General features: G+C 71.4%; 55 protein-coding genes, 1 tRNA gene and 1 other RNA gene (2 of these 57 only partly in view). 48 read left to right on the top strand and 9 right to left on the bottom strand.

Features of this window, described 5'->3' with window-relative positions:
* Together secE and nusG are read left to right on the top strand one after the other, a co-directional pair.
* Nucleotides 1-3: the 3' end of a preprotein translocase subunit SecE gene (secE, locus tag KV394_RS00855; RefSeq protein ID WP_136034407.1), read on the top strand. Its footprint begins 270 nt before the window's first position; 3 of the gene's 273 nt are visible here — the last part of the coding sequence; its start codon lies beyond the left edge, outside the window; its stop codon occupies nt 1-3.
* 42 nt (nt 4-45) lie between these two features.
* A complete protein-coding gene (nusG, locus tag KV394_RS00850; protein WP_136037470.1) occupies nt 46-1,080 on the top strand; it encodes a transcription termination/antitermination protein NusG in 1,035 nt (344 codons plus the stop codon).
* An 81-nt stretch (nt 1,081-1,161) separates the two neighbouring features.
* Here nusG and KV394_RS00845 read toward each other — a convergent pair whose 3' ends face one another.
* Nucleotides 1,162-1,560 (bottom strand): VOC family protein, encoded by a 399-nt coding sequence (locus tag KV394_RS00845; RefSeq protein WP_247982061.1) that lies wholly within the window; start codon nt 1,558-1,560, stop codon nt 1,162-1,164.
* 62 nt (nt 1,561-1,622) lie between these two features.
* On the opposite strand from KV394_RS00845, the gene KV394_RS00840 reads away from it, so the two are divergent.
* The 7 genes from KV394_RS00840 to KV394_RS00810 all read left to right on the top strand — a co-directional run bounded on the left by KV394_RS00840 (nt 1,623) and on the right by KV394_RS00810 (nt 6,730).
* Nucleotides 1,623-2,600 carry a helix-turn-helix transcriptional regulator gene (locus tag KV394_RS00840; protein WP_323131766.1) on the top strand — a complete coding sequence of 326 codons (978 nt, stop codon included), beginning with the start codon at nt 1,623-1,625 and terminating at the stop codon, nt 2,598-2,600.
* A gap of 145 nt (nt 2,601-2,745) precedes the next feature.
* Complete coding sequence (gene rplK / locus KV394_RS00835) at nt 2,746-3,177, top strand: 50S ribosomal protein L11 (RefSeq protein WP_025102337.1); 432 nt, start codon at nt 2,746-2,748, stop codon at nt 3,175-3,177.
* An 11-nt stretch (nt 3,178-3,188) separates the two neighbouring features.
* Nucleotides 3,189-3,878: a 50S ribosomal protein L1 gene (gene rplA, locus KV394_RS00830; protein ID WP_247982060.1), complete on the top strand. Its 690-nt coding sequence runs from the start codon at nt 3,189-3,191 to the stop codon at nt 3,876-3,878.
* Nucleotides 3,879-4,050: 172 nt separating this feature from the next.
* Nucleotides 4,051-4,869 carry an amino acid ABC transporter substrate-binding protein gene (locus KV394_RS00825; RefSeq protein WP_136035368.1) on the top strand — a complete coding sequence of 273 codons (819 nt, stop codon included), beginning with the start codon at nt 4,051-4,053 and terminating at the stop codon, nt 4,867-4,869.
* Nucleotides 4,870-4,872: 3 nt separating this feature from the next.
* On the top strand, nt 4,873-5,538 hold the full coding sequence (locus KV394_RS00820; protein WP_136034395.1) for an amino acid ABC transporter permease: 666 nt from the start codon (nt 4,873-4,875) through the stop codon (nt 5,536-5,538).
* Nucleotides 5,525-6,328 carry an amino acid ABC transporter ATP-binding protein gene (locus KV394_RS00815; RefSeq protein WP_282187131.1) on the top strand — a complete coding sequence of 268 codons (804 nt, stop codon included), beginning with the start codon at nt 5,525-5,527 and terminating at the stop codon, nt 6,326-6,328. The genes KV394_RS00820 and KV394_RS00815 overlap by 14 nt, the downstream gene beginning before the upstream one ends.
* 45 nt (nt 6,329-6,373) lie before the next feature.
* Nucleotides 6,374-6,730: an iron chaperone gene (locus KV394_RS00810; RefSeq protein ID WP_247982059.1), complete on the top strand. Its 357-nt coding sequence runs from the start codon at nt 6,374-6,376 to the stop codon at nt 6,728-6,730.
* A 6-nt stretch (nt 6,731-6,736) separates the two neighbouring features.
* Here the strand turns inward: KV394_RS00810 and KV394_RS00805 are convergent, their stop codons facing one another.
* Complete coding sequence (locus KV394_RS00805) at nt 6,737-7,408, bottom strand: LysE/ArgO family amino acid transporter (RefSeq protein WP_136035365.1); 672 nt, start codon at nt 7,406-7,408, stop codon at nt 6,737-6,739.
* A gap of 70 nt (nt 7,409-7,478) precedes the next feature.
* On the opposite strand from KV394_RS00805, the gene KV394_RS00800 reads away from it, so the two are divergent.
* The 5 genes from KV394_RS00800 (at nt 7,479) to KV394_RS00780 (ending at nt 11,536) form a co-directional block, all read left to right on the top strand.
* Nucleotides 7,479-8,384: a LysR family transcriptional regulator ArgP gene (locus tag KV394_RS00800; protein WP_247637639.1), complete on the top strand. Its 906-nt coding sequence runs from the start codon at nt 7,479-7,481 to the stop codon at nt 8,382-8,384.
* A 154-nt stretch (nt 8,385-8,538) separates the two neighbouring features.
* Nucleotides 8,539-9,165 carry a SipW-dependent-type signal peptide-containing protein gene (locus KV394_RS00795; RefSeq protein ID WP_247982058.1) on the top strand — a complete coding sequence of 209 codons (627 nt, stop codon included), beginning with the start codon at nt 8,539-8,541 and terminating at the stop codon, nt 9,163-9,165.
* Nucleotides 9,166-9,172: 7 nt separating this feature from the next.
* Nucleotides 9,173-9,790, top strand: a complete 618-nt coding sequence (locus KV394_RS00790; protein WP_247982057.1) for a SipW-dependent-type signal peptide-containing protein — start codon at nt 9,173-9,175, stop codon at nt 9,788-9,790.
* Between the two features lie 31 nt (nt 9,791-9,821).
* Nucleotides 9,822-10,418 (top strand): signal peptidase I, encoded by a 597-nt coding sequence (locus KV394_RS00785; protein ID WP_247982056.1) that lies wholly within the window; start codon nt 9,822-9,824, stop codon nt 10,416-10,418.
* Nucleotides 10,415-11,536, top strand: a complete 1,122-nt coding sequence (locus tag KV394_RS00780) for a hypothetical protein (RefSeq protein ID WP_247982055.1) — start codon at nt 10,415-10,417, stop codon at nt 11,534-11,536. Before KV394_RS00785 ends, KV394_RS00780 begins: the two co-directional genes overlap by 4 nt.
* A 22-nt stretch (nt 11,537-11,558) precedes the next feature.
* Here KV394_RS00780 and KV394_RS00775 read toward each other — a convergent pair whose 3' ends face one another.
* Nucleotides 11,559-12,239 carry a YqaJ viral recombinase family protein gene (locus KV394_RS00775; protein WP_136034373.1) on the bottom strand — a complete coding sequence of 227 codons (681 nt, stop codon included), beginning with the start codon at nt 12,237-12,239 and terminating at the stop codon, nt 11,559-11,561.
* 296 nt (nt 12,240-12,535) lie between these two features.
* Here KV394_RS00775 and rplJ point away from each other — a divergent pair, with 296 nt between their 5' ends.
* On the top strand, nt 12,536-13,024 hold the full coding sequence (gene rplJ, locus KV394_RS00770) for a 50S ribosomal protein L10 (RefSeq protein ID WP_136034371.1): 489 nt from the start codon (nt 12,536-12,538) through the stop codon (nt 13,022-13,024).
* A gap of 48 nt (nt 13,025-13,072) precedes the next feature.
* Nucleotides 13,073-13,456 (top strand): 50S ribosomal protein L7/L12, encoded by a 384-nt coding sequence (gene rplL, locus KV394_RS00765; RefSeq protein ID WP_067194328.1) that lies wholly within the window; start codon nt 13,073-13,075, stop codon nt 13,454-13,456.
* 72 nt (nt 13,457-13,528) lie between these two features.
* On the opposite strand, the gene KV394_RS00760 is transcribed toward rplL, so the two are convergent.
* Nucleotides 13,529-14,533, bottom strand: coding sequence for a LacI family DNA-binding transcriptional regulator (locus KV394_RS00760; protein WP_136034369.1), 1,005 nt, complete (start codon nt 14,531-14,533; stop codon nt 13,529-13,531).
* A gap of 286 nt (nt 14,534-14,819) precedes the next feature.
* Here KV394_RS00760 and KV394_RS00755 point away from each other — a divergent pair, with 286 nt between their 5' ends.
* The 4 genes from KV394_RS00755 (at nt 14,820) to KV394_RS00740 (ending at nt 22,381) form a co-directional block, all read left to right on the top strand.
* Nucleotides 14,820-16,136, top strand: coding sequence for an ABC transporter substrate-binding protein (locus KV394_RS00755; RefSeq protein ID WP_136036965.1), 1,317 nt, complete (start codon nt 14,820-14,822; stop codon nt 16,134-16,136).
* Between the two features lie 108 nt (nt 16,137-16,244).
* Nucleotides 16,245-17,384 (top strand): carbohydrate ABC transporter permease, encoded by a 1,140-nt coding sequence (locus KV394_RS00750; RefSeq protein WP_136034364.1) that lies wholly within the window; start codon nt 16,245-16,247, stop codon nt 17,382-17,384.
* Nucleotides 17,381-18,343, top strand: coding sequence for a carbohydrate ABC transporter permease (locus tag KV394_RS00745; RefSeq protein ID WP_136034362.1), 963 nt, complete (start codon nt 17,381-17,383; stop codon nt 18,341-18,343). The genes KV394_RS00750 and KV394_RS00745 overlap by 4 nt, the downstream gene beginning before the upstream one ends.
* Nucleotides 18,344-18,736: 393 nt before the next feature.
* The gene (locus KV394_RS00740; RefSeq protein ID WP_247982054.1) at nt 18,737-22,381 is read left to right on the top strand and encodes a fibrinogen-like YCDxxxxGGGW domain-containing protein; all 3,645 of its coding nucleotides are present in this window, start codon (nt 18,737-18,739) and stop codon (nt 22,379-22,381) included.
* A 127-nt stretch (nt 22,382-22,508) separates the two neighbouring features.
* Here the strand turns inward: KV394_RS00740 and KV394_RS00735 are convergent, their stop codons facing one another.
* Nucleotides 22,509-23,507, bottom strand: a complete 999-nt coding sequence (locus KV394_RS00735) for a glycerophosphodiester phosphodiesterase family protein (RefSeq protein ID WP_247982053.1) — start codon at nt 23,505-23,507, stop codon at nt 22,509-22,511.
* A gap of 163 nt (nt 23,508-23,670) precedes the next feature.
* On the opposite strand from KV394_RS00735, the gene KV394_RS00730 reads away from it, so the two are divergent.
* The 5 genes from KV394_RS00730 (at nt 23,671) to KV394_RS00710 (ending at nt 29,093) form a co-directional block, all read left to right on the top strand.
* Nucleotides 23,671-25,047 carry a cystathionine beta-synthase gene (locus KV394_RS00730; protein ID WP_136034207.1) on the top strand — a complete coding sequence of 459 codons (1,377 nt, stop codon included), beginning with the start codon at nt 23,671-23,673 and terminating at the stop codon, nt 25,045-25,047.
* A 54-nt stretch (nt 25,048-25,101) separates the two neighbouring features.
* Nucleotides 25,102-26,253 (top strand): cystathionine gamma-synthase, encoded by a 1,152-nt coding sequence (locus tag KV394_RS00725; RefSeq protein ID WP_247637627.1) that lies wholly within the window; start codon nt 25,102-25,104, stop codon nt 26,251-26,253.
* Between the two features lie 156 nt (nt 26,254-26,409).
* Nucleotides 26,410-27,780, top strand: coding sequence for a multidrug effflux MFS transporter (locus tag KV394_RS00720; protein ID WP_378802686.1), 1,371 nt, complete (start codon nt 26,410-26,412; stop codon nt 27,778-27,780).
* Between the two features lie 30 nt (nt 27,781-27,810).
* Nucleotides 27,811-28,455 (top strand): phosphatase PAP2 family protein, encoded by a 645-nt coding sequence (locus tag KV394_RS00715; RefSeq protein ID WP_206252914.1) that lies wholly within the window; start codon nt 27,811-27,813, stop codon nt 28,453-28,455.
* Nucleotides 28,456-28,475: 20 nt separating this feature from the next.
* Nucleotides 28,476-29,093, top strand: a complete 618-nt coding sequence (locus KV394_RS00710; protein WP_205812784.1) for a GNAT family N-acetyltransferase — start codon at nt 28,476-28,478, stop codon at nt 29,091-29,093.
* A 166-nt stretch (nt 29,094-29,259) separates the two neighbouring features.
* Here the strand turns inward: KV394_RS00710 and KV394_RS00705 are convergent.
* Nucleotides 29,260-29,347, bottom strand: a tRNA-Ser gene (locus KV394_RS00705).
* Between the two features lie 193 nt (nt 29,348-29,540).
* Between KV394_RS00705 and mpaB the strand changes: the two genes are divergently transcribed.
* The 12 genes from mpaB to trhO all read left to right on the top strand — a co-directional run bounded on the left by mpaB (nt 29,541) and on the right by trhO (nt 39,151).
* Entirely contained in the window at nt 29,541-30,572 is a 1,032-nt protein-coding gene (gene mpaB, locus KV394_RS00700) for a daptide biosynthesis RiPP recognition protein (RefSeq protein ID WP_136045749.1), read from the top strand.
* Nucleotides 30,569-31,828: a daptide-type RiPP biosynthesis aminotransferase gene (gene mpaD, locus KV394_RS00695; RefSeq protein ID WP_136045748.1), complete on the top strand. Its 1,260-nt coding sequence runs from the start codon at nt 30,569-30,571 to the stop codon at nt 31,826-31,828. The genes mpaB and mpaD overlap by 4 nt, the downstream gene beginning before the upstream one ends.
* Nucleotides 31,829-31,887: 59 nt before the next feature.
* Nucleotides 31,888-33,027, top strand: coding sequence for a daptide-type RiPP biosynthesis dehydogenase (gene mpaC / locus KV394_RS00690; protein WP_240753239.1), 1,140 nt, complete (start codon nt 31,888-31,890; stop codon nt 33,025-33,027).
* Nucleotides 33,011-33,145, top strand: a complete 135-nt coding sequence (gene mpaA1 / locus KV394_RS17355) for an MpaA1 family daptide-type RiPP (protein WP_275090549.1) — start codon at nt 33,011-33,013, stop codon at nt 33,143-33,145. Before mpaC ends, mpaA1 begins: the two co-directional genes overlap by 17 nt.
* Nucleotides 33,146-33,183: 38 nt before the next feature.
* Nucleotides 33,184-33,309, top strand: a complete 126-nt coding sequence (gene mpaA2 / locus KV394_RS17350) for an MpaA2 family daptide-type RiPP (protein WP_275090548.1) — start codon at nt 33,184-33,186, stop codon at nt 33,307-33,309.
* A 36-nt stretch (nt 33,310-33,345) separates the two neighbouring features.
* Nucleotides 33,346-33,465, top strand: a complete 120-nt coding sequence (gene mpaA3 / locus KV394_RS17410) for an MpaA3 family daptide-type RiPP (RefSeq protein WP_323131762.1) — start codon at nt 33,346-33,348, stop codon at nt 33,463-33,465.
* 61 nt (nt 33,466-33,526) lie between these two features.
* Nucleotides 33,527-34,354 carry a daptide-type RiPP biosynthesis methyltransferase gene (gene mpaM, locus KV394_RS00685; RefSeq protein WP_136034218.1) on the top strand — a complete coding sequence of 276 codons (828 nt, stop codon included), beginning with the start codon at nt 33,527-33,529 and terminating at the stop codon, nt 34,352-34,354.
* Nucleotides 34,355-34,412: 58 nt separating this feature from the next.
* Nucleotides 34,413-36,011 (top strand): daptide biosynthesis intramembrane metalloprotease, encoded by a 1,599-nt coding sequence (mpaP, locus tag KV394_RS00680; RefSeq protein ID WP_247982052.1) that lies wholly within the window; start codon nt 34,413-34,415, stop codon nt 36,009-36,011.
* 7 nt (nt 36,012-36,018) lie between these two features.
* Nucleotides 36,019-36,741 (top strand): ATP-binding cassette domain-containing protein, encoded by a 723-nt coding sequence (locus KV394_RS00675; RefSeq protein ID WP_247982051.1) that lies wholly within the window; start codon nt 36,019-36,021, stop codon nt 36,739-36,741.
* Entirely contained in the window at nt 36,738-37,466 is a 729-nt protein-coding gene (locus KV394_RS00670) for an ABC transporter permease (RefSeq protein ID WP_247982050.1), read from the top strand. The genes KV394_RS00675 and KV394_RS00670 overlap by 4 nt, the downstream gene beginning before the upstream one ends.
* Entirely contained in the window at nt 37,463-38,197 is a 735-nt protein-coding gene (locus KV394_RS00665) for a hypothetical protein (protein ID WP_247637621.1), read from the top strand. Before KV394_RS00670 ends, KV394_RS00665 begins: the two co-directional genes overlap by 4 nt.
* A gap of 48 nt (nt 38,198-38,245) precedes the next feature.
* Nucleotides 38,246-39,151, top strand: a complete 906-nt coding sequence (gene trhO / locus KV394_RS00660; protein ID WP_247982049.1) for an oxygen-dependent tRNA uridine(34) hydroxylase TrhO — start codon at nt 38,246-38,248, stop codon at nt 39,149-39,151.
* A gap of 16 nt (nt 39,152-39,167) precedes the next feature.
* On the opposite strand, the gene KV394_RS00655 is transcribed toward trhO, so the two are convergent.
* The 3 genes from KV394_RS00655 to KV394_RS00645 are packed head-to-tail and all read right to left on the bottom strand — an operon-like array spanning nt 39,168 to nt 43,612.
* Nucleotides 39,168-41,435: a transglutaminase family protein gene (locus KV394_RS00655; protein WP_247982048.1), complete on the bottom strand. Its 2,268-nt coding sequence runs from the start codon at nt 41,433-41,435 to the stop codon at nt 39,168-39,170.
* Entirely contained in the window at nt 41,422-42,612 is a 1,191-nt protein-coding gene (locus KV394_RS00650; protein WP_206252923.1) for a DUF58 domain-containing protein, read from the bottom strand. Before KV394_RS00650 ends, KV394_RS00655 begins: the two co-directional genes overlap by 14 nt.
* Nucleotides 42,613-42,622: 10 nt before the next feature.
* Nucleotides 42,623-43,612 carry an AAA family ATPase gene (locus KV394_RS00645; protein ID WP_136028517.1) on the bottom strand — a complete coding sequence of 330 codons (990 nt, stop codon included), beginning with the start codon at nt 43,610-43,612 and terminating at the stop codon, nt 42,623-42,625.
* A gap of 116 nt (nt 43,613-43,728) precedes the next feature.
* On the opposite strand from KV394_RS00645, the gene ffs reads away from it, so the two are divergent.
* The 11 genes from ffs to KV394_RS00590 all read left to right on the top strand — a co-directional run.
* Nucleotides 43,729-43,825, top strand: an RNA gene (gene ffs / locus KV394_RS00640) — signal recognition particle sRNA small type.
* A gap of 54 nt (nt 43,826-43,879) precedes the next feature.
* Nucleotides 43,880-44,491 (top strand): rhomboid family intramembrane serine protease, encoded by a 612-nt coding sequence (locus KV394_RS00635; RefSeq protein ID WP_206252924.1) that lies wholly within the window; start codon nt 43,880-43,882, stop codon nt 44,489-44,491.
* Complete coding sequence (locus KV394_RS00630; RefSeq protein ID WP_247982047.1) at nt 44,488-45,183, top strand: hypothetical protein; 696 nt, start codon at nt 44,488-44,490, stop codon at nt 45,181-45,183. Before KV394_RS00635 ends, KV394_RS00630 begins: the two co-directional genes overlap by 4 nt.
* Before the next feature lie 61 nt (nt 45,184-45,244).
* Nucleotides 45,245-47,371 carry a phosphate acetyltransferase gene (gene pta, locus KV394_RS00625; RefSeq protein WP_206252927.1) on the top strand — a complete coding sequence of 709 codons (2,127 nt, stop codon included), beginning with the start codon at nt 45,245-45,247 and terminating at the stop codon, nt 47,369-47,371.
* Entirely contained in the window at nt 47,368-48,588 is a 1,221-nt protein-coding gene (locus KV394_RS00620; protein WP_247982046.1) for an acetate/propionate family kinase, read from the top strand. Before pta ends, KV394_RS00620 begins: the two co-directional genes overlap by 4 nt.
* 100 nt (nt 48,589-48,688) lie before the next feature.
* Nucleotides 48,689-49,447, top strand: a complete 759-nt coding sequence (locus KV394_RS00615) for a beta-phosphoglucomutase family hydrolase (RefSeq protein WP_247982045.1) — start codon at nt 48,689-48,691, stop codon at nt 49,445-49,447.
* Nucleotides 49,444-51,954, top strand: coding sequence for a glycoside hydrolase family 65 protein (locus KV394_RS00610; RefSeq protein WP_136044210.1), 2,511 nt, complete (start codon nt 49,444-49,446; stop codon nt 51,952-51,954). Before KV394_RS00615 ends, KV394_RS00610 begins: the two co-directional genes overlap by 4 nt.
* Before the next feature lie 74 nt (nt 51,955-52,028).
* Nucleotides 52,029-54,416: a DNA polymerase III subunit gamma and tau gene (locus KV394_RS00605; protein ID WP_247982044.1), complete on the top strand. Its 2,388-nt coding sequence runs from the start codon at nt 52,029-52,031 to the stop codon at nt 54,414-54,416.
* Complete coding sequence (gene recR, locus KV394_RS00600) at nt 54,416-55,009, top strand: recombination mediator RecR (RefSeq protein WP_136032137.1); 594 nt, start codon at nt 54,416-54,418, stop codon at nt 55,007-55,009. Before KV394_RS00605 ends, recR begins: the two co-directional genes overlap by 1 nt.
* On the top strand, nt 55,006-55,935 hold the full coding sequence (locus tag KV394_RS00595) for a DMT family transporter (protein ID WP_136032139.1): 930 nt from the start codon (nt 55,006-55,008) through the stop codon (nt 55,933-55,935). Before recR ends, KV394_RS00595 begins: the two co-directional genes overlap by 4 nt.
* Before the next feature lie 126 nt (nt 55,936-56,061).
* Nucleotides 56,062-56,710, top strand: the 5' portion of a protein-coding gene (locus tag KV394_RS00590; protein ID WP_136032141.1) for an aspartate kinase. Its footprint extends 638 nt past the window's final position; only the first 649 of its 1,287 coding nucleotides appear in the window; it begins with the start codon at nt 56,062-56,064; the stop codon falls past the right edge of the window.

Genomic DNA, 56,710 nt, shown 5'->3' with positions numbered 1-56,710 from the left:
TGATGACCCCCGCGGCGGCAGCCGCAGCTATGGAGAAGAAGCAACGTGTCTGAACGATATTCCGACGACGCCGACTGGGCGACCGCCGCAGAGCAGTCCAGCGAGGAGGACGAGGCCCAGGAGGGCAACGTGCTCGCCGCTGAGGAGTTCTCGGTCACCTCTGCCGAGCACGTCGCGGTCCACGTCGAAGACGAGGACGGCGAGGACGACACGGACGACATCGACATCGACATCGACGACCCGGAGGCGGACGCGATCGTGAACGACGCTCTCAACCTGGACGAAGCGGCGGAGTCCGAGGCCGCCGCCGAGGTCCTCAACGATTCCGTGGCCGAGGAGGCCGCCGAGCAGGAGGCCGAGGCGGCCGACGAGGTCACCCCGTACGACGGTCCCGACGTGAACGGCGAGGACGACCGTCCCGCAGCCGAGTCCGAGGAGGACGACGCCGAGTCCGAGGAGGACCCCTACGAGGCCTTCCGCATGGACCTGCGCATGCTCCCCGGCAAGTGGTACGTCATCCACTCGTACGCGGGCTTCGAGCGCAAGGTGAAGGCCAACATCGAGCAGCGCAAGTCGACGCTCGAGGTCGAGGACGAGATCTACCAGGTCGAGGTCCCGATGGAAGACGTGGTCGAGATCAAGAACGGCCAGCGCAAGATGGTCACCCGCGTGCGCATCCCCGGCTACGTGCTGGTGCGCATGGAGCTCACGGAGGACACCTGGTCGGTCGTGCGCCACACCCCCGGCGTCACCGGCTTCGTGGGCAACGCCCACAACCCGACGCCGCTGCGCTTCGAAGAGGCCTTCAACATGCTGAAGTCGCTCGTCGAGGTGAAGGACGTCCCGACCGCCAAGAACATCGCGGCGAAGGGCGGCGTCGCCGTGGCCCGTCCGCTGCCGGCCGAGGTCGACTTCGAGGTGGGCGAGACCATCACGATCAAGGAGGGCTCGTTCGCGGGTCTTCCCGGTTCGATCAGCGAGATCAAGCCGGAGAGCGGCAAGCTCACGGTCCTCGTCTCGCTCTTCGAGCGCGAGACGCCGGTCGAGCTGTCGTTCGACCAGGTCACCAAGATGATCTGACACTGCTGTCATCAGAACGCCCCGCCGGCTCATCCGGCGGGGCGTTCTGCGTGCGGCCGCGGGTCTCCCCGCACCCGTCGGTCAGCTCGCGTGCTGTGCGGCCCAGTGCGGGCTCTGGATCAGGCCGAGGAGATTGCCGAACGGGTCGCTGACCGACGCCGACCACCACCCCTCGCCGCGCTGGGTGACGGGGTCGAACGGGGTGGCGCCGAGGGCTGCGAGGCGGTCCATCTCGGCGTGGATGTCGTCGACGTGCAGGCTCACGAGCGCGCCTCCCGGCTGCGGCAGGGCGGGGCGGAAGCGGGCGTCCATGAGGGCGAACTCGTCGTCGTCGTCGCCGAAGCGCCATTCGGCGTACTGCGGGGTCCCCTGTTCGGGGCGGGTGAAGTACGGCGCGGCGTCGAACAGGCGCGTGTACCAGTCGATCGCGGCGGGCATGTCCTCGGCGACGAGGTTGAGGTTGGCGAGACCACGAAACATGGGATCTTCTCCTTTGGTGGGAACGGCTTTTCTTCTATGCTCGACCGTGAAGTGATCACCTTCTGATCACTTCGGAAAAGAGGTTCCCGATCCGTGCCGATCGCCTGATCCAGGCTCTGCTGCTCCTGCAGGGCCGCCCCCGGATCACCGCCGCGGAACTGGCCGCCGAACTGGAGGTCTCGGTGCCCACCGCGCGCCGCGACCTGGAGGCGCTCGCCATGGCGGGTGTGCCCCTCTATCCGTCTCGGGGGCGCGGCGGCGGGTGGCGCCTGATCGGAGGGGCCCGGACCGATCTCACGGGACTGACCGAGAGCGAGGTGACGTCGTTGCTGGTCGCGCTCAGCCAGAGCCGCACCGCCGCGCCGGAGCACACGGCCGCGGTGCGCAAGCTCATGCATGCCGTGCCGGAACCGTTCCGCGAGGGCGCGCAGCGGGTGGCGGAGTCGACCGTGCGGGATGCGCCCTGGGGTGAACCCGATGATGCGCCGGAGCGGCCGGCGGTGTCGGAGCTGCAGCGGGCGATCGCTGCGCGCCGCCGGGTGCGCTTCGGCTACGGCGACGCCGGGCGGCCGGTCGAGGTGGTGCCGCTCGTGGTCGGCAGCCGCGGTCCGCGGTGGTATCTGCTCGCGGCGCCGGGGCGGAACGGCGGGGCCGACGTGGACCGGCTGCGCACGTACCGGGTCGACCGGATCGCGGATCTCGCCCTCACCGACGAGCGGGGGGAAGGGCCGGATGGCTTCGACGCGCCTGCCGCGTGGGAGCGGATGGTCGAGACGGTCGAGGGGCTGCGGGGCGAGGCGCGCGCCGTGATCCGCGCGGAGGCCTGGGCCGTGCGCGCGGTGCTCGACCGCTTCGGGCGCCAGGCCGCGGTGATGGATGCCGACGAGGGACTGATCGAGGTGCGGGCCCACCGTGCGGACGCTCTGGCCGAGCAGCTCGCCGGGTGGACGGGCGCCGTGGAAGTGCTCGAACCGGTCGAGGTGCGTGCAGCCCTGCGCGAGCTCGGGCAGCGGATCGCGGAGCAGTACCGCGACCCCTGACCCTGCGCGGAAGCGGGGCGCGGGATGCGGTAGACTCTTATGGTTTGTGCGCCGCTTCGGCGTGCGCGCTGACGACCACGACCCGGAGATGCCGGGTCCGTGGGAGAAGCGGGTGTCCGCATCCGCCTCGAGGAAAGGAAAGAGAATGGCACCGAAGAAGAAGGTGACCGGCCTGATCAAGCTTCAGATCAACGCCGGTGCCGCCAACCCGGCGCCGCCGATCGGCCCCGCGCTCGGTCAGCATGGCGTCAACATCATGGAGTTCTGCAAGGCGTACAACGCCGCGACCGAGTCGCAGCGCGGCAACGTCATCCCCGTCGAGATCACCGTCTACGAGGACCGCAGCTTCACCTTCGTCCTGAAGACCCCGCCCGCGGCGGAGCTCATCAAGAAGGCCGCCGGCGTGCAGAAGGCCTCGGCCACCCCGCACACCGTCAAGGTCGGCAAGATCACCAAGGACCAGGTCCGTCAGATCGCCGAGCAGAAGCAGGCCGACCTGAACGCGAACGACATCGAGGCCGCCTCGAAGATCATCGCCGGCACCGCCCGTTCCATGGGCATCACGGTCGAGGGCTGAGGAGAATAATCATGGCTACCAAGTCCAGGGCTTACAAGGCTGCCGCCGAGAAGATCGAGGCAGACCGTTTCTACACGCCCGCCGAGGCCGTCGCGCTCGCGAAGGAGACCGGTTCGGCGAAGTTCGACTCGACCGTCGAGGTCGCGCTGAAGCTCGCCGTCGACCCCCGCAAGGCCGACCAGATGGTGCGCGGCACCGTCATCCTGCCTCACGGCACCGGTAAGACCGCCCGCGTCATCGTCTTCGCCACGGGCCCCGCGGCCGAGGCCGCGATCGCCGCAGGTGCCGATGAGGTCGGCGGCGCCGAGCTCATCGAGAAGGTCGCCGGCGGCTGGACCGCGTTCGACTCGGCCGTCTCCACCCCGGAGCTCATGGGCCAGGTCGGTCGTCTCGGCAAGGTGCTGGGTCCGCGTGGCCTGATGCCGAACCCGAAGACCGGCACCGTGACCCCGAACCCGGCCAAGGCCGTCGAGGAGATCAAGGGCGGAAAGATCGAGTTCCGCGTCGACAAGCACGCCAACGTGCACTTCGTCGTCGGCAAGGCGTCCTTCACCGCCGAGCAGCTGAACGAGAACATCGGCGCAGCGCTCGAGGAGATCGTCCGCCTCAAGCCGTCGAGCGCGAAGGGCCGCTACATCCAGAAGGGTGCGGTGTCGACCACGTTCGGCCCCGGCATCCCGCTGGACGTCAACGCCATCTGAGCCTGACTCACCGAAACGCCCCCGGGTTCCGCCCGGGGGCGTTTCGCGTCCTCCGCCGCGCGTCGACACGGAGCGTCATCGGATGCGGCGGATCCCGCGACGGCACGTACTGTGGGGAGGTCCCGCGCCGGTCGCGTAAACTCGCACCGCGCCTCTCACCCCAGGAGGGTCCATGTCCCGTCGTCTCATCGCCGTCACCGCACTCGTCGTCGCCGCCGCGGCGCTCACCGCCTGCAGCGGCTCCACCACGCCCGCGAGCACGTCCGGTGCGGAGAGCACCGCGGGTTCCGACTTCGGCCTGGTGAAGGACGGCACGCTCACGGTCGCGACCGAGGGCACCTACCGCCCGTTCAGCTTCCACGACGACGGCGGCTCGGGCGACCTGACCGGCTACGACGTCGAGATCATCCAGGCCGTCGCCGACAAGCTGGGCCTCGAGGTGGAGTTCCAGGAGACGCAGTGGGACGCGATCTTCGCCGGTCTCGACGCCGGCCGCTTCGACGTGATCGCGAACCAGGTCTCGATCAACGACGAGCGCGAGGCGAAGTACCTCTTCAGCGCGCCCTACACCGTGTCGCCCGGCGTCATCGTGGTGGCCGAGGACGACGACTCGATCAGCTCGTTCGACGACCTGGCCGGCAAGACCACGGCCCAGTCGCTCACCAGCAATTGGTACGAGCTGGCGACCGACTCCGGCGCCAAGGTCGAGGCCGTCGAGGGCTGGGCGCAGGCCGTGGAGCTGCTGCGTCAGGGCCGTGTGGACGCGACCGTGAACGACAAGCTGACGTTCCTCGACTACGAGACCACGAACAGCCCGACGGGGCTGAAGATCGCGGCGGAGACCGAGGACGCCGGCGAGCAGGCGTTCGTGTTCACGAAGGACAAGACCTCGCTCGTCGAGGCCGTGGACGGCGCTCTCGAGGAGCTGCGCGCCGACGGCACCCTGGCGGAGATCAGCGAGAAGTACTTCGGCGAGGACGTCTCGCAGTAACCGATGGCGAACCCCTGGCAGCTGTTCCTCGACTCGCTCTGGCCGATCGCCTGGGCGGGCCTGACGGCGACGGTGCCGCTCGCGCTGGTGTCGTTCGCGCTGGGATTGCTGATCGCGGTCGGCGTCGCGCTGATGCGGATCTCGGTGCATCCGGTGGTGGCGGGCGTCGCGCGCTTCTACATCTCCGTGATCCGCGGCACGCCCATGCTGGTGCAGCTGTTCGTGATCTTCTACGGGATGCCGTCGATCGGCATCACGCTCGACCCGTGGCCGAGTGCGATCATCGCGCTGTCGCTCAACGTGGGCGGGTACGGAGCCGAGGTCGTGCGGGCCGCGATCCTGTCGGTGCCGAAGGGGCAGTGGGAGGCGGCGTACACGGTCGGGATGAACCGCACCCGCACGCTCACGCGGATCATCCTGCCGCAGGCGGCACGGGTGTCCGTGCCCCCGCTGTCGAACACGTTCATCTCGCTCGTGAAGGACACCTCGCTCACGTCGCTGATCCTGGTGACGGAGCTGTTCAAGGTCGCGCAGCAGATCGCGGCGACGACCCTCGAGTTCATGGTGATCTACCTCGCCGCGGCGCTGGTGTACTGGGTGTTCTGCCTGGTGCTGTCGTTCGGCCAGAGCGCCCTGGAGAGGAGGCTCGACCGCCGTGTCGCCCACTGACCAGACGCCCGTCCCGCTGCTGTCCGCCCGCGGACTGCGCAAGAGCTTCGGCGACACCGAGGTGCTGCGCGGGATCGACCTGACGCTGCACCGCGGAGAGGTGCTGGTGCTCATCGGCCCGAGCGGCTCGGGGAAGACCACCGTGCTGCGCGCGCTCAACGGCCTCGAGACGCCGGACGCCGGCACCATCACGGTCGACGGCGGGCCCGAGCTCGACTTCGCCCCCGCCGAGCGGCCGCGGCCTCGCGCGCAGAAGCAGCAGCGGCTCGCCCTGCGCGATCGCTCCGCGATGGTGTTCCAGCACCACAACCTGTTCCCGCATCTGACGGTGCTGCAGAACGTGATCGAGGGGCCCTGGCGTGTGCAGCGGCAGCCCAGGGCCGAGGTCGTGGCCGAGGCCCTGGCCCTGCTCGACCGGGTGGGCCTGGCGGACAAGGCGGACGCCCGTCCGCATCAGCTCTCGGGAGGGCAGCAGCAGCGCGTGGGGATCGTGCGTGCTCTCGCTCTCAAGCCCGACCTGCTGCTGTTCGACGAGCCGACGAGTGCGCTCGACCCCGAACTCGTCGGGGAGGTGCTGCTGGTGATCAAGGAGCTCGCCGACGAGGGGTGGACCATGGCGGTCGTCACGCACGAGCTGAGCTTCGCGCGCGAGGTCGCCGACCACGTCCTGTTCCTGGACGGCGGGGTGGTGGTCGAGGAGGGGCCGCCGGCCGAGATCTTCCGCGCCCCGCGACACGAGCGCACGCAGCGGTTCCTCACGCGCATCCTCCGCCCGCTCGACGGCGCCTGAGACCCGGGGCTCGTGCGCGCCGCCGATCGGTGACAGGATGCGGTCGTGGGAACCATCGACGACTACCTGACCGGGCTCGCCCCCGCGGACCGCGCGGCGATCGACCGCGTGTACGCGATCGCGCGGGAGGAGGAGCCGGATGCCGAGCAGGGCACCGGCTACGGCATGCCCGCCCTCGTCCACGGGGGCAGACCGCTGCTGTCGGTGATGCGCGCCAAGAAGCACATCGGCGTGTATCCCTTCAGTCCCGACGCGGTCGCGGCCGTGGCGGCGGTGCTGGCCGATCATCCCGGCGCCAGCGTGGACAAGGGGACGATCCGCTTCCAGCCGGAGCATCCGATCCCGGAGCAGACGCTGCGCGCGCTGGTGCGGGCGCGGCTGGCGCAGATCGACGGAGCCTGAGCCGGATCAGCCGCCGAACACGGGGAGGATCAGGCTCACGGCGAGCGCGACCATGATCACGGCGATCACCGCGTCGAGAACGCGCCACGACCGCTCGGTGCGCAGCCAGCGCCCGAGGTAGCGTGCCCCGAAACCGAGGGCCGTGAACCACAGGGCACTGGCGAGGATGGCCCCGGCGGCGAACAGCCAGCGCTGCTCGCCGTGCGTCGCGGCGATCGACCCGAGCATCAGGACGGTGTCGAGGTAAACGTGCGGGTTGAGCCAGGTGAGCGCGAGGACGGTGAGGAGCACGGGGGCCAGACGTGTTCCGCTCCGGGTGGCGGTCGCGGTGCCGCCGGCCGATCGACCGGTCCCCGTTCCGTCGGCGGGGGAGGACGCATCGACCGCCAGCACCTCACCGCCGCGCCAGGCGCGCCGTGCCGCGAGCAGCCCGTAGCCGAACAGGAACAGCGCCCCGGCAACCCGGGCGACGACCACGAGCCACGGCGCAGCCTGGAGCAGGAAGCCCAGCCCGGCGACACCGGCGGCGATCAGCACGGCGTCGGAGACGGCGCACACGATCACGACCGCCAGCACATGCTCCCGCCGGATGCCCTGGCGCAGGACGAAGACGTTCTGGGCGCCGATGGCCACGATGAGGGAGAGGCCGAGTCCGAGACCGGCGAGGACGGTGAGCATGGCACCAGCCTAGGAAGCGACCACCATCAGAGAAAGCGAAGATTCCTTCCGAACCATTAGCATCACTGATGTGAGGATCGATCCGGAGCTCGCCGCGACCCTGGCCGCCGTCGCCGACGAAGGCACTCTCGACGCGGCATCGCGCCGACTCCGGATCACGCCGTCCGCGGTCAGCCAGCGGCTCAAGAGCCTGGAGGAACAGCTGGGGCGCATCCTGCTCGTGCGCAGCAAGCCCGCGCGGCTCACCGAGGCCGGTGAGGCGGTGGTGCGACTGGCCAGGCAGGTGGCGCTGCTGGAGCACGACGCGCTCGCCGGGGTGGGCATCGGCGACGACGGTTCCGAGCGGCGCATCGTCGTTCCGCTCGCCGTGAACGCCGACTCGATGGCGACGTGGTTCCTCGCGCCGATGGCACGACTCTCCGCCACGCACGACATCGACGTCGACCTGCACCGGGACGATCAGAACTTCACCGCCCGGCTGCTGGAATCCGGCACGGTGATGGCCGCGGTGACGAGCGAGGAGACCCCGGTGGCCGGATGCTCGGTCGCACCTCTCGGGGTGCTCGAGTATCGCGCCATGGCGGAGCAGGGCTTCGCGGACCGGTGGTTCGCCGAGGGGGTGAGCGCCGCCGCTCTCGCCCGCGCGCCGTTCGTCGACTTCGACCGTCGCGACACGCTGCAGCACGAGTGGCTCGCCGCCATGTCCGTCACGCAGCAGGGCGTGCCGCGGCACTACGTCCCCGCGTCCCACGACTACGCGATCGCGGTGTCGCTCGGCCTCGGCTGGGGGATGGTCCCTCGGCTGCAGGAGACGCCCGGACTGGTCGCGCTCGGGGGGCCGACGCTGAAGGTCGCGCTGTACTGGCAGCAGTGGAACCTGCGGTCGACGCTGCTCGACACCATCGCCGCCGAGGTGGCCGCCGAGGCGCGGCGGGTGCTCGCCCCGGTCGCGCCCGCCCGCCGGTCGCGCCGCTGACAGGACGATCCCCGGCTGCGCGGATTGTGCCACGGCTGCGCGCGGATCCGCCTTGTCTGGTCCGAGGGGCTCGGAGAGGATGCGAGGACGCGGGAGAATCCTCCGAGTTCCGCTCGCCGGCGTTCCCCGAGATCGACGACGGAGGGGGAACGACATGGCGACGACCACGACCCGGCGAAAGGTCCGCGCGGTCCTGGCAGGAGGACTCGTCCTCGGAGTGGGAGCGGCGGTCACGCTCGCCGCGTGGAACGACTCCGAGTTCGCGACCGGCACGTTCACCGCGGGCTCGTTCAACCTGGAGGGCTCGACCGACGGCACGGCCTTCACCGACCACAACGTCGACGACGGCGACACGGCCGCCACCCTCGCGTTCACGCTCCCCGCCGGCATCGTCGGCAACATGTCGCCCGGCGACACCGTCTACGCGGGTTTCTGGGTGCGTCTCGCGGCCGGCACGTCCACCGGGGCCAGCCTCGTCGCCGCGGGCACGACCGCGGATCCCGCGGCGAGCTCCAACACCGATCATCTGTCCTACGCGATCTACCCGCTCGCTCCCGGCGCCACCTGCAACGCGGCCAGCGCGACCGGAACCGCCGTCGCCTCCGGGGCCACGCTCGACGCACAGACGGGCGTGACCGCCGTGACGCTCACTGAAGGAGCCTCCGCCGCCACCCCGGGCACCGCCGTGCAGCTGTGCGTCGCGGTCACGGCCGCCGCCGCGCTCGAACCCGGCCTGGTCACGAACGCGACCTGGGAGTTCACGGCCACGTCGACGAGCTGAGCGGGCCATGGGTACCCGCAGGCAGCGGCGGGAGAGGATCCGGCTCCGCTCCCGCCGCCTCCGAGCCCTCCTGGCGGGCGGCCTGGTGCTCGGCATCGGGGCGACCGCGACACTCGCCGCCTGGAACGACTCGGAGTTCGGCTCGGCCACGTTCACGGCCGGCCGGTTCGACCTCGTCGGGGCGACCGACGGCGTCACGTTCTCCAGCCACGTGACCACGGGGGCGGCGGCCGCCCTGAACTTCCAGCTCCCGCCCACGGCCATGGCGCCCGGCACCACGACGTATGCGCTGTTCAGCGTCAAGACCGCGTCGCCCTCGGTCGCCGGCGTGCTCCAGCTCACGGCCGGGACGCCGGGCGGCACGGGTCTCGCGTCGTCGCTCACCTACGGTGTGCGTGCGATCGCCGGGACCACGTGCTCGGCGGCGACCTACCCCGGCGGCACCGCCGTGGTCGCGGACGGCTCCGCGCTCACGGCCGGCGGCGCCTCGACGCAGGCGGTGTCCGCGAACGGCGCGTCGGTCGTGAACTACTGCTTCGCGGTGACGCTGCCGACGACGGCGCCGAACACCGCGCAGGGCCTGACGATGACCCAGACATGGCAGATCCAGGGCACGTCGTCGTAGCCGCGGCGGGGCACGAGCGAGAGGAGGGGTCGTGACGGCACTCACCCGCCGCGAGGCGCGCGCGCAGCAGAGCGGGGAAGCGGGGGCGCGGGCGCAGCACCCCACCCGGCGCCCCGGGTTCGCGCGCGCGTTGGGCGATGCGCTGCTGTGGCTCGCCGCCGCCGCGGGCGTCGTGTGCATCGTGCTGGTGCTGCTGGCGGCCACGGCGCAGATCACGCTCATCCTGTTCCGCACGGGCTCGATGTCGCCGACCATCCCGGCCGGATCGGTCGCCGTGGTGCAGCGGGTCCCTGCCTCGGCGGTGGAGGTGGGCGACGTCGTGACGGTCGACCGCCCCGGCGACCTGCCCGTGACCCACCGCGTGACCGCGGTGCAACCGGGCGCCGCGGCGGGGGAGCGCGTGCTGACGCTGCGGGGCGATGCGAATGCGGTCGACGACCCGTTTCCGTACACCGTGACCTCCGTGCGCACCGTGCTGTTCGCGGTGCCGGGCCTGGCGACCGTGATCGTCGCACTCGGGCATCCCGTCGTGCTCGGCGGTATGACCGTGGCCGCGGCCGCGCTGGTGGTGTGGGCCTTCTGGCCGCGGTCGCCGCGACGCGCTCGCACCGAGGGCGGTCCGCCGTGAGGCCCCGCGTCGCGCTCGCGGTCCTGGCGCTGCCCGTCTGCCTGGCCCTTGCGGCACCGGCGGCGGCGGTCGCTGCCCCCTCCACCGAGGTGGTGCAGGGCCAGGTGCTGCGCCTGGTCTCGGTCGCGGACTGGGACGCCGCCCGCGACCTGCGACCCGACCGGCCGGTGCAGTGGGACGTGCAGGTGAGCGCCGACGCGCCGGATCCCGGGGTCGTGCGGCTCGGCGTGAGCGCGTCCGGGTCGGCGCGGTTGCGGCTCGACATCGCCCTGTGCGCGGAGCCGTGGCAGGACGCGGTGTGCCCGGCGGGGGCGACGGTCTTGCGGACGGACTGGAGCGTCCCGCGCGACGGCGCCGAGGTGCCGCTCACGGCCATGCGTGACACCGAGACCGCGCATCTGCGGCTGACGATCGCGCTCGACCCGGCCGACGGCTCCGGCAGCACCGAGGTGCGCGTGCTGGCTCACGGCGCGGGCGAGAGCGCGGCGGTGGGCTCCGACGGCGCTCGCGGTCACGGGTCCGTCGCCGTGGCTGCCGCTGGCGGCGGTGGGCGGCGGACTGCTGCTGACCGGGGCTCTCGTGGCGTGGGGGCGTCGCGGAGGAGAGCGCGGGGAGGGGCGAGGATGACACGGCCCTGGCGGCGCACGATCGCCGGTGTCCTCGGGGTCGGGGTCCTGGCCGGCGTGGCGCTCCTGCCCGCGGTGCAGCCGACCGAGGCGCGGTTCACCGATCCGGAGTACGCGGCGGGGTCGTTCACCGCGTCGCAGCTGACGACGCCCACGATCACCTCGTGCAGCGTGACCAACCTGCTCGGCACGTTCACGGGCTTCACGATCACGTGGAGTTCCGGATACCTCAAGCCGCAGCAGCGACTGTCGATCAACAACGTCGCGGTCGACAACGCGAACGTGACGCAGAGCGGCAGCGGCCCCTACTCCTACTCCGCGACGATCAGCTCCGGTCTGCTCAGCACGCTGCTGGGGAGTCTGCTCGGCTCGTCGAACACGGTGCGGGTCGAGGCCGTCCTGCCCGGCACGGCCTGGGTGTCGCCCGCGGCGACCCGCACGCTGTCGGTGGGCGGACTGCTGGGGCTCGGGGGCAACAACACCTGCACGTGAGGTCGTGCCGGCGGTGCGGCGTTCAGTCGGCGAGGGCGAGGGCGCGGAAGAGGTCGCGCTCGCGCAGCTGCTCGCGGCGGCTGGCGGAATCGTCCTGCGTGCGGGCGGGAACGTCGCGGCCCGTGGTGCGCCGGTACAGCTCGTCGATCAGGGCGGTGGCCAGGTCGACCAGCTTGGCGATCTCGCGGTCGTCGCGGTCGATCCACACGCAGCGAGGCTCGTCGTGCACCGGAGCGAAGTCGACGTGCTCCTCCCACACGAACAGCGTGCGCTCGGCACCGAGCACGTGCTGCTGCCACCAGACCTGTCGCAGGTAGGTGCGCGGGATGCCGCGGAACGCCTTGTTCGTGGTCTTGATCTCGGCGAGGCGGATGCGCCCGTCGGCGTCGACCGCGATCCCGTCGGGCGTGGCGAGGTGGCGGTGCTCCACCTCGGCGCGGAACAGCGCGGAGGAGGGGAGGATCCCGTGCGTGGCTGCGACCCAGGCCGCGATCTCCGGCTCGCGCCGTCGGCCGTGGTCGGTGTACGCGTTGCCGCCGAAGCGGGGCCCGCCGCCCAGCTTGGAGTCGGCGGCACGGGCGATGGAGCGCTCGCTCGTGAGTCCGGCGACGTCGGTCGCGGTGATGCCGCGGGACCGCGCCCGCATCCACGCCACCCGGTCGCGAGAGTCCGCGACGATACGGGCGTGGAGTTCGGGGGTCACCTGAAAACCCTAACCCCGTCCGCCGACGCTCCCTCCCCGCACACGCCGCGTCCCCGTACGGCCGCCGGGGATTTGGGGAGGGGCGCGCGCTGAGGTAGAGTGGGTGGCAACCGAAGACCGCTGGTCATCGTGTGTGCGCAAAGCACGCAGGATCGAAGCTCTGCATCGCAGGGGCCCGCGCAGGTGTCACGAACTTCCGAGCTCCGTGCGCTTGCGCCGGAGCTCTTCTCTTTGCAGGGGGTCGGAGGCCGGCGCCCCACCACCGTGCGGCGCCTCGTACACATCAAGGAGTGACCATGGCGCAGAAGGATGCATCGGTCGCCGAGCTCACGAAGTCATTCGAGAACTCGAACGCCGTCCTGCTGACCGAGTACCGCGGTCTGACGGTTGCCCAGCTCAAGCAGCTGCGCAACAGCATCCGTCAGGACGCCGAGTACGCCGTGGTGAAGAACACGCTGACCAAGATCGCCGCCAACAAGGCCGGCATCTCCTCGCTGGACGACGACCTCAAGGGTCCGTCGGCCGTCGCGTTCGTGCACGGTGACTTCGTCGCCACTGCCAAGGCTCTGCGTGACTTCGCCAAGGCCAACCCGCTTCTGGTGATCAAGTCCGGCATCTTCGAGGGCAAGGCCCTCTCCGCCGACGAGGTCAACACGTACGCCTCGCTCGAGAGCCGTGAGGTTCTGCTGGCGAAGGCCGCGGGAATGATGAAGGCGACGATGGGCAAGGCTGCCGCCACCATCGACGCGCTTCGCGAAAAGCTGGAGACCGCAGAGGCCGCGTAAGCGACCGGCGATCTCGTCACCACCACCCCATCTATTAGGAGATACATCATGGCGAAGCTCACCACCGAGGAGCTGCTCGAGCAGTTTGCCGGCCTCACCCTCATCGAGCTGAACGACTTCGTGAAGGCGTTCGAGGAGAAGTTCGAGGTCACCGCTGCTGCCCCCGTCGCCGTTGCCGGTGCCGCCGGTGGCGCAGGCGAGGCCGCTGCCGAGGAGGAGAAGGACTCGTTCGACGTCATCCTCGAGGCTGCCGGCGACAAGAAGATCCAGGTCATCAAGGCTGTCCGCGAGCTCACCTCGCTCGGCCTCGGCGAGGCCAAGGCCGTCGTCGACGGTGCTCCGAAGGCCGTCCTCGAGGGCGCCAACAAGGAGACCGCCGAGAAGGCCAAGGCTGCTCTGGAAGAGGCCGGCGCGACCGTCACCCTCAAGTAATTCCAGCGCACCAGCGCTTCTGCGAAGGCCCCGGGTTCCGCCCGGGGCCTTCGTGCGTCCGGGAACGGGTGCTCAGCGGGGTGGTGCGGTGGAGCTGCGCACGACGAGCGACGAGGGGGCGGTCACCCGCTCGATGGGGGCCTCCGGCTCCGCCATCCGTCGGATCAGCAGCCGCACGGCCTCGTGACCCTGGTCGCGGGGAGACTGCCCGATCGTGGTGAGGGCGAACATGTCCGCATGGGCGTGGTCGTCGATGCCGACCACGCTGAGCTCGGTGGGCACGGCGATGCCCAGGCGTCGAGCGGCGATGATCGCCCCGATCGCCGCCTCGTCGCAGACTCCGACGATCGCGGTGGGCCGGTTCCGCCGGTCTCCGAGGAGCCCGGCGGTCGCGGCATAGCCCCCGGGCATGGTCGGTGCCGCGCCGACGACACGGGCGTGGGCGAGCAGGCCCGCCGCGCGGAGCGCGCCGTGGTACCCCTCCAGCCGCTGCGCATCGCCGTAGCTCAGTGCGGCGGCGTCGGTCGCGCCCCCCACGAACGCGATGTCCTCGTGGCCGAGCTCGATCAGGTGCTCGGTGGCGATGCGGGCGGCGGCGGTGTCGTCGATCGAGACCGCGCTCGATCCCTCGCTGTACGGCCCGACGCTGACCAGCGGGCGACCCGTGCGGTGCAGGCGCTCGAGCTCGCGCGCGCTCGGCTGGATGCCCACCGCGATGATGCCGTCGAACCTCCGACCGGGCAGCACGGTCTCGAACAGCCGTTCCCTGGTCTGCGTCCCCTCGGGAACGCCGTACAGCGACAGGTCGTAGTCCACGGAGAGGAGCGACTCCTGCACCCCGGCGAGCAGCTCGGCGAAGAACCAGCGGTCGATGGGCGGCATCACGAGGCCGACGGTCTGCGTGCGTCCGGTCGCGAGGCTCGTGGCGGACGAGTGGGCGACGTAGGCGAGGTCGTCTGCGGCGTCCATGACCCGCTGCCGTGTCTCGTCGGACACGTAGCCGCGTCCGCTCAGCGCCCGGCTCGCGGTGGCCTTGGACACTCCGGCACGCGACGCGACGTCCGCGATCGTGCTCATCGGTCCTCCTCGACCAGGGTCCACTTCGATGTGGGGACGGCGACGCCCGGGCTCGCCGGGTGACAGCGTAGCGGCTCGACCGTGGAAAAGGAACCGGTTCCACACTGATCCGGAGGGAGCGCTCCCATCCGCGACGCGGCGGCGCATCGGAATGGTTGCGAGCTTGTGACCCTTGCGTGTTGTGCGGGGAGCGGGCCGCCAGTATGTTGGCCTGGAATCGGTTCCCTAATCGACGCCGGTGCTGGCGACGGACAGCGGGACCCTGTACTCGAAGAGGAGAATTCACATGGCTCTGTCACAGCGTTCCCGGCTGGTCGTGCCGCTGGCCCTGATGGGCGTCGCGGGCATCGCCCTCGCCGGCTGCGGGGCTCCGGGAGGTGCGCCGAGCACCGGAGGCGGCGGAGGCGACGACGCCACCGTCACGATCTACGGCACGATCGTCGACTCGGAGGCGGAACTCCTCCAGGAGTCCTGGAAGGACTGGGCCGACGAGAACGGCATCACCATCAAGTACGAGGGCAGCCAGGACTTCGAGACGCAGCTGGGCACGCGCGCCCAGGGCGGCAACCCGCCGGACATCGCGATCTTCCCGCAGCCGGGTCTGTTCGCCGACTTCGCCGACCGCGGCTTCCTGAAGCCCGCCCCGGAGGAGGTCGAGAAGAACGCCAACGAGTACTGGACCGAAGACTGGGTGAACTACGGCACGGTCGGAGACACCTTCTACGGTGCGCCGCTCATGGCGAACGTCAAGGGCTGGATCTGGTACTCGCCCGCCAAGTTCGCGGAGTGGGGCGTCGAGGTCCCCAAGACCCTCGACGAGATGACGGCGCTGACCGAGAAGATCCAGGCCGCCACGGGCACGCCCGCCTGGTGCGCCGGCTTCGAGTCCGGCACCGCGACCGGCTGGCCGGGCACCGACTGGATCGAGGACTACGTGCTGCGCCAGTCCGGACCCGACGTCTACGACCAGTGGGTCACCAACGACGTGAAGTTCACCGACCCGCAGATCAAGCAGGCGTTCGACTCGGTCGGACAGATCCTGCTCAACCCGGCCAACGTCAACGCGGGCTTCGGCGACGTGCGCTCGATCAACTCGACCGCGTTCGGCGACGTGGCACCCAAGCTCGCCGCCGGCGAGTGCGCGCTCACGCACCAGGCCTCGTTCCTGTCGGGCTTCTTCCCCGAGGGCACGAACATCGCCGAGGACGGCGACGTGTGGGCGTTCATGCTCCCCGGCGAGTCCGAGGGCGACACGGCCGTCACGGGCGCCGGTGAGATCGTCGGCGCGTTCAGCGAGTCCGAGGCCACGCAGAAGGTGCTCGCGTACCTGTCCAGCCCCGAGTGGGCCAACAGCCGCGTGAGCCTCGGCGGCGTCACCTCGGCCAACAACGGGCTCGACCCGGCGAACGCCAAGGACCCGATCCTCCAGGAGACCATCAAGATCCTGCAGGACCCGGAGACCACGTTCCGCTTCGACGCCTCCGACCTGATGCCCGGTGCCGTCGGTGCCGGAACCTTCTGGAAGGGCATGGTCGCGTGGGTCAACGGCACCTCGACGGACGAGGTGCTCACGCAGATCGAGACCGGCTGGCCCTCCAGCTGATCCCGGGGGAAGAGGGGCCGCCCCGCACCAGGGGCGGCCCCTCTGCTCCCTCGGCGCCCACATCGACGTGGGTGCCGTGATCCGATCCGCGTGACGTAAGGGGAATCCGTGAACGCGACAGTCTTTTTCCAATGGATCGGCTCGCTCCCGCCGATCCTGCAGGCCGTCGCCGTGGTCATCGCCTTCGCGGTGGTCGTGGCGATCATCCTGCTGCTCGTGGACATCGCTCCACGCCGGGGCACGCAGTACACCATCATCCGGCTGGCGATGTGCCTGCTCATCCCGCTCGCCGTGATGTGGTTCTTCAACTCCTACTACTGGGCGATGGGGGTCGCGGTCCTCGTCGGCGCCGTCTTCTTCTTCCTGGACTACCGGTCCCGCGATGGAGCGGGCTACCTGATCCAGCTCGTCGCCTTCATGGCTCCGGCGATGCTGCTCCTGCTCGTCGGCCTCATCCTCCCGTCGATCCAGACCATGTACACCTCGTTCTGGAACTCCTCGGGCAACACGTTCGTCGGGTTCGCCAACTACGTGTGGATCTTCACGCAGTCGGACGGCATCACCTCGGTCGTCAACACCATCATCTGGGTGCTGCTGGTGCCGACGGTCTCGACGATCGTCGGTCTCGCGTACGCGGTCTTCATCGACAGGACCCGCGGCGAGAAGATCTACAAGGTGCTGGTGTTCATGCCGATGGCGATCTCGTTCGTCGGCGCGAGCATCATCTGGCGGTTCATGTACGAGTACCGCGGACCGGAGTTCGAGCAGATCGGTCTGCTGAACCAGATCCTGGTGTGGTTCGGCGGGACGCCGCAGCAGTGGCTGCTGAACCAGCCGTGGAACAACCTGTTCCTCATCGTCGTGCTCATCTGGGTCCAGACCGGTTTCGCGATGGTCGTGCTGTCGGCCTCCATCAAGGGTGTCCCGGCCGAGCTGCTCGAGGCCGCCGAGCTCGACGGCGCGAACGCGTGGCAGCGGTTCATCTCGGTGACCGTGCCGGCGATCCGCCCGGCACTCATCGTCGTGCTCACCACGATCTCGATCGCCTCGCTGAAGGTGTTCGACATCGTCCGCACCATGACCGCCGGCAACTACGGCACGTCGGTGCTCGCGAACGAGATGTACACGCAGTTCTCGAAGTTCGAGGCGGGGCGCAGCGCCGCGCTCTCCGTCATCCTGTTCATCCTGGTGCTGCCGATCGTCATCTACAACGCGCGCCAGATCAAGAAGCAGCGGGAGATCCGATGACCGACACCGTAGGCACCGAGACCCCGGCCAGCACGCGCGCCGTCACGACCGGGGGTGGCCTCGACGGCGCCGCCGGACGCGCCAGGAAGAAGCTGTCCCGTCCGTGGGCATCCGCCGCGTCGATCGTCATCGCGGTCCTGTGGACCATCCCGACGCTCGGGCTGTTCATCTCGTCGTTCCGTCCGCGCGACGAGATCCAGTCGACCGGATGGTGGACGTTCTTCACGAACCCGCAGGTCACGCTGGAGAACTACGTCGATGTGCTGCAGTCCGGCACGACGCAGCTGACCATCCTCGAGTCGTTCATCAACTCGATCGCCATCACGATCCCGGCGACCGTGGTGCCGCTGATGATCGCGGCCATGGCGGCGTATGCGTTCGCGTGGATCGACTTCAAGGGCCGCAACGCCCTGTTCATCTTCGTGTTCGCGCTCCAGATCGTGCCGATCCAGATGGCGCTGGTGCCGCTGCTCAGCTCGTTCTCGCGCGGCCTCAACCTGTTCGGTCTGCAGGTGACCCTGCCGCTCGGAGCATCGGACGGCTACGCGCAGGTGTGGATAGCGCACTCGATGTTCGCTCTGCCGCTGGCGATCTACCTGCTGCACAACTTCATGTCGGAGATCCCCGGTGAGATCATCGAGGCGGCCCGCGTGGACGGCGCCTCGCGCGGACAGATCTTCTTCCGCGTCGTGCTGCCGCTGACGATGCCGGCGATCGCCTCGGTCGCGATCTTCCAGTTCCTGTGGGTGTGGAACGACCTGCTCGTGGCGCTGGTGTTCGCCGACGGAGCGGCCGCGCCGATCACGAAGCTGCTGGCCGAGATCACCGGGACGCGCGGCAACGACTGGTACCTGCTCACGGCGGGTGCGTTCGTGTCGATCATCATCCCGCTGATCGTGTTCTTCGCGCTGCAGCGCTACTTCGTGCGCGGCCTGCTCGCCGGGTCTACCAAGGGGTAGTCGAGACAGGAGCGCTCGCCGGAAGGGGCCGGTCACCGTCGCGGTGGCCGGCCCCTTCCGTGTGTCGCGGACAGGCTCGGCGGTGCGTCCCGGCGGCGGCATGCAGGAACTTCACATGATCGGAACGGGTGTCTCTGCGTAATGGAACGCTCCCGATCCCGTCTCATGGCATAGGGACGATCTGGGGACGTCCGCTCGGGGGTGGAGCGATCCGGTCCGGATGTTTGGGGCATCCGGTCCGGCAGTCTGCAGTGTCGTGTCTGCGTTTCGCCGTGGCAGGAGTGTGCCGCGGCGGCGCGTCCGCAGCGAGAGCTGATGTCGGAAGCCAGAAAGACACAACAACAGATGAACATCGTGGGGAATCGCGCGCGCGCCTGGGGAGGCCGCGCGGTCATGGGGGCTGCCATCGCAGCCCTCGCAGTGGTGGGCGCCCTGCTCACGCCGGGCGCGGCGTCGGCGGTGGTCGCCTCGGGCCCGGACGGGCGCACGCAGGAGACGGCGGCGGCGTCGTGCTGGGAGATCAAGCAGAACAACCCGGCGGCGGCGGACGGCGTGTACTGGCTGGTGACGCCGGGCCTGGTCTACCCGCAGCAGTTCTACTGCGACCAGACGACCGACGGCGGCGGGTGGGTGCTCGTCGGTCGGGGTCGGGAGGCGTGGAAGGAGAGCTACAACGGTCTCGGCACGCCGGAGCAGGTGGCGAACACGCCCACGGGAACGGCCGCGTTCGCTCCGGCCGAGCTGCCCGCCAAGACCGTCGACGGCCTGCTGAACAACGGCCGCCCCGATGCTCTGCCCGACGGGATCCGCGTGCGGCGCGCGACCAACGCCGCGGGCAGTGCCTGGCAGGAGGTGCGGTTCTCGCTCGCGAAGAGCGACCGCTGGGAGTGGACCTTCGGCGCCAAGCACGACCTCGCCGACTGGGGCTTCGGCATCAGCGGCGGCATCGACACCACGGGAACCGGCGGCGTGACCGCCGCCTTCAACGACGACGCGGGCATGAACAACGTCGTGTTCTCGCAGCGGGCCACGCACGGCTACCGGATGGGCTGGGCGTACGGCTCGGCGGTGACCGGCACGACGGACGCATCCTCCTACCTGTGGGCTCCGGCGGGGCAGGGGTACGCGACGCCGTTCGCCCAGGTGTTCCTGCGGCCGCAGCTCACCCTGTCGACGCTCGACTTCGGTGCCGTCCCGACCACGGGCACGCCCGCGAGCACGCTCCCGTCGATCCCGAGCTCGTACGCCGTGAAGACGTCGTGGGGGGTCTCGGGGCTCGCCAACGGCCAGTCCGGAGAGACGAACGTCGAGGTCTCGGACTTCGGTGAGGTCGCTGGGAAGGTCTTCGTCGGCGGCAACTTCCTGAACGTGCAGCAGACCAAGGACGGCGCGGGGCAGACGTCGCAGCCGTACCTGGCGGCGTTCGACGTGCACACCGGCGCGTGGGTCCCGACCTTCCGGCCGAAGCTCGACGGACAGGTGAAGTCGGTGCAGGCGCTGCCGGACGGCCGGCTGGCGATCGGCGGGCAGTTCTCGACCGTGAACGGGGTGGCGCAGCCGGGACTGGCGATCCTCGATCCTGCGACCGGGCAGCTCTCGGGCTGGCAGGTGAAGGTCGAGCACCGCGCGACCGGTGCGGTCCCCTTCGTCCGCGACCTGGACGTGCAGGGCGGCTACCTGTACGTCGCCGGTTCGTTCACGCACCTGACCTCCGTCGGCACGACACCGACGACGGGCGGCGCGTGGAACGGCGGCCGTATCGTGCTGGCCACCGGCAAGCCCGACACCGCGTGGAACGCGAACCTCAACGGGACGGCGGCTTCGGTCGACGCGAACGCCCAGGGCGACCGCGCGTACTTCTCCGGCTACTTCCTGATGAAGTCGTCGACCCCGGCGCCGTCGGCCGCGGTGCTGCAGACGACGGCGGGCGCACCGCTGGCGACCACGTGGACGCCGGAGTTCAGCGACGACCGCAAGGACGAGAACGGCGCGTACGTCAACGCGGTGTGGCAGCTCGGCATCATCGAGGTCGGCGGGCGTGTGTGGATGGGCGGCTCGCAGCACTCGATGTTCTCGTACGACCGGAACACGCTCCAGCGCGTGGGCGGTTGGATCACGCAGGTGGGCGGCGACATGCAGACGGTCGAGACCAACGGCTCCGTGGTGATCGGCGGCTGCCACTGCGGGGACTACGTCTACGACGACGCCTACAGCCAGACGCTCGTCGGCGGATTCAGCCGGGCGGACAAGATCAATCTGGTGGGGGCGTGGGACGCGAAGTCCGGCACATACATCCCGGACTGGTCGCCGATGGTGGAGGCGCGTGCGGGGTACGGCGCGTGGGGGACGTTCTTCGACAGCACCGGCACCCTGTGGGTGGGTGGCGACTTCAACCGGTCGCAGCTTCCGGGTGGTGCGGAGCAGTGGTCGGGCGGGTTCATCCGCTTCGCGCCGCGGGATGCGGTGGCGCCGACGACCCCGGGGGCGGTGTCGTCGACCCCATCGGCAGACGGGAAGACGGCGACGCTGACGTGGGGCGCGTCGACGGATGCGGGTTCGGGTGTGACGTACGAGGTGCTGCAGGGCAACCGTGTGATCGCCTCCACGACCTCGGCCTCGTACACCGTGCCGGTGACCTCGACCGCCGCGAACTACGTCGTGCGGGCGCGGGATGCGGTGGGCAACCGGTCGGCGTCGACGGCGGCGTTCACGGTCGCTCCGGCCCCGGCGAACGCGCTGACGTTCGTGGGCAACGGGGACTCGTGGTCGTGGCGGTACTCGTCGGACGCGCTGCCGGCCACGTGGAACGCGACCACGTTCGACGCGTCGTCGTGGCCGGTCGGGAAGGCGCTGTTCGGGCGGGGCGTGTCGGGGGCGGCGACGAACATCGATCCGTCGAACCTGGCGACCAAGCCGCTGAGCGCGCAGTTCCGCAAGACGTTCACGGTGACCAGTGCGGCGAGCGTGACGAATGCGAAGGTCTCTCTCATCGCGAACGACGGCGCCGTGGTGTACCTGAACGGCCGTGAGCTGGGGCGGGTGCGGATGCCGGCCGGCGCGGTCACGCAGAACACGTACGCGACGGCGGCGGTGACGCAGTCGTCGTCGGCGGGCACGCGCGCGGTGTTCACCGTTCCGGCCGGCGCACTGTCGGAGGGCACCAACGTGCTGGCGGTGTCGGTGCACGCGAACTACCGCACGACCGCGGACCTCGGGTTCGACCTGGCGTTCACGGGCGAGCGGGCGGCACCTCCGGCCGCGGTGACGGGTCTGGTGGCGACGCCGGCGCAGACGTCGGTGGCGTTGGGGTGGACGGCTCCGGCGGGTTCGACGGCGGCGGCGTCGTATGTGGTGTCGCGGAACGGGGTGAAGGTGGGGACGGTGACGGCCCCGGCGACCTCGTTCACGGATACCGGTTTGGTGGCGGGGACGGCGTATACGTATGCGGTGACGGCGGTGTCGGCTGCGGGGGTGGCGTCGACTCCGGCGACGGTGCAGGCGACGACGACGGCTGCGGCTCCGGTGGGCCCGGCGGTGTCGGTGCCGAACGGGTCGGCCTGGTCGTGGCGGTACTCGGCGGATGCGTTGCCGGGCGACTGGAACACGACAGGGTTCGATGCGTCGTCGTGGGCAGTCGGCAAGGGCGTGCTGGGGCGGGGGGCGACGGTGGCGACGAACATCGATCCGTCGAACCTGGCCACGAAGCCGTTGAGTGCGCAGTTCCGGACGTCGTTCACCGTGTCGGATGCGGCGTCGGTGAAGGACGGGACGGTGTCGGTGATCGCCGATGACGGGGTGGTGCTGTATCTGAACGGGGTGGAGCTGGGGCGGGCGAATCTGCCCGCCGGGTCGATCACGCAGAACACGTATGCGACGGCGGCGCCGCGGGCGACGACCGCGGCGGGGGCGCGGGTGACGTTCCAGGTTCCGGCGACGCTGGTGAAGGAGGGGACCAACGTGCTCGCCGCGTCGGTCCACGCCAACTACCGCGGCACACCCGACCTCACCTTCGACGCCGCACTCACCATGCCGCGATAACCGCCACGGACACGCGCCGCGGCACCCGCCGCGGTCGTGAGGAGGAACAGAAGCCGAAGCCGAGGGGGCACACGGAGGGGCCGGACACCACCAGGTGCCCGGCCCCTTCGGTCATCCCGCGCCGCACTCAGCGCGAGTGGCCCGCCCTCCACGCCACCGCGTCGCGAGGTGAGTCGACCAGCACGGCGTCGATGCCCAGGCGGCCGAGCTCGCGGTACCGCTCCGCGCCCGTCACGCCGATCACCATCAGGTTCACGCGGTCCTTCGGGTCGAGACACGCGACCGACTCGCGGTCCCACGGCGTCACCTCCACCTCGGTCGTCGCGGTGCCCGAGGTGAACGTCTCGCTCACGGCGACCGTCCGCCGGTCCTCGAACGCCATCCACGTCCCCGCGGCCGGAGGCGCGTCGCAGTGGTGGGCCAGGGCGATCTCGAGCAGCCGCTCGCGCGTGAGGTCGCGGTCCTCGGCGACCTGCACGTCTCCGGCCGCCCTGGCCGCCCCGCTCGCTACCGCGTCGGTGGAGTACATGACCGTGTTCGCCGTGCGGTGGGTCTCGCGCAGCACGGCGAGCACGGCCTGCGCGAGCGGCTCCGGGTTCGCCTGCTTGAGGTCGAGGAACAGCAGTCGATCCTCCGGCACCTCGGCCAGCGCCTGGCGAAGGGTGGGCAGCAGCGCCGCCCCCGAGCGGTACGGGGTGTCGGTGCTGCCGCGGGGGTGGAAGTTCCAGCCGGCGTTCAACCCGGTCAGCTCGTCGGCGGTGTGCTCCGCGACCGTCCCGGTGCCGTCGGTGTTCGCGGCGAGGTCGACCGGGCGGTACAGCACTGGCACGCCGTCCTTCGACAGCTGCACCGTGAGCCAGAGTCCGTCGGCGCCGTCGTCGAGCGAGCCGCGGATGCCCTCCAGGGTGTTCTCGGGGTAGTCGGCCGTGCCCGCGCGATGGGCGATGATGAGCGGCTCGTGGCGATGACGGTCGGGGGAGGTGCCGGCGTCGCGGGTGGCCGGTCGCGCGGGGGACCCGCTCGCGGCGAGAGCCTGTTCGCCGGTGGCCGCGGCGAGCGGCAGGAGGCAGCCGAGGGCCAGGGCGGCGGCGGCGCGGATCCAGGGGCTCGATGGTCGGATGGACATGGTGGTGCTCCTTCACGGGGTCCCCGCCGCTTCCGATGGACTCCCCGCCGCGCGGGCAGGCTAGCATCGCAGCGGCGATCACCCGGTATACCCGCCACGACGGGCAGCTCGTCGGCGTCGTCACACCCGCGTGGGCGCCGTGGTGCCGCCGTATTCTGGGCTCATGGCCTACGCAGAATCGATCGTCGACCTGGTCGGCGACACGCCCCTCGTGAAGCTCCAGCGCGTCACGGAGGGCATCGCGTGCACGGTGCTCGTCAAGCTCGAGTACCTCAACCCCGGCGGTTCGGCGAAGGACCGCATCGCGACCCGGATCATCGATGCGGCCGAGGCCAACGGCGACCTCGCCCCCGGCGGCACGATCGTCGAGCCCACCAGCGGCAACACCGGGGTGGGCCTCGCCCTGGTCGCCCAGCAGCGCGGCTACCGGTGCGTGTTCGTCGTGCCGGACAAGGTCGGCGAGGACAAGATCGACGTGCTCCGCGCCTACGGGGCCGAGGTCGTGGTCACGCCCACCTCGGTCGCCGCCGACAGCCCCGAGTCGTACTACAGCGTCAGCGACCGGCTGGCGCGGGAGATCCCCGGGGCGTTCAAGCCGAACCAGTACGAGAACCCGAACGGTCCGCGCAGCCACTACGAGACGACCGGGCCGGAGATCTGGCGCGACACCGAGGGCGCGGTCACGCACTTCGTCGCCGGAGTGGGCACGGGCGGCACCATCACGGGCACGGGCCGCTACCTGCGCGAGGTGTCGGACGGCCGCGTGCGCATCGTCGGCGTCGACCCCGAGGGCAGCGTCTACAGCGGAGGCACCGGGCGGCCGTACCTGGTCGAAGGCGTGGGGGAGGACATCTGGCCCGGCGCCTACGACCCCTCCGTGCCGCACGAGATCGTGGCCGTGAGCGACGCCGAGGCCTTCGCGATGACTCGACGGCTGGCGCGCGAGGAGGGCATCCTGGTCGGCGGGTCGAGCGGCATGGCCGTGGTCGGCGCCCTGCGGGTGGCCCGCGACCTGCCCGCGGAGGCGGTGATGGTCGTGCTGCTGCCCGACGGGGGGCGCGGCTACCTCGGAAAGATCTTCAACGACGGCTGGATGCGCTCGTACGGCTTCAGCGAGGTGGAGGAGGGCGAGACCGTCGCGGACGTGCTGGCCGCCCGCCCGTCGCGGACGGGACACGGGCTGCCCGACCTCGTCCACGCGCATCCCACCGACACCGTGCTGGAGGCGATCCGCATGATGACGGAGTACGACGTGTCGCAGCTCGTCGTGCTGAGCGCCGAGCCGCCCGTGATGATGGGCGAGGTCGTGGGCACCGTCGACGAGAAGGGCCTGCTCGACCTGCTGTTCCGCGGCGACGCCGAGCCCAGCGATGCGGTCGGTGCGCACGTGGGGGAGCGGCTGCCGCTGGTCGGCATCCACGCGCCGGTGGCGCAGGCCAGGGCGGCCCTCGCCGAGGCCGACGCGCTGCTGGTGACGGAAGACGGCAAGCCGCACACGGTGCTCACCCGGCAGGACCTGCTGGCGTACCTGTCGCGCTGACGCGGGGCGTAACAGGGGCCGTCGGCGCGCGAAGCCCGGTCGTAGGCTGAGGACATGTCCGAGCACGCCTTCGCCACCCGAGCCATCCACGCGGGCCAAGCGCCCGACCCGACCACCGGGGCGATCATCCCACCGATCTATCAGTCCTCGACCCACGTGCAGGACGGCATCGGCGGCTTCCGCGACGGCTACGAGTACAACCGCGCGGGCAACCCGACGCGGTCGTCGCTGGAGACGCAGCTCGCGGCTCTGGAGGGCGGCGTGAGCGCGCTGTCGTTCGCGTCGGGGCTCGCCGCGGAGGATGCGCTGCTGCGCGGCATCCTGAAGCCGGGCGACCACGTGCTGCTCGGCAACGACGTCTACGGCGGGACCTACCGTCTGCTGACGAAGGTGCTGGCGCCGTGGGGCATCGTCACCACGACCGCCGAGCTGTCCGACCCGGATGCCCTCCGGGCGGCGATCCGCCCCGAGACGCGGATCGTCTGGCTGGAGACGCCGAGCAACCCGCTGCTGAAGGTGGTCGACATCGCGCTGATCGTCGAGATCGCCCACGCGGCCGGGGTGCTCGTGGTGGTGGACAACACGTTCGCGTCGCCCGCGCTGCAGCAGCCGCTGGCGCTCGGCGCCGACCTGGTCGTGCACTCCACCACGAAGTACCTCGGCGGGCACTCCGATGTGCTCGGCGGGGCCGTGGTGTTCGGCGACGACCGCTTCGTGGAGCCGGTCAAGTTCCAGCAGTTCGCGGTGGGTGCGGTCTCGGCGCCGCTGGACGCCTGGCTCACCACCCGCGGCATCAAGACCCTCGCGGTGCGCATGCGGCAGCACTCCGAGAACGCCCAGGCGATCGCGGAGTGGGCGGCCGCGCGACCGGAGTTCGCCGAGGTGTACTACCCGGGCCTGTCGTCGCACCCGGGTCACGCGGTGGCGGCGCGGCAGATGAGCGGCTTCGGCGGCATGCTGTCGCTCGGGCTCGCGGCCGGTGCCGAGGCGGCGCGGTCGTTCGCGGAGAGCACGAGCGTGTTCCAGCTGGCCGAGTCGCTCGGCGGGGTCGAGTCGCTGATCGGCTACCCGCCGGAGATGACGCACGCCTCGGTGCGCGGGACCGAGCTCGCGGTGCCCGAGAACGTGGTGCGGCTGTCGGTCGGCATCGAGGACGTCACGGATCTGATCGCGGATCTCGAGGAGGGCCTCGCGCGCCTCGGCTGACCGGCCTCAGCACTCCCCGTACGGGATCGACGACGCACCCCCGGAGCGCTCCGGGGGTGCGTTTGCCGTCCCGCTGGACGAGGCGGCGACGGTAGCATGAAGGGTTCCCCTGGCCGAATCGATTCGACCACGCTCCGCCGATTCTGGAAGGACCTCGTGTCCGACGCCCCTCGCACCGACAGCACTCCGACCACCCCCGGGCCCGCGCCCGAACGCACCGCGACCGGCAGCATCCGCACCTCGTCGCCCACCGGCGCCATCCGCACGCTCGGATCGAACCCGGCCACCGCGCCGATCATGCTGCACCCGGGCGACGCGATCCCGCTCGGACGTCGCACGCTCACGATCATCCTGCTCGGAGCCCTCACGGCCCTCGGGCCGTTCACGATCGACCTCTACCTGCCCGCGTTCCCCGTGCTGGAGGAGGACTTCCAGACCACGGCCGCCGCGATCCAGCTCACCCTGACCGGCACCATGATCGGCTTCGCGCTCGGTCAGCTCATCGTCGGACCGCTCAGCGACAAGATCGGCCGCCGCACTCCGCTCATCGCCGTGACCGCGCTGCACGTGCTGGCCAGCCTCGGTGCCGCGTTCGCCCCCGACCTGCCGCTGCTCGGTGCCGCCCGGGTGCTGATGGGCATCGGCGCCGCGGCGGGCGGTGTGGTCGCGATGGCCGTGGTGCGCGACCTGTTCGGCGGGCGACGCCTGGTGGTGATGCTCTCGCGGCTCGCGCTCGTGTCCGGCGTGGCACCCGTGATCGCTCCGCTGATCGGCTCGTGGCTGCTGACGCTCATGCCCTGGCGCGGCATCTTCGGCGTGCTCGCGGCCTACGGCGTGGTGATGCTCGTGTCGACGGTGCTGTTCATCCGGGAGACCCTCCCGGTCGCGCGACGCAAGGACCCCGGTGGCGCGACGATGCGCGAGCGGTACCGGTCCGTGCTGACCGACCGGGTGTTCCTCGGGGTGCTCGTGATCGGCGGCATGACGTTCTCCGGCCTGTTCTCGTACCTGTCGGCGTCGCCGTTCCTGTTCCAGGTGACGCACGGGCTCGACCCGCAGCAGTATGGGCTGCTGTTCGCGGTGAACTCCCTCGGCGTCGTGATCGGCGTGCAGACCGCGTCGCGCCTCGCCGCGCGCTTCGGGCCGCAGTGGGTCATGGCGTACTCCACCGCGGTGCTGCTGCTCGCCGCCTCCGCCATCGTCATCACCGACCAGCTCGGCCTCGGCCTGTGGGGGACCGTGATCCCGCTGTTCGTGTTCATGACCGCCTGCGGCTTCACGTTCCCGAACGTGCAGGTGCTCGCGCTCGACCGTCACGGCAAGGCCGCAGGCACCGCCGCGTCGATCATCGGCGCGACGAACTTCGGCGTCGCGGGGCTCATCTCGCCGCTGGTGGGCTGGATCTCGCAGGACGCGGGGATCACCGCGACCACCATGGCCTCGGTCATGGTGGGCTGCGCCGCGGTGGGCATCCTCGCCCTGTGGTTCGTGGTGCGCCCGCGCACCGTCGGCATGCTGACGCCCTGAGGTCGCACGAGCATCGGTCAGAATAGGACGATGAATCGACGGATGCTGCTCTGGTGGGGCGTCGCCTGCCTGCTCCTGGCCACCGCACTGGGCGCGGTCGTCGTGCTCACCTCCCCGCAGACCTTCGGGTTCGACCGGTGGTGGAACGAGACGATCGTGCGCATCCGTGCCGACTGGATGCTCGACTTCGCCCTGGTGCTGAACTGGATCGGTGGCGGCTGGGTCGCCATCCTCGGGGTCCCGCTCCTGGCGATCCTGATCCTCCTGCTGCTGCGGCGCTGGCGAGGGGCGCTGTTCGCAGCGATCTGCTTCCTCGCGAGTGCCGGAGCGGTGCAGCTGCTGAAGAACATCTTCGGGCGCGCTCGTCCCGACGACATGCTCGTGGTGAGCGACTACGGCTCCTTCCCGTCCGGGCACACCGCGAACGCCGCGACCATCGCGGTGGTCGTCTGGGTCCTCTTCCCCCGCGTCTGGACGGCGATCGCCGGAGCGGTCTGGGTGCTGGCGATGGCGCTGTCGCGCACGTTCCTGTCGGTGCACTGGGCGACGGACACGCTCGGCGGCGCTCTCGTCGGTGCGGGTGTGGTGCTGGCGCTCGCCGCCTGGCTGCTGCCGTGGGTGCGCGCCGACGTGGCGGACCGTGCGGCCCGCGCCGATAGGCTGAGCCAGACCTGACCCGACCCGAGGAGTGCTCCGTGGCGCGTATCCGCCCCTACCGGCCCACCGACCGTGCCGCGATGTACGAGATCTGTCTCAAGACCGCCGATGCCGGCGGTGACGCCACCGGCATCCTGTCGGACGACGACCTGTGGGGCGCGCTGTTCGCCGTGCCGTACGTGGAGCGCCACCCCGACCTCGCGTGGGTCGTGGAGGGAGACGACGGCCGGGCGATCGGCTACCTCGTCGCGACCGACGACACCGACGCGTTCTACGCCTGGTTCCGCGACGTGTGGTGGCCTCCGTTCCGCGAGCGCTACCCGCGCCCCGAGGCCGTGGACGGACGCGAGAGCCGCCTGATCGACTACGCCTACACGCGCGAGCCCGGCGCCGAGCCGCACGCCGCCGCGTACCCGGCCCACCTGCACATCGACCTGCTGCCCGAGACGCAGGGGCAGGGGATGGGGCGACGCCTGGTGGAGACGCTGTTCGACGAGCTCCGCCGCCGCGGTGTGCCCGCCCTGCACCTGGGCATGGATCCGGCCAACGCGGGTGCGGCGGCGTTCTACGACCGGCTCGGCATGACCCGTCTCGCGGAGACCCCCGGCGGCATCACCTACGGCGTGCGCTTCGATGACGAGGCCGGGGCGCGCTGACGCCTCCCCATCCGACGACGAAGGCCCCCGCAACGTCGGGGGCCTTCTCGTTTCTGGCGGTGACGCGGGACTCCGGTGCTCGCTGCGCTCACTCCTCCCCGAATCCCACGATGCTCGGGAGAAAGCCAGAAGGGCCCCCGCTGGCGCGGAGACCCTTCTGGCTTTCTGGCGGTGACGGCGGGATTCGAACCCGCGGTTGCTTGCACAACACACGCTTTCCAAGCGTGCTCCTTCGGCCGCTCGGACACGTCACCAGGGAACAACCTGTCCATCCTATCCGATGCGATGTGGTGCGCGTGACCGGGCCCGGGGACGTCATCCGAAGAGGCAGATGTGTAATATTGCACCTCACGAGGGTGCTGTATAACCTCAAGTGAGGACGCGACCGACACTGGGGAGGTCGCACCCCGGGGGAATCATGCGAGCGCAAGAAAGAGGGACGCCCTGATGTCGGGCGATGAGATCTTCGGTGCGCGCGCTCTGCGCGAGTGGATAACCGGTGAGCGCCATCATTACTCGCGGGTGTTCTTCGTGGATCGGAACGCCCCCGCCCGCCAGGTCCTGGCGGCCGCCGAAGGCCGCGACGCGGTCTTCCTGCCGGATGGGAGTGAGCCGTGCGAGACCCACGCCGAGGTCATCCGCTACGGGGGTGGGTGGGACGACATCGGCGATGAGCTGTTCCTCGGCCCGCACGGCGTCGAGCGCCAGGACTACATCGCGGCGGCCTTCGTACAGATCGTGGGACCGATCGTCGTCGGATTCTCCGATGAGACGAGCTGGCGGGCATTCCTCGACGATGCGGAGCTCGCTCGACGCACCGGCGTGTTTCCCGCCGCCCTGCTCGATGCCCGCGTGCTCCTCGCGGACCGCGTCGCGCTCGCTTCTCCCGTAGCGCTGATGCGTCCGAGTGCCGTCCGCGTCCGCAGCGACGGGCGGGTCTCGGCGGGCATGCAGGGCGAGGTGGTCGGTGCGGTCACCGAGCTGCCGTCTCTTCTCGCTGCAGCGCTGCCGGGGGCCGCCCTGGTGGGCGGAGTCATGCCCCGAGACAGGGTGCTCGACGACCTCCGCACGCGGGGCTGGGTCGGGCGATACCTCACGGCACTGGAGCTGATGAGAACCCTCTCCCTCGCGAGCACCGACGCGGCGATCGCGGGCTTCGGCTGGACGCCCTTCGACGACGGGCTCTGCGATGCCGAACCCCGGACCGCCGATCCGCTTCTCCTCGAGACGGGGGACGGGTTTCTGCTCGCGGATCTCACGACGCGGCGCCGGCAGCTGCTGTCCCCCGACACGGCCAGGGTCGTGGCGGTCACGCAGACGTCCAGCGATACGGAGAGTGCGGCCGCGCGCGTGGCGCGACAGCTCGAGGTGCCGAAGTCCCAGGCGCTCTCGCTCTGCCTCGAAGCGATCGATGCGCTCGGCGTGCACTGCGGGCGGCGAGCCGTCGACTCGTCCTCGACGACAGGAGCCGTGCGGTGAGCGCGCCGCACGCCCTCTGGACCTCGATGCTGCCGGCGGACACGACCTTCGCGCCGGACCGGGTCGCGGTCGGAGCCGCGGGTCATCGGATTGCCTTCGCGGACGGCTCGACGCGGCTCTGTGCGACGAGCGGGCTGTGGAACGTCCCGCTGGGCTTCGGCAACCCTGCCGTGGCCGAAGCCGTGAGTCGGGCGAGCCGCGACGCCTCGTATCTCTCCCTCTTCCGGGCTCCGCATCGCTACGCCGAACACGCTGCGGACGCTCTCATCGACCTCGCCGGCTCGCTCCGCTACCGCCGCGTGATCTTCTCCACCTCCGGCGGGGCGGCGAACGACGCAGCCATGAAACTCGTCCGCCAGTACTGGGCGCAGAAGGGGCGCCGGGACCGGACGATCAGCGTCGGCCTCCGCGGCAGCTATCACGGCACGATGTACGGCAGTCACGCCCTGAGCGGTGACGATCTCCTGCAGTCCGTGTACGCCGTCGACCGCCGCTCCGTGCGGCACGTGTCGGCGCACGACGACGGTGAGGAGCTGGCGACCCTGATGGCACGGGAGGGCTCGCGGGTGGCCTCGGTCGTCGTGGAACCGATCCTGGGCAGCGGCGCGCACGCGCTCTCCGACGCGTTCGTCGATCGCCTTCTCGCCCTGCGCGAGGAGTACGGCTTCCTCGTCGTCGCCGACGAGGTCGCGACGGGTTTCGGCCGCACGGGCACGATGTTCGCGACCGACACCTGGCCCGCCGCACCCGACGTGCTCATCCTGTCGAAAGCGTTGACCAACGGCGCGATGGGGGCCGCCGCACTCCTGGTGGGGCAAGAGATCGCCGTCGCATTCACAGACGGCGGATGGACGTTCGTGCACGGGGAGACGCAAGCGGGGACCCCGATGTGCGCGGCAGCGATCCTCGCCGTGATCGATGAGCTGCGTCGTATCGACGTGGAGTCGGCGACACAGGCGCTGGCCGTCGAACTGCAGAACCTGGTGCGGTCGTGGAAGACGGAGCAGCTGATCGCCGACAGCACCGGTCGCGGGTGTTTCGTCGGGCTTGCCCTTCGTGACGAGCACGGTCAGGAGCTCTCCGGAGCCGCCGTCCTGCGGGTCGTCTCCGCGATCGCCGATCACGGTGTCGTCGTGCATCCGGGGCCCAGTGCGATCGAGCTGATCCCGGCGTACGGTTTCGGCGCGCCGGAGCTGCGAGAGGTCGACACCGCCGTCCGCGCCGGCCTCGCCGAGGCACGTGGGGCGCTCTCATGACCAGCGGATTCGCGGGTCGCGTTCCGACTCTCTGGCACGGACCGGGGATCGCCCGTCGGATGACGCGTCAGCTGACGGCAGGACGTGAGGCGCTCGTCATCGCAGATCCGGCCGCGGTGCTCCCGCTTCCCACCGGACGCTCGGTGCGCACGCGGACACTCGACACCGGGCGCGCCGATGTCAGAGCGGTCCTCGCGATCGCTCGCGAGATGATGGACCGCCCGCCGGAGGTGGTGGTGGCCGTCGGAGGTGGAAGCATCCTCGACGCGGGCAAGATCGCCGCGCTCGCGCTGGCCCGGGGTCATCTCCTCGACTACGCCATCGGGCACGCGCGGCTGTCCGCGCTCACCGTCCTGCCCGACGCACTCCCGCCCGTCGACCTCGTGGCCGTGCCGACGACGCTGGGGACCTCGTCGGAGACGAACGGCGTCGGCATCCTCACGAACGAACGGGGCTCTCGACTGATCGTCGGCCGCGCCCTCCGCCCCCGCCACGCCCTGGTCGACCCGTGGAACTTCTCCACCCTCAGCCCGGGTGCGGTGCGCGAGGGAGCGCTGGAGGCGTTCTTGCGCATCGCGGGTGCGGCGACCAGCGTCCAACGAAGCCCGAGGGCCGACAGCGACGCCGTCGCTCTCGGAAGGGCCCTGCTCGAGACCGCGGCGCACGACGCCGGATCGCCCTCGGGGAGACAGCGCCTCGCGCGTCTGAGCGGAGCCACGCAGCGCAGCGCGGCGCTGCGTGGAGGCGATCCCTTCAGCGCGCGGCACTGGTATCTGGCGAACGAGGTTTCCTCTCACCTGGGCGTGCGCAAGATGGTCGCGACGGCGGCGGTCATCGGCGCGGTCTGGCGCCGAATCGGAGCGGGCGACGCTCGCTGGGGTGACCGGGAGAGTCTCGCGGACTTCTGGGCGCGTGTCGCTCACGCGGTGGCCCTTCCCCTCGACCCGGCGGACGGCATCGACGCGCTGCTCGAGCGGTGGCGGATTCCGAGTCCGCCCCGGCCGGCCGCAGCGCTCCTGCACAGCATCGCCGAGGCCGCCGAGCAGTCGTGGGGCGGGCGTCGGCCGATGCTCCACGGGCTCGACGCGGGAGACCTCCGCGCTGTGCTGGGCGACGGCAGATGGAGCCTCCGAAACGCAGCGGCGAAAGCCGGACGATCGACGAAGGAAGGAGGTGAACGAGATGGAACCACGCAGTGACACGTGCATCCGATTCGAAGAGCTGGATCCCATGGAGGCCCCGAGCTGGGACAGCTTCTACAAGGGCGTCATCGGTGCTCTGATCCTCATCGGTGCGGGCGCGGCGATGGCCACGTGATCTGACTTGACGGCGGGAGAGAGCGAAGGGAGGTGAGCATGCACGCTGCGACGCCGACGCTCGAGTTCACAGAACTCGAGGCCATGGACGCGCTCAACGACGGCGATGACTTCATGCGGGGTTTCGCCGTCGGAGTGATCATCGGGATCCTCGCTCTGACGTAGGAGACGCACTCGGACGAGTGCCCAAGGAGGTGCACAGTGCAGAAGGCATCGATCGAGTTCGTGGAGCTCGAGCAACTCGACACACCGATGGAGTGGTGGGAGCACGCCAGCTACATCATCGCCATCATCGGCGGGGCGGTGGCGATCGCCACCTGACAGAAGGGTGCGGGCCGCAGGCGGGGGCCCGCGCCCGCTCACACCGGGAAGGCGAAGACGAATGGCAGATCTGATCACGGAGGCGGTGGCCGCACGGCTCCGCGCGGTCGGCGCGCACGCCGTGCCGGAGGACCTGTACGCGGCTGCGGGCAGTACCTTCTACGAACGGCTCGTCGGCTCCGATCGTGCCGAGATCCGGGAGGTGCTCGCGCTCGCGCGGAAGACCGAGGGTCCGATCCTCGACCTCGCGGCGGGAAGCGGACGGCTCACGATCCCTCTGGTGCGCTCGGGCCGGCGCGTGATCGCGCTCGACCTGTCGGCCGACATGCTGGCCCTCGTGCGGCACGTCCTCCCGGGGGAATCCGCCGTGGAGTGCGTCGTGGCGGACATGCGCGACTTCACGCTCGCGCGACGCTTCCGCCTGGTCATCCTCGGTGCCACCTCTCTCACCCTGTTGAACGGGGAAGACCGCGCTGCGCTGTACGCCGCCGTTCGGCGGCACCTCGCTCCGGGCGGTCTCTTCGCATTCACGCTGGCGGGGGCCATCGCGGAAGCGGAACTGCGCGTGACGAGGACCGAGAAGATCTGGGTCCCGGGGCCGGATGGCGCGGAGAGGTATCTGTTCAGCCAGCAGATCGAGGACGACGGCTCCGCCCGACTCGTGAACTGGCTGCGCGCGGACGATCTGGTACCGGGGGGAAGGGTGACGGTGTTCACGAGCCGCCTGCAGGTTCTCGGCCTGGATGAGATCTGCCGTGAGATCGCGGACGCCGGGTTCGAGGAACCGAACGTTTCTCCCGTACGGTCTCCGCAGGGTGCGGAGATCGTGATGGTGACGACGTCCGCGGTTTCCTCCACGACGATCGCGGCTGACGATGCCGTCGCCTGAGCCGCCCCACCGGCAGCGCTTTCGCGGGACCGCCCCGCTGGGTGCCGAGGACCGTCCCGTGCGCTCCGCAGACGTCTCCTTCGAACGTGTCGGGGAGGACGCGGTGTGGGTCGCGTCCGTGCACGGCGTTCCGACGTCGCGGGTCTCGCGCTCCGTCGTCGATCTGCTGGAGGCGATGGACGGCGAGACACCGCTCCACGTCCTCCGCACCCGCTTCGCACCGTCCGAGTCCTCGGAGAGCTTCCTTCGACTCGTCGAGCGCTTCCGAGCGAGCGGATTGCTGGAGGGCGCAGGAAGAACCCCGCCGGGGCGGCTGTCGTATCGTGCCCCGCTCACCCTGCAGGTCGCGACCCTGCGTGCGCCCGAGCTCTTCCGACGGTTGCACCGTCTGCTCCCGTCGCTTCCCAAGAGGGTGATGCTGATCCCGGTCGTCATGGCCGGGCTCGGGGCTGTTGCCGCCCTTCTTCAGGCGGCGGATGTCGTCCGGGTCGTCGTGACACCGGTGCCGCTGGCCGCCCTCCTCGGCACCGTCATCGTGCTCGGGCTGCTCACCCTGCTCCACGAGACGGCCCACGGCCTCACACTCACCGGCTTCGGCGGCACGCCCCGTCGGGCCGGTTTCATGATCTTCTATCTCGCTCCCGCGTTCTTCGTCGATGTGACGGACGGCTGGCGTCTCCGCGACCGTGGGCAACGCGTGTCGGTCGCCCTCGCCGGACCAGCCGTGCACGTGGTGGCCGCCGGAGTCGCTCTGGTCGCCGCTCTCGCGCTCCCGCCGTCCGAGCTTCGTCAGGCCGTGCTGCTGGCGGGTGTCTCGTGCGTCCTCATCGTCCTGATCAATCTCATCCCCTTCGTGCGCTTCGACGGATACATCGCGCTCATGAGTGCTCTCGACGAGCCGAATCTGCGCGAACGCACGATCCGCGATGCCTCGGACCGCCTGGTCCGGCTCCTCTTCGGGGGTGGGCGGTCGGAGAAGCGAGTGCCGCGGTGGTGGAGCGTGCCGTTCGGTCTGGCGAGCCTGTTCACGCCGTGCGTGTTGGTGTTCCTCGCTGTTGCACGGGTGGCGAAGGCGGGTACCGCGGGCGGCCCGGTGCTCTCCGTCCTCACGCTCGCTCTGGAGGTCATCGTGGCGATCACCGGGCTGACGATCGTGCTTCGGGCGCTCGTGCGCGTGCTCCGGGCCGGAGTGTCCCGAGTCCGATTCGCGACCGTGCTCGCCGTGATGACCGGCGCTGTCGTCATCGCCGGTGCCCTGATCCCCGTGCCACGCACGGTCACGCTCGGCTTCTGGACGCATGACGGCCGGATGTCGCTCGTGCAGGCCGGAGGAGGACGCGCTTCCGGAATCCCCGACGGCACCCGCGTCGACCTGATGACCAGCGGGATCCTCGGGAGCGCGGTGATCGGCACCGGGACGGTCGTGCACCGGTCCCCGACCCCGGTGACGGTGCCGTTGGACGCGCTGGTCCCGGTGTCCGCCCCCGACGTCTCCGTCGCCGCGGTGAGTATCGGCGTCGTCGAGTTATCCCCAGACCACCCAGCCCCGCCGGGCACCGGGCAGGCGCGTGCTCATCTGGGGACGACCGATCTGTGGCACGCGCTCTGGACGGCGGGAGTGACCGAGCCGTTGTCGACTCTCATGGACGAAAGGTAGGAGAAGGATGAACAGGAAGGATCGGGCGATCGAGGTCCGAGGGCTCACCAAGAGGTATGGCCATCGGGCGGCGGTCGATGGGCTCTCATTCGGGGTGCCGCGCGGGTCGATCGTCGGGCTGCTCGGCCCGAACGGGGCGGGTAAGTCGACCACCCTCCGAGCGATCGTCGGGCTGCTGCGACCGACGGAGGGGGAGTGCCTCATCGACGGCCGCCCGTTCGCGTCGCTGGAGAACCCCGCGACGCACGTCGGAGTCCACATGGACGGGTTCGGGTTCGAGGTGGGCATCACGGGGCGACGGCATCTGGAGATCGCCCGGCTGGCGGCGGGGGCTCCGTCGCAGCGCGTGGATGAGGTGCTGGACGAGGTGGGACTCGCGCCCGACGCCCGCCGCCGCGTCAAGACCTACTCGACGGGGATGGCGCAGCGACTGGGCTTGGCGACCGCGCTCGTCGGCTCGCCGCGGATACTGATCCTGGATGAGCCGGCGAACGGGCTGGATCCGGACGGCATTCGTTGGCTTCGCGGCTTTTTACGGAGCTTCGCCGACCGTGCCGGCACGGTGCTGATCGCGAGCCATCAGCTTCCCGAGCTCGAACAGGTGGTCGATGAGGTGGTCGTGCTCAAGCGTCGCGCCCTGTTCGCGGGGCCGCTGCGGGATCTCGTCACGAGCGACGCCGAGTCGCTGGAGAGCAGGTACTTCGAATTGATCGAGGGGGTGTCGGCGTGACGTCGGTGATTCGCAGCGAGCTGCTGCGTTCGGTGAGCGGCTTCTCCGTGCTCGCGATCTTCCTGGTCGCCGTCCTGCTGCCGGTGTACGTTCTCTGCTCGGATGGCTCGCACTTCGACCTCGCGGGCCTCGAGCCCGCCGCCGCGACACTCCAGGTTCTGCAGCCCCTCGCCTGGACGGCCCTCTCGGCCGCGTTCGTGGGCGCCTACACCGTCACCCGCGAGTACTACTACGGCTCGATGGACCGGACCCTCGTCGCCGTGGGGTTCCGGCGCGCCTTCGCGGGCAAGCTCGTGGCGGGGGCGCTGGTCGCCGTCGGCACCTCTCTCGTCATCTGCGTGCTCTGGACGGCGGCCGCCGCGATCCTCCTGACACGGGAGGGGCAGTCCTTCGTCCTCGGCGACGACGCCTGGGGAATGTGCGGAGGCGCGCTCGTCGGCGCCGTCCTCGGCGCTCTCCTCGGAGGTGCGATCGGCTGGATCACCCGGAACTACTACGTGACGGCGGTGATCCTCCTCGCCTATCCGCTGGCCGTGGAGTTCGCGCTGCTGCGGACGGCGCCGGAGGTCGCGAGGTACTCGCCCGGCATGGTCCTCGCCGCGATCGGAGCCCCCGCGTATCAGGGGCGGTTGCTCGACCTCCTTCCGGCGCTGGGCGTCGCGCTCGTGTGGACGGGCGGTCTGGTCGGGATCGCGTGGGCGCGAGGACGCCGGGCCGTCGCGTGATCGGTCGGGCTCTGCGCGCGCAGGCGCGCGACGTCGGCGGCGACCTCGTGCTGCTCGGTGCGGCGGTGGCGGCGCTCGTGATCTCGCTCCCGCTCGCGGCGAGCATTCCCTCAGAGCTCGCGGATGCCCCTGCCGGTGTCCGTGACACCCTCACCGCGCCGCTCCACACCGTCCTGGCGACCTCCGCGGCCGTTCTCGCGGCGGTCTACGGCTCGTTCCGGTACACGGTCGATCGGCGCGACGGCGTCATCGCGCAGCGTCTGATGCTGTTGCCGCGGTGGGCGGTCCTTCTGGTCCGGCTGCCGACGTCGGCGATCGGGGGAGCGGCCGTCGCGCTCGTCGCACTCCTCGGCGGCCACGTCGTGCTGTGGGCCACGATGGGCGGCATTCCCCTGGACGCAGCGGCGGTGGGCGCCACTCTCGCGCTCGGTGCCCTCGCCGGCCTGTGGGGAGTGGGGATCGGGATGATCGTCCAGGCCCACCTCGTCGCGCTCTTCGTCACGTCCCTGTCGCTCGGGGTCGCGACGCTCGTCGCGCTGTTCTGGAGCGCCGGGGCCGCGAGTCTTCCGCTGCTCGCGTTCCTCCAGACCCTCGGGTTCGACGTGACCGCCGTCGGGCTCTCCACGGGCGATCAGCTGTACGGCCTTCTCCCGGCCGGGCTGACGGCGGCCTGGGTGCTCGCGGCCGTCGGCGGGGGGAGCCTCGCGTTCCTGAGCCGCGACGTCACGTGACCGCCTCTGACCCCGGCCGCGGTCAGGTCGGCGACGTAGGATTCCGGGGTGGCAACCCCCAAGATCGTCCTCTTCTACGCCTTCACCCCGCTCGCCGATCCCGAGGCGATACGGGTGTGGCAGCGCGACCTCGGCGAGGCGCTGGGACTGCGGGGACGACTGCTGATCTCGAAGAACGGCATCAACGGCACCCTCGGTGGCGACCTCCCCGCACTCAAGAAGTGGGCGCGCTCGTTCCGGTCGTACGCGCCGTTCCGCGACGTCGACCTCAAGTGGAGCGAGGGCACAGGGCTGGACGAGCACGGCCGCAGCCTCGACTTCCCGAAGCTGAGCGTGAAGGTGCGCGACGAGATCGTGTCGTTCGGGGCGCCCGGCGAGTTGCGCGTGGACGAGCACGGCGTCGTCGGCGGCGGAGCGCGACTCACCCCGGAACAGCTGCACGAGCTCGTGGCCGAGCGCGGCGAGGAGGTCGTGTTCTTCGACGGTCGCAACGCGCTCGAGGCGCAGATCGGGCGCTTCCGCGGCGCGGTCGTGCCCGCCACCGAGACCACGCGCGACTTCGTGGACCTGCTCGACTCCGGGGTCTACGACGACCTGAAGGGCAAGCCCGTCGTGACGTACTGCACGGGTGGCATCCGCTGCGAGGTGCTGTCGAGCCTGATGACGGCCCGCGGGTTCGGCGAGGTGTACCAGCTCGAGGGCGGCATCGTGCGCTACGGCGAGAAGTTCGGCGACGACGGGCTGTGGGACGGCTCGCTGTACGTGTTCGACGGCCGCGGTTCCGTCGACTTCAGCGATCACGCCCGGGTGATCGGTCGCTGCGCGGGCTGCGGCGCCGCGACCAAGCGCACCGCGAACTGCCCCGACCTCTCGTGCCGTGCGCAGTTCGTCGTGTGCGACGACTGCGACACCGTGCGCTGTGCCGCGCACCCCGCCGAGGCCGCCGCGTCCTGATCACCCGCGGGCGCGCTCAGGCCAGCAGTGCCGCATCCGCTCCGCGCGGGGCGTACAGCGACCGCGGCAGCAGTCGCGCGCGCACCCGGGTCGGGCCGTCCACGCTGTGCTGCAGGCTCGACAGCACCGCACGCAGGGGTTCCGCGAGATCGTCGGTCCCCTGTGCGCCGGGGCGGGCGTAGTTGGCGCGCTCGACCGCGGTGGTGAGGCGCTGCAGGGCTTCGGCGTCCGCGCCACGGTCGCGCGCGAGGGCGGCGGCTCGCGCACGGGGGCTGTCGGCGTCCGACACCGGCAGCGCCAGGTCGAGCAGGGTGTCGCGCAGTTCCGCCCACGCGGCGGCCGCGTCGCCTCGGGCCGCGCGACGCGTCCGCATCCTCCGCTCGATGAGCCGCACGATCCCGGGAAGTAGGAGCAGCACGACCACCCCGAGCGTCACGAGCGCGACCGGGGTCGGGTCGAGGCGGCGCAGCTCCCCGGATCCCGCGGACCCGGGGTCCGCGTCACCCCGGTCGACGTCGGGGCCCTGCGTCTCCTGCGTCTGCGGCGCCGTGGTCGGCGCGGGCTCCGTGATCCCGCCGGTCGCACCGCCCTGGGCCTCGCCCGCGCGGAACGCCGTCGGGACGCCGAGCGACGCGGTGGGCTCGAACGACACCCAGCCGATGCCGGGGAACAGCACTTCGGGCCAGGAGTGCAGCTGGTCGCTCGTCACGGAGAAGATCGACTCGTCTCCGCGCTTCTCGTCGGTGAGCGAACCGGGGAGGTACCCGACCACGATCCGCACCCGCATGTCGAGGCTCTCCGCTATCAGGGCGAACGCGCCGGCGAAGTGCACGCAGTACCCGGAGCGCTCCTCCAGGAAGCGGGCGACGGCGTCGGCGCCGGTGCCGTCGAAGCCCTCCTCCACCGGCGTCTCCAGCGAGTAGTCGAACTGCGCGCGGAACCAGTTCTGCAGCGCCACGAGCCGGTCGTAGTCGGTGTCCGCGTCGGCGGTCACCTCGGCCGCGAGCTCGCCGATGATCCCGGGCAGCTCGACGTCCTCGGTGTCGGGATCCGCGAGCGGCGGGGCCGCGTCGACCGCACGGATCTGCTCGAGCGTCGGCGTGACGCGCGTGGAGCTCACGGTGTAGTCGTTGCCGGCGGCGTCGGACCGACGCGAGTACAGCGTGCGGTTCTCGGGGGCCACCCGCCACGACCCGTTCAACCCCGACACGTCGGTGGCGGGGTACGGCACCGGCAGCCAGGCGCTCGACATGCGCAGGATGCGGATGGACGTGGTGGCGTCCTCGGTCGCGACGCCCTCGCTCCACTCCGGCTCCCCGAAGCCGTCCGCCTGCGACTGCAGGTCGCCGCGGTCGGGCTGCCACACACGGCCGTCGAAGCGGGACAGCGTGGTCAGGCGCAGATAGGGCGCGGTGGCGGCGTCGGTGGCGAGGGTGAGCACCTCGACCGGGTTGGGCTGGCGCAGGTCGTCGCCGAGGCGCAGCGACGCGTCGACGGTCACGCCGACGCCGGTGCCGGCCATGGTGGGGGCGACGGGCAGCGCGGGCGTCACCACGAGCGCGGAGACGACGGCGGCCGCGCCGACCCCGACGGCGACCGACAGCGAGCTCCGGCGCGGAGAGGAGCCGTCGCGCTGCGCAGTGACCCGGAACAGCAGCAGCGCCGTGAGCGCGAGGGCCACGAACCAGGCGACGTTCGGGTCGCCGAAGGTCACGATCATCGGCACGGCGCCGATCACGCCGATCAGCACGGTGGCGAGCACGGCCGAGCGCTGGGCGACCAGGTGGTCGAGCAGGATCGCCACCACGGCGAAGCCCGCACCGAGGGCACCCGCCAGTGCGGGGGAGGCGTCGAGCGGCGCCGAGCCGAACACGATCTGCTCCCAAGCGGCCACCCCCAGGCCCTGGAACACCGCGAGGGTCGTCGCGGTGGGAACGACCCCCAGGATCGCGGTGTCGCCCGCGAGCAGCAGCGTGAGCACGGCGACCGCGACCGCGACCTGGGCGAGCAGCGCGCCGAGGTCGCCCAGTCCCGCGCGCCGGCGGCGGAGGAGGTGACGGACGAGCATCCCGGTGCCCACCACGGCCACCACGATCAGCACGACCGTGAACGACCAGGCCCCCGGCGTGATCACCGAGGTGAACGGCCACAGGGCAACGAGCGCTCCGACCGCGGCGAGCACGCCCGTGGCGACGACGCGATCCGGTTCGTCGCGGTCGCGGTGCCACCGCGGCACGGTGCGCGGCGGCGGGGTCGCGGCGCGCGGCTGCTCAGCGCGGAACATCGCCCGCTCCGCTCCGCGCGGCTAGCGCGTCGTCCCAGGCCTCGGCGACGTCGGTGCCGAGGGCGGCGACGGTCCACCCGTGCTGTCGTGCCGCGTCGGCCGCACCCGGCAGCGGCTCGGTGGCGAACAGCAGCGGGGCCGCGGCTCCCGCGGGACGCAGCAGCGCCGCGTCCTCCTCGTCGACGCGTCCGGTGACGAACACGAGCGGCCCGGGCGGGGTGCCGCCGACGAGAGCCGCGAGCTCCCGGGCCTCGCCGCGCGGGGTCACCAGGGCGAGTGCGACGAGCAGGCCGTCGCGGTCGTCCTCGTGTCCGCGGAGCGCGCCGAGCAGCGTGCCCGCGGTGTCGATCACGTCGACGCTGTAGCCCTCGGCGGCGAGGTGCAGGGCGGCCGAGGCGCACAGCGACACCGCGGACTCGAAGGCCGGGTCGGCGGCGTCGCCCTGCGGGTCCCAGCGACCGGCGCTCCGGTCGAGGACGACCAGCGCGTCGGGGCTGGACTCCTCTTCCTCCTGGCGCACCATCAGCTCGCCGCGGTGGGCCGTGGCCCGCCAGTGGATCCGGCGCATGGAGTCGCCGGGGGCGTAGCCGCGGGGGGACAGGTTGTCGCTGCCCTGTCCGAGGCGGGTCGACGAGGTGTGGGCCGTCCCTCCCGCTGCCCCGATGCGCACGGCGAGCGGCGTGAGGGCGAACACCTCCGGCACCACCGTGATGGTCCGGGTGTCGCCGAACGCCTGCTCCCGCTGCGCGAGTCCGAACGGGTCGACCGTGCGGAGCATGAGGGGGCCGAGCGGCCAGACGCCGCGCCGCACCCCCGTGATGAGGTAGCTCAGCTGCGCGGTCTCGGCGGGATACTCGCCGCTGGAGTCTCCGGCGACCGCGTCGGGCAGCACGTCATGCCACAGGCCGTGCGGCACCCGCAGCGCCCGCAGCGTGAAGCGCACCGTGACCCGCGAGGCCTCCGACACCGTGAGCAGGTCGGTCGAGATCTGTCGCGCGACCGTCCCTGAGCGCCGTGGCAGCCGCACCGCCAGCGCGGAGAACAGGGTGAGGGCGGCCAGGAACACGGCCATGAAGAGGAGGATGCGCGCGCCGAGCACGTTGGCCGCGACCAGGCAGCCGAACGCCGCGACGAGCGTGCCGGTGCCCCGGCGGGTGAGGAGGCGGCGTCGTCGCATGGCGGGGGTCTCAGGAGCGGGTGGCGACCGGGACGCGCACGCGCTCGGCGATCTGCGTGAGCGCGGCCTCGATGGGCTGGGCTCCGGCGCGGTGGGCGCCGCGCGCGGGGAGCAGGCGGTGGGCGAACACGGGGAGGAGCAGCGACGTGATGTCGTCGGGGATGACGTAGTCGCGGCCGTCGAGGGCCGCCCACACCTTCGCCGCACGGACGAGCTGGAGGGTGGCGCGGGGGCTGGCACCGAGATGCAGGCTCGGGTCGGAGCGGGTGGCCTGGGCGAGTGCGACCGCGTACTCCTCCAGGGCCGGGGCCACGTGCACGGCCCGCGCCCACGCGATGAGCTGCGCGACGGACGCGGCGTCGGCCACGGGCGTCACGGTGGCGAGCGGGTTCACCACGTCGCGCTGCCGCAGCATGAGGGCTTCCGCGCCCGGGTCGGGGTAGCCCATCGAGATGCGCATCATGAAGCGGTCGCGCTGCGCCTCGGGGAGGGCGTAGGTGCCCTCCATCTCCAGCGGGTTCTGCGTCGCCACCACGAGGAACGGGTCGGGCAGGCGGTGCGTGGAGCCGTCGACCGTGACCTGGCCCTCCTCCATGGCCTCCAGCAGCGCGGACTGCGTCTTGGGGGAGGAGCGGTTGATCTCGTCGGCGATCACGATGTGGGCGAACACGGCGCCCCGCTTGAACTCGAACTCCCGGTCGACCGGGTTGTACACCGACACGCCCGTGACGTCGCCGGGCAGCAGGTCGGGCGTGAACTGGATGCGGCGGACCGTGGCGTCGATGCTCGCGGCCAGTGCGCGGGCGAGCATCGTCTTGCCGACGCCCGGCACGTCTTCGATGAGCAGGTGGCCCTCGGCGAGCAGGCACACGAGCGCGCTGCGTACGGCGTCGGGCTTGCCGTCGATGACCTGGCTGATCGAGCCGAGAATCGCCGCCGTCTGGGCGGCGAATCGCTCGGCGTCGATCGTGACCGGGGTCAGGGGGGCGTTCTCAGGCATGCGATCCCTCTCACGTCGACGCAACGATGCGCGTGAATCGATCGTACGCTCCGCGCGGCGTGCGGGACCATGCCCGCGTGGGTTCGTCGCCCCGCCGCTGGTCGGGTAGAGTGGACGACGGCTCTCCGCGTGGCGGCATCCAGGCCAATTCCCCCAGGGCGGAAACGCAGCAAGGGTAACCGGGCTCTGCTGGGTGCGCGGAGGGTCTTTTCTTTTGCCGGGCCCGGTACACAGGCGTTCGTCGGACGGGCCTGCGACAATCGAGCGGTGACCGTCCCCCCTCCTTCGCGGCCGCCGCATCCGCTCGCCCGCTTCGCCTCGCCGGTGCTGCTGCTGGCGGTGATGTGGCTCGTGCAGTTCGCCGATGCCGTGCTGCCCGGATCGTTCACGGGCTTCGGTCTGCGGTCGTGGGACCTGTCGGGGCTCAGCGGCATCATCCTCGCCCCGCTGCTGCACGCGAGCTGGGCGCACCTCATCGCCAACTCGGTGCCGTTCCTCGTGCTCGGCTGCCTGGTCGCGGTCGAGGGGGCGCGACGCTTCTGGGCCGTCACCGTGATCGTCGCGGTCATCGGCGGGGTCGGCACCTGGCTCGTGAACGCTCCAGGCACGCTCACGGTCGGCGCCTCAGGCCTGGTGTTCGGCTACTTCGGCTACGTCGTGATGCGCGTGTTCGCGCCGGGGCGCGTCGCCCATCGCATCCTCTACGCCGTGATCGCCGTGGTCGTGATCGGCGTCTACGGCGGCACGATGCTCGCGGGCGTGATCGGCGTGGCCGACGGCGTCTCGTGGCAGGGGCACCTGTTCGGCGCGATCGGCGGCGGCGTCGCGGCGCTCATCGGGCGGCGCTCCCATCCGGCGGCGGGAGCCGTGCGCCCGTGACCGCGTCCCGCGCGAGGCCGCGGGCGGGCAAGCCCGCCGCCCGGCGGAGGCCCGCGGCGAAGAGGTCTCCGGCGGCTCGGCGTCGTGCGGCCGCGCGGCGCCGGACGGCATCCCGTGCGCGCTGGCGCACGCGCGGCCGGCGTCTGCTCGTGTCCGCCGGCGTGGTGGCCGTGGTCGCGGGGCTCCTGGTGCTCATCCCGCTCGGCCTGGCCCGCGACCCCGCGCCGGTCTGCATCGACCGCCCGGAGACCTTCCCCGCGGCGGGCATCCAGGGGTGGCGCGGCGAACAGCTGGAGAACGCGGCGACCATCATCCGCACGGCCTCCGCGCTCGGCTTCGGGCGCGACGGGCAGATCCTCGGCGTGATGACCGCGATGGGGGAGAGCAGCCTGCGCGCGATCGACTACGGCGACTGGGAGACCCGCGGCTGGACCAACCCCGACGGCTCGCGCACCACGAGCATCGGGCTGTTCCAGCAGCAGGACTGGTGGGGCAGCGTCGAGCAGCGGATGGACCCCGCGGCCTCGGCCACGCTGTTCTACGAGCGTCTCGGGCGGCTTCCGGAGTGGCAGTCGATGCCGGCGTCGCACGCGATCCACCGCGTGCAGATCAACACCGACCGCGAGTACTACGCCCGCTACCAGGAGGATGCGACGGCCGTGGTCGACGCTCTGTCCGGACCGTGCGAGTGACGGCGCGTTAGTCACGGCACCGTCCGGGCGCGTCCGACGGCGCCCCGCCTAAGCTGGGGGCGTGGCGCGGAGCATCTACATCACCTCGGCCGAAGGCCATACCGGGAAGTCGACGATCGCCCTCGGGGCGCTCGACGCCCTGATGCGCGTCTCCCCGCGCGTCGGCGTCTTCCGACCCATCGCGCGGTCGGTCGCGGAGCGCGACGAGATCCTCGAGCTGCTGCTCGCGCACGACGGCGTGCAGCTCGACTACGACGACTGCATCGGCGTGACCTACGACGACGTGCGCGCCGACCCCGAGGCCGCGCTGGCGACCATCGTCGCGCGGTTCAAGGCGGTCGAGGCGCAGTGCGACGCGGTCGTGATCGTCGGCAGCGACTACACCGACGTCGCGAGCCCCGCGGAGCTCGGGTTCAACGCGCGCATCGCCGCGAACCTCGCCGCGCCCGTGCTGCTCGTGCTGAGCGGCCGCGACCAGCAGCGTCAGGCCGAGCAGCTGGGCACCACCACCGCCCGCACGCCCGCCGCCGTGGGGCAGATCGCCGCCCTCGCGCTGTCCGAGCTCGCCGCGGAACGGGCGGAGCTGTTCGCCGTGGCGGTCAACCGCGCCGACCCTGAGGCGCTGGAGCCGATCGTCGCCGCCGTTCGCGCCGTGCTTCCGGCCGACCGCACCCCGGTGTGGGCGATCCCGGAGGACCGCGCCCTCGTGGCACCGTCCATCCGCGGCATCCTCGCCGCGATCGACGGCACGCTGCTCGCGGGCGACGAGGAGCGCCTGACCGCGGTCGCCCTGTCGATCGTCGTCGCCGGCATGTCGATGGTGAACGTGCTGCCGCGGATCACGGAGGAGGCCGTGGTGGTGATCCCCGCCGACCGCACGGAGGTCCTCCTGGCCGCCCTGCTCGCCGACTCCTCCGGGACCTTCCCGCGCATCGCCGGCATCGTGCTCAACGGGCCGTTCCCGCTGCCCGCGCCCATCCTGCAGCTTCTCGACGGGTTCGCGTCGTCCGTGCCTATCATCACGACCGACCTGGGCACCTACGACACGGCGGTGCGCGTGATGGGGACGCGCGGACGGATCACGGCCGATGCCCGCGGGCGCTACGAGCGGGCGCTCGGTCTCTTCCAGGCGCACGTCGACATCGCCGAGCTGACCGAGCAGCTCGGGCTCGCCGAGGCCCACGTGGTCACGCCGCTGATGTTCCAGTACGGCCTGATGGAGCGGGCGCGGGCCGACCGTCGCCGGATCGTGCTGCCGGAGGGCGACGACGACCGCATCCTCCGCGCGGCCGCGACGCTGCTCGCGCGAGACGTGGCCGACCTCACGATCCTGGGCGACGAGGCCGCCATCCGCGCGCGGGCCTCCGAGCTCGGCGTCGACATCGCCGACGCGCAGGTCCTCAGCCCCACCGACCCCGAGCTGGTGCAGCGGTTCGCGGAGGAGTACGCCCGGTTGCGCGCGCACAAGGGCATCACGCTGGAGCGGGCGGCCGACACGGTCACCGACGTGTCGTACTTCGGCACCATGATGGTGCACCTGGGTCTCGCCGACGGCATGGTGTCGGGGGCCGCGCACACGACAGCCCATACGATCCGCCCGTCGTTCGAGATCATCAAGACCAAGCCGGGGGTCGAGGTCGTGTCCAGCGTGTTCCTGATGGCGCTCGCCGACCGCGTCCTGGTGTACGGCGACTGTGCCGTGATCCCCGACCCCACGGCGGAGCAGCTCGCCGACATCGCGATCTCGTCGGCGACGACGGCGCGGCAGTTCGGGATCGACCCGCGCGTCGCGATGCTGTCGTACTCCACGGGGGAGTCCGGCAGCGGCGCCGACGTCGACAAGGTGCGCCAGGCCACGGCGCTCGTGCGGGAGCGCGCGCCGGAGCTGCCCGTGGAGGGCCCGATCCAGTACGACGCCGCCGCCGACGCCGCGGTCGCCAAGGCCAAGCTGCCCGACTCCGCGGTGGCCGGCCGCGCGACGGTCTTCGTGTTCCCCGACCTCAACACGGGCAACAACACCTACAAGGCCGTGCAGCGGTCGGCGGGAGCGGTCGCGATCGGTCCGGTGCTGCAGGGTCTCAACAGGCCGATCAACGACCTGTCGCGCGGGGCGCTCGTGGACGACATCGTCAACACGGTCGCGATCACCGCCATCCAGGCGCAGAGCGCAGAGGGGGAGCGGGCGTGAGCGCGATCCTGGTGATCAACAGCGGATCCTCCTCGCTGAAGTACAGCCTGATCGACGTCGAGCGGGAGGACGAGCTCGCGAGCGGGCTGATCGAGCGCATCGGCCAGGAGTCGAGCCCGGTGTCCCACACCGTCCGCCCGGTCGTGGCCGCCGACGCGGTGCCGACCATGCTCGACGCGACGTACCGCGAGGAGCGGCCGATTCCCGACCACGCGGCCGCGTTCGAGGTGATGCGCGAGCAGTTGGCGGCGCACGGGCCCTCCCTCGACGCGCACCCGCCGGTCGCCGTCGGGCATCGGGTGGTGCACGGCGGGGCACGCTTCTACGCCCCCACGCTGATCGACGCCGACGTGGAGCGGCAGATCGGCGAGCTGGCCGTCCTCGCCCCGCTGCACAACCCCGCGAACCTCGCCGGGATCCGGGCCGCGCGTGCGGTGTTCGACGCCGTCCCGCACGTGGCGGTGTTCGACACGGCCTTCCACCAGACCCTTCCGCCTGCGGCCTACACCTACGCGATCGACGCGCAGCTCGCCGCCGAGCACCGGGTGCGCCGTTACGGGTTCCACGGCACGAGCCACCAGTACGTGAGCGAGGCCGCGGCCCGCTTCCTCGACCGACCGCTGGGGGAGCTGCGCCAGCTGGTGTTCCACCTCGGCAACGGGGCCTCGGTCACCGCGATCGACGGCGGTCGCTCGGTCGAGACGTCGATGGGGCTCACGCCGCTGGAGGGGCTCGTCATGGGCACGCGGTCGGGCGACCTCGACCCCGCGGCACTCGTGCATCTGTCGCGACGCGCGGGGTACACGATCGACGACCTCGACACGCTGCTGAACACCCGCAGCGGACTCGCGGGGCTGGCGGGGCGCAGCGACATGCGCGACATCCTCGCCGGGGTCGCGGAGGGCGACGAGGCGGCGGTGCTGGCCTTCGACGTGTACGTGCACCGGCTCCGCGCCTATGCGGGGGCGTACATCGCGCAGCTCGGCGGGGTCGACGTGATCTCCTTCACGGCGGGCGTCGGCGAGAACGCGGCCCCGGTGCGGGCGGCGGCCCTGGCGACCCTGGGCTTCGCGGGCGTCGAGCTCGACCAGGAGCGCAACACCGCTAGAGAGCGCGGGATCCGGGTGATCTCGACCGACGCGTCGCGCGTGACGGTGCTGGTGGTGCCGACCGACGAGGAGCTCCAGATCGCCAGGCAGACGGCCGAGCTGCTCTGATCGCGGCTGCGGGGTTACCCCGTGCGTGCCGCCCGCATTACGCTGGCACAGTGGCACGGAGAGGTGCCGATCCGTCCCTCGCCCTTCTCCTGGAGGCCCTGTGCCAGAAGCGCTGCCCGACCTGCTCCTCGCCGATGGAGTGCTGTTCGATCTCGACGGCGTGCTCACGCCGACCGCCGAGGTGCATATGAAGGCGTGGAAGGCCGTCTTCGACGACGTGTTCGCGCGCTGGGGCATCACCCCGCCGTACACCGACGAGGACTACTTCGCGTATGTCGACGGCAAGAAGCGCTATGACGGAGTCGCGAGCCTGCTGCGCAGCCGCAACGTCGAGGTGCCGTGGGGATCGGTCGACGACGACCCCTCGGCCGAGACCGTGTGCGGGATCGGCAACCGCAAGAACGCCGCCTTCGCGGCGTCGCTGCGCGGGCAGGGCATCGCCCCGTTCCCCGGCTCGCTCGCTCTGGTCGAGCGGCTGCACGCGGCCGGTGTGCCGATGGGCGTCGTGTCGAGCTCGAAGAACGCCGAGGAGGTGCTCGCCGCCGCCGGCATCCGCTCGTTCTTCCGCGTCGTGGTCGATGGCGTGGTCGCGGAGCACGACGGCCTGGCCTCCAAGCCCGCGCCGGACATGTTCGCGGCGGGTGCCGTCCGCCTGGGCGTCGACCCCGCCCGCAGCGTCGCGGTCGAGGACGCCACGTCCGGTGCCGCGTCCGCCGCCGCCGCCGGCTATGCGACCGTGATCGGCGTGGACCGCGGCACCGGTGCCGACGCGCTGCGCGCCGCCGGCGCCACGCACGTGGTCGACGACCTCGCCGCCCTGCTTCCCGACACCCGCACCGACATCCCGGAGACCGCATGATCGACCGCGACCGCTTCCCCGTCGACCCGTGGCGTCTGATCGAGACGCACTACTCGGAGGAGGGTGTCGGCGAGACGCTGTTCTCGGTCGGCAACGGCTACCTCGGCCTGCGCGGCAACCACATCGAGGGCCGCGGTGCGCACGAGCACGGCACCTTCATCAACGGGCTGCACGAGACCTGGCCGATCCGCCACGCCGAGCAGGCGTACGGCTTCGCCGAGGTGGGGCAGACCATCGTGAACGCGCCGGACGCCAAGGTGATGCGGCTGTACGTCGACGATGAGCCGATCTCGCTCGACGACGCCGACGTGCGCGAGTACGCCCGCACGCTCGACATGCGCACGGGCGTGCTGGAGCGGCGCGTGGTGTGGGAGACGCCGTCGGGCAAGCGCGTCCGCATGCGGGATCAGCGGCTGGTGAGCTTCGAGGAGCGTCACCTCGCGGTGCTGCGCCTCGAGGTCGTGGTGGAGAACGCGGATGCGCCCGTCACGATCAGCTGCCAGCTGCTGAACCGCCAGGACGGCGCCGGTGTTTACGCGGGGACGCCGATCGGAGCCAAGAGCGGCGCGGGCTTCGACCCGCGCAAGGCGGAGCGCATCGCCGACCGGGTGCTGGAGCCCGCGGAGCACTGGCAGGACGGGCTGCGCTCGGCGCTGTCGTACCGGGTCGCGGCGTCGGGCATGACCGTCGCGGTGGTGGCCGACCACATCGTCGAGACCGAGAACCAGTACAACGCCAGGACCCTGTGCGAGCCGGACATCGCGAAGAACGTGTTCCGGGTGCAGGCCAAGGCGGGCGTGCCGATCACCATCACGAAGCTCGTCAGCTACCACACCTCGCGGGGCGTGCCGACGCGGGAGCTGGTCGACCGGTGCCGTCGTTCGCTCGACCGCGCGACCGATGAGGGCGTGGAGTCGGTGTTCCGGCGGCAGCGCGAATGGCTCGACGCGTTCTGGGAGCGCAGCGACGTGCAGATCGGCGGGCGTGACGACCTGCAGCAGGCCACGCGCTGGTGCCTGTTCCAGCTCGCGCAGGCTTCGGCGCGCGCGGACGGGGCCGGCGTCCCGGCGAAGGGCCTCACGGGTTCGGGCTACAGCGGCCACTACTTCTGGGACACCGAGATCTACGTGCTCCCGTTCCTGACCTACACGACCCCGCGGTGGGCGTACAACGCGCTGCGCGCCAGGGTGAAGATGCTTCCCGCCGCCCGTCGGCGGGCGGCGCAGCTCAACGAGGCGGGCGCGCTGTTCCCGTGGCGCACGATCAACGGTGAGGAGGCGTCGGCGTACTACGCGGCCGGCACCGCGCAGTACCACATCAACGCCGACATCAGCTTCGCGCTGGGCAAGTACGTGCGCGCGACGGGCGACGAGGCGTTCCTGCGCCGCGAGGGTGCCGACATCGCGATCGAGACGGCGCGGCTGTGGGCGACGCTCGGATTCTGGCGCGGTGCGCGGCTGGTCGAGCAGTCGGACGCGGGTGACGGCCTGCAGACGTTCCACATCCACGGCGTCACGGGGCCGGACGAGTACACGACGGTCGTGAACGACAACCTGTACACGAACGTCATGGCGCGCTACAACCTCCGCTACGCGGCCAAGGTGGTGCGCGAGATCCGCGACAGCTACCCCGAGGACTACGCGGCACTGGTCGAGCGCACGGGGCTGGGGCCGGGCGAGGCGGAGTCGTGGGAGCGGGCGGCCGAGGCCATGTACATCCCGTACAGCGAGAGCCTGGGCATCCACCCGCAGGACTCGCTGTTCCTGGAGCGCGAGGTGTGGGATCTGGCGAACACGCCGGCGGATCAGCGGCCGCTGCTGCTGCACTTCCACCCGCTGGTCATCTACCGGTTCCAGGTGCTGAAGCAGGCCGACGTGGTGCTGGCGCTGTTCCTGCAGGGCAACCACTTCACGCCGGAGGAGAAGAAGGCCGACTTCGACTACTACGACCCGCTGACCACGGGCGACTCGACGCTGTCGGCCGTGGTGCAGTCGATCCTGGCCGCGGAGGTGGGGTACCAGGACCTGGCGCAGAAGTACTTCGAGCAGTCGCTGTTCGTCGACCTGCACGACCTGCACCACAATGCGTCGGACGGCGTGCACGTGGCCTCGGCCGGCGGGGTGTGGACGGCGCTGGTGTGCGGCTTCGGCGGCATGCGCGACTACGCGGGCGACCTGAGCTTCGACCCGCGGCTCCCGGCGGGGTGGCCGTCGCTGTCGTTCCCGCTGCAGTGGCAGGGGTCGGCGCTCACCGTGACGGTCACGCGCGAGGAGCTGCGGGTCGAGGTGCGCAGCGGCCCTCCCGTGCCCTTCAGCGTGCGTGACACCGCGTACTTCGCGACGCTGGAGGACCCGGCGGTGGTGCGGCTGGCCGACCAGGGGCCCGTGATCGCCGGGCGGCCGACGCTGCGGGAGTTCGCCGATGCGCGGCGCGACGACGGCACGCGCCTGTCGGCCTCGGTGCCGGTGATCACGACCGCGATTCCGGTCGTCGAGCCGATCGACTGAGCCGGGCCGCGCCTCCTCCGTCGAGGAGGGGGCGCGACCCGCCGAACGTCGGTGGCACGCCGTAGGCTGGGGTGGTGACCACAGCCCTCTACCGCCGCTACCGCCCCGAGACGTTCGGCGAGATGATCGGGCAGTCGCAGGTGACCGATCCGCTCATGACGGCGCTGCGCGGAGACCGCGTGGGTCACGCCTACCTCTTCTCCGGTCCGCGCGGCTGCGGCAAGACCACGTCGGCCCGCATCCTGGCGCGCTGCCTGAACTGCGCCGAGGGCCCGACCGACACCCCGTGCGGCACGTGCCCGAGCTGCGTGGAGCTGTCCCGCGCGGGCGGCGGGTCGCTCGATGTGGTGGAGATCGACGCGGCGAGCCACAACGGCGTCGACGATGCCCGCGACCTGCGCGAACGGGCGACCTTCGCTCCGAGCCGTGACCGCTACAAGATCTTCATCCTCGACGAGGCGCACATGGTCACGCCGCAGGGGTTCAATGCGCTCCTGAAGCTGGTGGAGGAGCCGCCGGAGCACGTGAAGTTCATCTTCGCGACCACCGAGCCCGAGAAGGTCCTCGGCACCATCCGCTCGCGCACGCACCACTACCCGTTCCGGCTCGTGCCGCCCGCCGCGATGCTCGAGTACGTCGAGAAGCTGTGCGCCGAGGAGGGCGTGGTCGTCGAGCAGGGCGTGCTGCCGCTCGTCGTGCGTGCGGGCGGCGGCAGCCCCCGCGACACGCTGTCGCTGCTCGACCAGCTGATCGCCGGGTCCGACTCCCCGGCCGGGTCGGAGACGGTCACCGTGGGCTACGCGCGCGCCGTGGCGCTGCTCGGCTACACGCACGGGGCGCTGCTCGACGAGATCGTCGATGCGCTCGCCGCGGGCGATGCCGCCGCGGCCTTCCCCGCGATCGACCGCGTGGTGCAGACCGGGCAGGATCCGCGGCGCTTCGTCGACGACCTGCTCGAACGCCTGCGCGACCTGATCGTGATCGCCGCCGTGGGCTCGGGGGCGTCCGCGGTGCTGCGCGGCATCGCGGAGGACGAGCTCGACCGCATGCGCCGCCAGGCCGAGGCGTTCGGGGCGCTCCGGCTCTCGCGCACGGCCGACGTCGTGAGCGCGGCCCTCGACGACATGTCCGGCGCCACGTCGCCCCGCCTCCACCTCGAGCTCATGGTCGCGAGAGTGCTGGCGGAGGCCTCGGGCGCGGGCGCTGCTCCCGGCACCGCGTCGTCCGCGGTCGGGGGATCGGCCCCCGCGCCGGCTGCGGCTCCCGCGTCGGCCGCGGCCGCAGCACCGTCTGCCGTGCCACCCGCACCGGCCATGGCGCAGGCGTCTGCCGCGCCGGGAACGTCGGCGACGCCCGCGTCGTCCGGGGCTCCCGCTGCACCCTCACCGGCCCCGGCACCGTCCGCGGCTCCCGCTGTGCCGACGCCCGCCTCGACCGTGGCACCTCCCGCAGCGCCCGCGTCCTCCGCGGCGAATGAGGCGGTGTCGTCCGATCGGGCCTCCGATCCCGCGAGCCCTGACCGCGCCACCTCCACCTCCGCCTCCGGGGGCTCCGACGCCGGAGGCTCGGCCGCCGCCGACGACACCGCGTCGGCGCCGTCCGTGTCTTCGCCACCCCCCGCCGGCCCGGTCACGTTCGACCGCATCCGCGCGGCGTGGCCGTCGGTGCTCACCCGGCTCGAGGGCATCAGCCGCACGTCGTGGCTGCTCGCCACCGCGGTGCAGCCGCTCGCGTACGACACCGACTCCGAGGTGCTCACGCTCGGGTTCACGAGCCAGCACGACGTGGCGAAGTTCAAGGGCACCACGCCCGGCTCCGGTCCGTCCGACCACCTGCGCTCCGCGATCGAGCAGGAGGTCGGCGTCCGGGTGAAGTATCTGCCGGCGCCGATGCCGCAGGGGGGAGCGCCGCGCCAGCCCGCATCCTCCGGGTCCAGCGCCCCCGCCGACGCCGCGCCCGCATCGGAGCCTGCCTCAGCGGCGCGAGCGCGCCCGCAGGTCCGCAGCGACTCCGCCGCGCCCGTGACCGAGTGGGCCGTGGCCGCGATCCCCACCGCGGAGCCGGTGGCCGCCGCCGCCCCGGCGCTCGCGGTCGACGAGGAGCCCGAAGAGGTCGAGGCCGCCTCGTCCGCGCCCGCCCCACCGGCCGACGGTGCCGTGGACCGCGACGAGCCGCCGCTGCCCGGAGACGACGAGGCGCCCGCCTTCGACGACGAGCCGCCCTACGACCCGTCGTACGAGCCGGCGTACGAGCCGCGATCCCCGTCCGCCCCACCAGCGGCGCGCCCCACCGCGCAGCCGTCCAGGGCCGCCGCACCGTCGGTCGCCACCCCGCCCGTCGTGGTCGAGCGCACCCCCGCCGCCGGGGGCGTGCAGCGCTACGGTGAGGCCGTGATCCGCCAGGTGCTCGGAGCGACGTTCCTTCGCGAAGAGCCCTACGAGCCCCCCACGAGGTTCTCCTGATGTACGACGGCATCGTCCAAGAGCTGATCGACGAGTTCGGCCGGCTTCCCGGCATCGGGCCCAAGTCCGCGCAGCGCATCGCGTTCCACATCCTGCAGACGCCCACGTTCGACGTGGCACGGCTGGCCGAGCTGCTCACCGAGATCCGCGTGCGCGTGCGCTTCTGCGAGATCTGCGGCAACGTCGCGGAGCAGGAGCGGTGCGCGATCTGCCGTGATCCCCGTCGCAATCAGGCGCTCATCTGCGTGGTCGAGGATGCGAAAGACGTGGCGGCGATCGAGCGCACGCGTGAGTTCCGTGGCCTGTACCACGTGCTCGGCGGCGCCATCAGCCCGATCGCGGGCATCGGACCGGACGATCTGCGCATCGCACAGTTGATGACGCGCCTCGCCGACGGCACGGTGCAGGAGGTCATCATCGCCACGAACCCCAACCTGGAGGGCGAGGCGACCGCGAGCTATCTGAGCCGGCTGCTCACCACGATGCAGATCACGGTGTCGCGCCTGGCGTCGGGGCTGCCCGTGGGCGGCGACCTCGAGTACGCCGACGAGGTCACGCTCGGTCGTGCCTTCGAGGGGCGGCGCGTGCTGTGACCCCGCACTCCGGCTTCACGCGCCGGGGCTGGCTGCTCTTCGGAGTCATGGCCCTGCTGTGGGGCGTGCCCTATCTGTTCATCAGCATCGCGGTGGAGTCGATCTCCCCGCCGGCGATCGTCGCGGGCCGCACGCTGATCGCGGCGCTGCTGCTGCTGCCGTTCGCGCTGCGCAGCGGAGCCCTGCGCGCGGCGCTCCGGCACTGGCCCTGGGTGCTCGCGTTCGGCGCTGTCGAGATGGCCGGGCCCTTCGTGCTCCTCGGTCACGCGGAGATGACGCTGCCGTCGGGGATGACGGGGCTCCTGGTCGCGACGGTTCCGCTGTTCGCGGCGCTGATCGCGCTCGGAGGCGGCGACCGCGGCGTGCTGCGGCCCGCCCGGGGCATCGGTCTGCTCGTGGGTTTCGTCGGCGTCGCGATCGTGGTGGCCGGCCCCGGTCTGTTCGGCGGCGACGTGAGTCTGCTGGCGGCGGGTGAGGTCCTGCTGGTCGCGGTGCTCTACGCGATCGCGCCCTTCATCGTGGCGCGAAAGCTGGCCGACGTGCCGTCGCTGGGCACCATCACGCTGTCCCTGCTGATGATCGGCCTCGTCTATCTGCCGATCGGTCTCCTCACACAGCACGAGGTGCCGACGCTGCCCTCGCTCGGGGCGCTGCTCGCCCTGGCGGTGATCTGCACGGCGCTGGCGTTCCTGGCGTTCTTCGCCCTCATCCGGGAGGTGGGGCCGGTGCGCGCTCCGCTGTTCACGTACGTCAACCCGGTGGTCGCGATCGTGCTGGGCGCGATCGTCCTGTCCGAGCCGCTCACGCCGGGTCTGCTGATCGGCTTCCCGCTGATCATCGTCGGCTGCTGGTTCGCCGCGACCGGCGGCCGGCTGCGCCCCGTGCCGCCGCCGTCCTCCACCCCGGCCCCGCCCCTCGCCCTCTAGCGCCCGCGCCCTGCGGTGAGTCGCGCACGCGGTGAAGGGTCCGCGTCCGTCACATGCGCGGTCGGGCATGTGCGCGATCCGTAGAATGAGCGTGGGCGGATCCGCCCGTCATCCCCGGGAGTGAACGTGGCCCTCATCGTGCAGAAGTACGGCGGCTCGTCCGTCGCGAACGCAGAGAGCATCAAGCGCGTCGCCAAGCGCATCGTCGACACCCGTCGTGCGGGCCACGACGTGGTGGTCGCGGTCAGCGCGATGGGCGACACGACCGACGAGCTGCTCGACCTCGCCAACGAGGTGGCGCCGATCCCGGCTCCGCGCGAGCTCGACATGCTGCTGTCCAGCGGTGAGCGCATCTCGATGGCGCTGCTGGCGATGGCGATCCACTCGATGGGCTTCGAGGCGCGGTCCTTCACGGGCAGCCAGGCCGGGATGATCACGGACTCGCAGCACGGCGCCGCGCGCATCGTCGACGTCACGCCGGTGCGGCTCCGTGAGGCGCTCGACGAGGGCGCGATCGTGATCGTCGCGGGGTTCCAGGGCTTCAACCGCGACACCCGCGACATCACCACCCTCGGCCGTGGCGGCTCCGACACCACCGCCGTGGCCCTGGCGGCAGCGCTCGACGCCGACGTCTGCGAGATCTACAGCGACGTCGACGGCATCTTCACCGCGGACCCGCGGGTGATCCCGAGGGCGCAGAAGCTCGACCACGTGTCGAGCGAGGAGATGCTCGAGCTCGCGGCGAACGGTGCGAAGGTGCTCTACATCCGCGCGG

The organism is Microbacterium sufflavum, from assembly GCF_023101165.1.
Taxonomy (GTDB): domain Bacteria; phylum Actinomycetota; class Actinomycetes; order Actinomycetales; family Microbacteriaceae; genus Microbacterium; species Microbacterium sufflavum.
The sequence above is the reverse complement of the archived record's forward strand: the minus strand, read 5'-3'. Positions and strand labels throughout refer to the sequence as shown.

Excerpts from the sequence above, each read along its gene's own strand:
- KV394_RS00755 (WP_136036965.1), top strand. The coding sequence starts at position 14,820 with ATGGCTCTGTCACAGCGTTCCCGGCTGGTCGTGCCGCTGGCCCTGATG.
- KV394_RS00610 (WP_136044210.1), top strand. The coding sequence starts at position 49,444 with ATGATCGACCGCGACCGCTTCCCCGTCGACCCGTGGCGTCTGATCGAG.
- KV394_RS00730 (WP_136034207.1), top strand. The coding sequence starts at position 23,671 with ATGGCCTACGCAGAATCGATCGTCGACCTGGTCGGCGACACGCCCCTC.
- KV394_RS00805 (WP_136035365.1), bottom strand. The coding sequence starts at position 7,408 with ATGCTCACCGTCCTCGCCGGTCTCGGACTCGGCCTCTCCCTCATCGTG.
- KV394_RS00645 (WP_136028517.1), bottom strand. The coding sequence starts at position 43,612 with ATGCCTGAGAACGCCCCCCTGACCCCGGTCACGATCGACGCCGAGCGA.
- KV394_RS00825 (WP_136035368.1), top strand. The coding sequence starts at position 4,051 with ATGTCCCGTCGTCTCATCGCCGTCACCGCACTCGTCGTCGCCGCCGCG.
- KV394_RS00795 (WP_247982058.1), top strand. The coding sequence starts at position 8,539 with ATGGCGACGACCACGACCCGGCGAAAGGTCCGCGCGGTCCTGGCAGGA.
- KV394_RS00820 (WP_136034395.1), top strand. The coding sequence starts at position 4,873 with ATGGCGAACCCCTGGCAGCTGTTCCTCGACTCGCTCTGGCCGATCGCC.
- KV394_RS00735 (WP_247982053.1), bottom strand. The coding sequence starts at position 23,507 with ATGTCCATCCGACCATCGAGCCCCTGGATCCGCGCCGCCGCCGCCCTG.
- KV394_RS00745 (WP_136034362.1), top strand. The coding sequence starts at position 17,381 with ATGACCGACACCGTAGGCACCGAGACCCCGGCCAGCACGCGCGCCGTC.
- KV394_RS00790 (WP_247982057.1), top strand. The coding sequence starts at position 9,173 with ATGGGTACCCGCAGGCAGCGGCGGGAGAGGATCCGGCTCCGCTCCCGC.
- recR (WP_136032137.1), top strand. The coding sequence starts at position 54,416 with ATGTACGACGGCATCGTCCAAGAGCTGATCGACGAGTTCGGCCGGCTT.
- rplK (WP_025102337.1), top strand. The coding sequence starts at position 2,746 with ATGGCACCGAAGAAGAAGGTGACCGGCCTGATCAAGCTTCAGATCAAC.
- mpaA2 (WP_275090548.1), top strand. The coding sequence starts at position 33,184 with ATGCACGCTGCGACGCCGACGCTCGAGTTCACAGAACTCGAGGCCATG.
- mpaM (WP_136034218.1), top strand. The coding sequence starts at position 33,527 with ATGGCAGATCTGATCACGGAGGCGGTGGCCGCACGGCTCCGCGCGGTC.
- rplL (WP_067194328.1), top strand. The coding sequence starts at position 13,073 with ATGGCGAAGCTCACCACCGAGGAGCTGCTCGAGCAGTTTGCCGGCCTC.
- KV394_RS00760 (WP_136034369.1), bottom strand. The coding sequence starts at position 14,533 with ATGAGCACGATCGCGGACGTCGCGTCGCGTGCCGGAGTGTCCAAGGCC.
- KV394_RS00715 (WP_206252914.1), top strand. The coding sequence starts at position 27,811 with ATGAATCGACGGATGCTGCTCTGGTGGGGCGTCGCCTGCCTGCTCCTG.
- KV394_RS00725 (WP_247637627.1), top strand. The coding sequence starts at position 25,102 with ATGTCCGAGCACGCCTTCGCCACCCGAGCCATCCACGCGGGCCAAGCG.
- mpaA1 (WP_275090549.1), top strand. The coding sequence starts at position 33,011 with ATGGAACCACGCAGTGACACGTGCATCCGATTCGAAGAGCTGGATCCC.
- rplJ (WP_136034371.1), top strand. The coding sequence starts at position 12,536 with ATGGCGCAGAAGGATGCATCGGTCGCCGAGCTCACGAAGTCATTCGAG.
- KV394_RS00845 (WP_247982061.1), bottom strand. The coding sequence starts at position 1,560 with ATGTTTCGTGGTCTCGCCAACCTCAACCTCGTCGCCGAGGACATGCCC.
- KV394_RS00740 (WP_247982054.1), top strand. The coding sequence starts at position 18,737 with ATGGGGGCTGCCATCGCAGCCCTCGCAGTGGTGGGCGCCCTGCTCACG.
- KV394_RS00655 (WP_247982048.1), bottom strand. The coding sequence starts at position 41,435 with ATGTTCCGCGCTGAGCAGCCGCGCGCCGCGACCCCGCCGCCGCGCACC.
- KV394_RS00650 (WP_206252923.1), bottom strand. The coding sequence starts at position 42,612 with ATGCGACGACGCCGCCTCCTCACCCGCCGGGGCACCGGCACGCTCGTC.
- KV394_RS00675 (WP_247982051.1), top strand. The coding sequence starts at position 36,019 with ATGAACAGGAAGGATCGGGCGATCGAGGTCCGAGGGCTCACCAAGAGG.
- mpaC (WP_240753239.1), top strand. The coding sequence starts at position 31,888 with ATGACGCGTCAGCTGACGGCAGGACGTGAGGCGCTCGTCATCGCAGAT.
- mpaB (WP_136045749.1), top strand. The coding sequence starts at position 29,541 with ATGTCGGGCGATGAGATCTTCGGTGCGCGCGCTCTGCGCGAGTGGATA.
- rplA (WP_247982060.1), top strand. The coding sequence starts at position 3,189 with ATGGCTACCAAGTCCAGGGCTTACAAGGCTGCCGCCGAGAAGATCGAG.